Here is a 57,671-nt window from a genome sequence, read left to right as displayed (position 1 = left end):
CCTGCGGCAGCTGTGGGACTCGCCGGGCTGTGCGGCTGCCCTGGTGCTGTGCGGGGCGGGCAGCGAGCGGGCGCTGGCCCGAGCCGCGGCGATGCGTTCCCGGGTTCTGACCTGGCACCAGGTCAGCCGCCTCGACACGCAGGACGTACCGCGGACGCTGGGTCTGTTCCACCCGGTGTGGGAGGACGCTGACCCGGCCGACCTGGGGCGGGCGGATGAGCAGACCGCCCGCGGCAACTTCCGTACCTGGGCGAAGATCACCTCACATGTCTGTGCAGCCCGGGGCCGCGACCCCGGTGCGGGTGTGGATCGGGACGCGATCGACCAGGCCTGCGCCCGGCTCGGTCCGTACTCATGACCGCCACTCTCACGCGCCCGGGACGCATCGGTTCCGGCGGCAGAGAACCTCACCCCGTTCGGCAAGGAGGGAAACGGCATGATGACGGACAGCGGATCGAGGGACACCAACGGCGGCCACGGCGTTGACGCGGGAGGACAGCGGCCGCCACCGTCGGGGGATCCGGCCGGCGTGCTCGGAAAGCAGTCGCTGGTTGCGCTGCGGGCGCCTGCGGTGCGCCGCCTGCTGGCGCTGCGGGCCCGGGGCGGTCTATCGCGGCAGCACGTGCGGCTGGCGGGGGAGTGCCTGGGGGCATCGGAGCGCACGGTGTGGCGGTGGCTGGCTGAGGCGTCCCAGAGCCCGGAGGCGGCTGCGCACCCCGGAGCCCGCCACACGAGCAGGTTCGAGATCACCGCGGAAATCCGGGTGCTGCTGGCGTACTGGCACGGCAACGCCTCCGCAGTCCACCGCCAGCTCGTGGAGCGCGCCGCAGCCGAGGCCGGGGGCGTACCAGCACATACGTCCGGCGCTGCTGGGCCCGTCCCGCCCGGCCTGGTGGCTGTGCCGGGCGGGGCAGCCCTGTCGCAGGTGCCGCTGCTGGATCCGGTCCCGTCCCTGTCGACGTTCCTGCGCGCGCTGCGCCGCGATCTGACGGAGGGGGAGCGCGCCGGTCTCGCCAGCGGACCGGAGGCAGCACGCGCCCATGACGTGTTCGGCAAGCGGCCGGCGTCATGGCGCAACTACGCCTGGGAGACTGACCACGTTCAGGCCCCGCTGCTGGTCGACGCTGACGGCGACCTGGTGCGCCCGTGGATCACCTGGTTCATCGACACCGCCACTAAGGTCATCACCGGTACCGCTGTCACCCCGGGCCATCCCTCCCGCGCGTCGGTACTGGCTGCTTTGCGCGCCGCAGTGGTGCGGGACGATCCCTACGGCCCGGCCGGGGGAGTGCCGGAGCTGGTGAGGATGGACCGGGGCAAGGACTTCCTGTCGGCCGCCGTAACCACCGCGCTCGGTGCGATGGGTGTGACGGTCAAGGACTTGCCCGCCTACAGCCCGCATCTGAAAGGCACGGTGGAAAGCCTCAACCGGGCTGCGGACCGGATGCTGTTCGCCGCCCTGCCCGGCTACACCGCCGGGCCCACCAGGCCCCGCTCGGAGCGGCGCGGACGTCCCGCGGGGGCGCTGTCCGCCCTGTCGTTCCAGGACTTCACCGCAGAGGTCCTGGAGTGGACGAACTGGTGGAACACCGCGCACCGCCCGAAAGCCCTGTCGGGCCGTACGCCGCTGGAGGCGTGGCAGGCCGATCCGACCCCTGTCACCGACATCCCCGCCGCCGACCTGTGGGCCTTCACCCTCGAGGACGACGGCCGGCCCCGGAAGCTGACCAGCCACGGCGTGAGCTGGCGCGGCCGCACCTACACCGCCGCGTGGATGACCGGCCAGACCGGCCGCCAGGTCCGCGTGCGCTACATGCCCCACCACGACCACGAGATCGAGGTCTGCGACGCCCGCGGCCGCCACCTCGGCCCGGCGCACCTCGCGGACGCGGCCACTCCCGAGCAACTGCAGGCGCTGCGCGAGGCACGCGCGGAGCGCGCCCGGCGCCTGCGGGCCGACACGAAGGCCGCCGAACGCCTGCGCCGCCAGCGATTCGCCCCCACCACCAGCGCGGAGCCCGCCCAGCGGCTGGGAGCCGTCACGGCCGCCCAGGCCGATCGTGAACTCGCCGCCGCCGACTACACCGACGTCGCACGGCTGGCACTCCCCGACTTGATCCCGCCCGCGCCGCCTCCGGCGTACTGGCGCACCCCGCCCGCCCTCGCGGCCAGCACAGCGCCAGCCCCGCCCGCCTCCGCTCCAGCCGACCCGTCAGCGGACGTTGCGCCGGAGCCCGACTCCCGACCCGCAGGAGACGCCACGTGACCGCTGCCACCTACCAGTACGTCGACCTGCCCGATGCCTCCGTGGTCACCACCCGGGCCCTGCTCACCGCACGGGAGAACATCGCCGACACCGTTGCCGCGCGGGCCATGATGTGCATCCACGGCGGCGCCGGCTTCGGCAAGACGCTCGCGGTCAACACCTGCCTGCGCGAGCTCGAACCGAGCGAGGATGTACGACGGGTCACCTTCCGCGCCCGCCCCACCGCCCGAGCGGTGCGCTACGAGCTGTTCACCGCGCTCGACCTGGCCGGCGAGCCGCCCCGCCACCCCAGCGAATTCGACCGTCTGCTCAAGACCGCCCTGGCCGAGCGCCCCCGCACCTTTCTGGTCGACGAGGCCCAGTGGCTCAACGGGGAGGCGTTCGAGTACTTCCGCTACCTCTGGGACGAGCCCGCCACCCGCTTCGCGGTCGTCTTCGTCGGCGGCGAGGGCTGCCACACCGTGCTGCGCCGCGAACCGATGCTCTCCTCCCGCATCTTCATCTGGCAGCACTTCACCCGCCTCACCCCCAGCGAGGTCCTCGACGTCATCCCCCTGTTCCACCCGATCTGGGCCCACGCCGACCTCGACGACATCGCCTTCGCCGACCAGCATGCCGCGCACGGCAACTTCCGCGCCTGGGCCCAGCTGACCGCCCACGCCCGCACCGCCCTGGCACGCACCGGCCGCCCCCGCGTCGACCAAGAGCTGCTGCGCTGGGCCTTCAGCCGCCTCGCCTGACACCCCACCGCCCGTGCCTCTCGCCCCGCCGCTGCCGCCCGTCACCGTGGTTCTCGACCGCCACGACGACGCGCTGTACACGCATACGGCCCTGGCCGCCCACCACCTGCCGGCTGGCCGGATCACCCTGCACCCCGGCCCGGGCACCACCAGCGAGACCGGCCTCGCCCACGATCTTCTCGCCGCCCTGGGCAAACCGCCCCTGCTCCCGGGCCGCTTTCCCGGCGGCCGTCAGCCCGCCTGGGAAGCCGCCACGGCCTGGATGACCGCCCTGCCCGTGACCCGGCTGACCGTCCTGCGAGCCCACCGCCTCACCGCCCGCCGCGCGATGCGCCTCCTGCGGCTGCATGCCCTCACTGGTATCCACCTGACCCTGGTCTGCCACCGCCCTCACCTTCCCGCCGCCCTGCACCAGGCCCTGCGGACGGCCGACTACTCCGTCACCACCGACTTCGAGGCAGCCCGCCGCCACTACTACGGCACGCCTATCACCGAACCCCCGCCCGCAGACAAACCCGCCGGGCCGGCAGACCGGTGGCTCACCCTGCCCGCACTGGACCGCCTCGTCTCCTACGACAGCCCTCGCCCCTGCATCGATCCGTGCATGCCGCCGCCGATCGCCTTCCGGCACCGCCCACCACCCGTGGTTCTCACCGCGCACACCACCCAGAAAGTCGCCCACCGGCTGCACGCGGCGACCGCACACCCTCGCCTGGCTGCGGCCGTTGCCGCCGCGCTGTTCACCGGTGCCTCCCTCCAGCAACTCGCCACCGCCCGCCCCCGCGACTACGACACCGCCGCGGCCACGCTCGCCCTGCACGACCGCGCCCGCTACACCGACGGCTGCGCCGCCTACCCCGTACCACCCTGGGCGGGCGTCTTCCTGCGAGCGGCGGCCTGCTTCACCCGGCTCGTCTCCGGCGAGGACCAGGAACTGCTCGCCGCGCCAGGTGACCGTGCGCACCTGCTGCGCGTGGCGGAGACGGCCAAGCTGCGCCCGCCCCAGCCGCCCGCAGCCCGCCGCCAAGGCCCGGTCGGCCGTGTTGAGTGGGACTGGCGTGAGCGGCAGGAAGCCGAGAGGTACGAAGCGGTGCCGATCAGTCGCATCAGAGCCTCACGACACTGAACACCCTGACGCGTTCGCTCGAAGAGGCAGGCTCAGTCGATCGAGAAGTCGGCGAACTCGACGTCGCTGAAGACGATGTGCAGACCGTGAGCCCGGCGGCCCCATTCGCGGAAGTAGCTGTGTCCCAGCGCGCGGGCGAGGATCACCGTCTGCTGCTGCTCGCCCGCGCCGGCGTCCCGGGCGGCGAATAGCTTCCGGGCTACCTCTCCCGGCAGGTCCTGGGTGATCCACCGCACCCGCGGATCGTCCGAGGAACCTGCTGGCGCGGCGAAGCCAAATCGCGCCCGGGTATGGAAGACGAACCCCTCTGCCTCTGCCTGGGCACGCCGACGGGCTCGTATCCGGGGCTGCCACCGAGCCAGGACCGCTTCCTCGATAGCCCGGACCTGCAGCGGACCCGGCGTGCGCCGCGCCCCGGGCCTCTTCGTCACCCACCGCTGCACGGTTCGCTGTGAAACGCCCAGAAGACGTGTCACCTTCCTCGTGGAGCCTTTCTCGGATTTCATGAGGAAACGCAATGCCGAGGTGCCTGTAGGTACCGGGCGCGTCAGCAGTGCTCGTTCGATTCCATTGCTGATCTTTCCCATGACTCTCCCCGGCTCTTGACCCCTATGGCTATCGGAGCTGCCAGCTCTCTCACAGAGGTGGCCACTCGTGACCGAGATCCGCCGTATAGGGCGAACGACCGGCGAACCTGGGCTATAGGCGCAGAACGGGGGACGGAGATGGTGACGGACAGAGGTCAGAGTGCCCCGGTCAGCGGGGCCTGCTCAAGGATCACCGCCGAACGTGGTGAGAGTCTGTGTCCCGGCCGCCATACACGCGAGGTGGTCCGGGCTGGCTGTCTACGCTGGCGCCGCGAGCGGACCCGCGCCCATGCTAGGGGTGACGGCCCGTCTCCTGCGGCGTCTGGAGGTCGTGCACGAGGGAGCGCAGATTGACGTGAACCAAGGCGCGCGGGGTGTTGAGCCCGCGCGACGCCTGCTGGAGGAAGACGCCGGTCTTCTTCTCCGCGACGACGTGGTCGGCATAGCCTGCGGCGCAGGCAAGGTAGAACAGATCATTTAGGTCGTTGCGTACCCACTTGTCCGATGCGTTGCGCAAGCGGGCCTGGGTGATCTCCAGTACTCCGCCGTTGAAGGGCAAGCGAGCAAAGAAGTCGACCACCGTTTCTTCGTTCAGGAGAGCAGAGGCGTTCTCGCTGCTGATACCAGCGATCAGGAGTGCCTGGGCGATGTCTCTGCCCTGATCACCCAGCATGTGTGCGGCCGTCACCAGACGTATGCCGCGATCTCCTGGATGGTCCCGCATGTACTGGGCGAGCGTCGAGAGGGTAGCGGCCCATCGCTCGATGACCGCATTGCTGGCGGCCAGTTCCTCCGGAGAAAGCGTGTCCTCCAGCAGGGCGCTTGCCCAGGCCACCTGCCAGGAAAGGCCGGCCGGGCGATGGGCGGCGGTCGGCGCGGCAGCGCTGATCGAGGGCGTGTAGTTGAAGAAGGGGGAGTTCGCGGCGGTGGTGAAGACGTCCGTTGCCGTCAGCTTCGTCCCGCTGAACGCGCCCACCAACTCGTACCGTCGGACGACCAGCGGATTGAGCATGTGCCACCCGCCGTAGCCGTCCAACATGGCTCGTGCGAGCCGACGACGGCTGGACTTCAAGCCGCGGTGAGCGGTCTCTACGAGGTGGGCCATCGACAGCGGCAACCGGACCTGCCCGGTCGCGGCCAACTCCCACAATGCAGTGGCGGCTTCGCGCTCCTCAGCCTTTTGGATCTTCTCGGGCGCAAAGCGTGCCCGCGCCATCGTGATCCAATGATTTTGATCCAGGTAGATGACCTTAGACACTGCGCCTCACTCCGTGTGCCTGGGATGCCCGTGCCGGGTTGCACAAGACAGACCAGTAGGGCGGCAGCCGGGTTGTACGGTTTCTCCCCCCGCTCTGCATCGTGTCTCCGGCATGCTGACCGCCCACCGTGCAGCACGCAAACACCCCCGGCAAGCACGCACTGGGGCATGGCGCAGCACAAACGCCGCGAGTTCCAGCTGCCACGTCGCGTTGCGGAACTGACGGAACCCCTCGCTGAGCGGCGTAGCCGCAGGCAGTTGCGGCTGACCTCCGGCTCTACGCCCACCTCACGTCCAGCTTCCGTAGTGCGTCCAGTTGTTCTGCGGTGAGCTTGTCGCGGCGTTGCTTCTGGTTGGAGTACCAAATCCCCAGCGCCAGGTCGTGCTCCTGGCCGTCGATGACGACCTTCTCCCGGTGAGTCCGCTTCACCGAGGACTCTCCTTCGCGGGCGATGTACTGGGCGAGGGCTGCCAGGCCGCGCTGGAATGCCTGCTGTGCCTTGCTCGGACCCTTCGTCGCGGACGTCGTCGCCGGGGCGATGGCCACGGGGAGGGTCGCGCCCCGCACGCCCAGCGCCTCCAGGCGCTCGCGCTGCTCGGGCATCAGCTGCGCCCACGTGCCCGGCTCTTGCTGCCGCCACCGCCACGTGCCGATGTCGTCGCCCTCGAACGTGACGCCGGGCGCGATGTAGGGCAGGACGCCGTCGGCGTCGACCAGGTCGGCGAGCACCCGGAAGTGGCGCTGCCAGCTAAGCGGCCACGGGCAGTTCCAGTCCGGGTCGACCGCCGTCAGCTGCTCCGCGCGCTCCGCCGCCCGCTTCGGGTCCTTCCCGAGGCCGCCCTTGCGGCGCAGGTTGGCCATGTGCTGTCCGATGGGCACCATCGCCTCGCCCTCACCCCAGATCGCGTCCTGCCGCGGCGCGAGGTGCCCGGAGGCCCGCCGGTAGGAGCGCAAGGCGGCCAGCTTGGCCTCCCACGCCTCCTCGCCCGGTTCCCAGAGCATCCCGGCCTCCGGCGCGTCCAGCAGCGTCTTGCGCCGCTTCTCGAGTTCGCCGGCGCGCAGGGCCTTGCGCTGCTGGTGCACCCACCGCCCGAGCGGGAAGTCCTTCGTGACGCCGACTTCGACCTCGACGTCGTAGGGGACGGCGTGGACGCCGGTGATGCCGTTCTCCGCCCGCCAGCGGATGAGGGCCTGGTAGCCCGAGAGCCACACCAGCGACTCGGGCCGGTAGACCCGGGTGCGCAGGAAGGCCGCGATGGTCGCGGTGTCGCGCGGGCTGGAGAAGTGCAGCAGCGCGGACTCGGCAGCGGCGTTGGTGTCGTCGTCGTGCTCCTGGTCCTCGCCGTCGCTCTCGCCGCCGGTCCCGACGATCCGCCCGTCCTCATCGCGCTGGAGGTGGACCTTGCGCTTGCCGCTGGTGAGCGCGCGGGAGGCGAGTTGCTCGACCAGGCGCTCGTCGTGGCTGCGCAGGCCCTGGAGGACCGCTACGAGCGGCTTGAAGCTGGCGCTGGCGACCATGTCGGTGGGGTCCTCGTTCGGCTCCAGGAACACCGGCACGATGATCCTGGCGACCTTGGTGGAGCCGTCCTTGTTGAGCCTCAGCGCCCGGCCGATGTTCTGGACGATCTCCACCTGTGAGCCGCGGGTGTCGGCGAAGCAGATCGCCTCTACGCCCCGCTCGCCGGTGATGTCGACGCCTTCCCCGAGGACGCGGACGCTGGCGAGGAAGGCGCGGTGGACCCGGTGCCCGGCGGCGTTGATGCCGTTGGCGAACTGGTGGATCTTCTCGCGCCGTTCGGCAACGGTGTGGTCGCCGCACAGCCACGCCGACCACACCCGGTCCGGCGGGACGTGGCGGCCGGCCTCCAGCTCGTAGAACTCCGCGTCGATCGAGGACTTCGGGAGCTTGTCGGCGGCGGCCAGATCGGCGTCGGAGGCGTCGTTCAGGTACAGCTCGGCAGCCGTCTCGGGCAGCTTGTCCGCGAACGCTCGGGCCTCTTCGACCTTCTGGTGGAACGTCATGACCGTACGGAGGTTGTACGCGGCGGCGTGCTCCAGGAGCGCGGTCTGCAACAGGGCCAGGCGCCGGCCCCGCTGCGCCTCCTCCGACTCCCCGAGGACAGGCGAGGGATCGCGGATCTCCAGGACGTCGATCTCGAATCCGGCAAGGATTTCGCGCTCGATGGCCTCGCTCAGACCGAGCTCTGCGAGCCACGCGCCGTAGGTGCCCTCCGGGTCGTCCGACATCGTCGCGAGCTCCACATCCTGGCCGTCCGCGCCCTTCTGCGGGCGGGCCGCGGCGAGGATGCGCGGGGTCGCGGTGAGGTAGAGCCGGAAGTCCGCCGGGATCCGCTGGTTGTCGTGGATCGCCGCCCACGGCCGCCCGAGATCACCAGCGGTTCCGTGGGCCTCATCCACGATGGCGAGGTCGAACCGGTCCATGCGCTGTCCGTACAGGCGCTCTCCGCCCGCCAGGGCGGCCTCCAGCGGCCCGCGAACCTTCCGCTGGCCCTCGGGTATGTGGTCTCAGTGGATCTGAAATGCAGTGGGGTATCTGATGGCCTCTTACCTGCCCTGTTTCATGAACTGAGAGAGCAGGTGGGTGTACTGCAACAGGGTCTTGACCTGACTCTTTGGTGGACGGCACGTCAGATAGTGCTCTATGTAGGGCATTTGAACTGGGATGTTTCAGGAGCTGCAACTGTGCTCCAATGCCCATGAGAACGTCGTAAGGGGCTCTGGCTCTTGGGGCTGCCAGTCAGCCTACCGGCGAGGGGCGGGCGCCAGAGAGGTACCGGCCCGGCGGTCCCGTCCGGGTTTCTGTTGGCGCTGGTGCTGCCAAGGATTCGGGACCACAGGGGTCGGGGCCCTGGTGGTTGCATGTGCCCAGGGCTTGTTGCTCGACCAGGGCCGCCTTGCACTGGCGGGTGGGGCGCGGCTTCGGGGCCGCGCTGGCGACAGCGCAGGGAGGAAAGACACTCCCGGGCGCTCATGCGGAACGTATGGAGAAGGCCCCCCGGGGATGACTGTTTCCGCCCCCGGCAGCCTGCCCGTGTTCACGGGCAGGACAGACCCTCCGGGCCGGCGTGTGGGCGGCCAGCATGCGAGCGGGCTGCAATATCCGCTTCTACGACCCGCAGTGAATGCTGCCGCTGCTTCCTTCCGTTGAAGCTCTGGGGGTGAGTGGACTGTGCGCTGCGGACACGGTCCGCTGTCCGACGGCGCTTCGGCGACCGGACAGCGGGCGGGTGGGTGGGGCCAGGCGGGGAGCTACCCGGCCGGGTCGTTGCGGCCGGCGCGGATCGTGTCGAGGAGTTCCTTGGTGATGGCCTCGCACGTCGGGTCGTCCATGGCGGCCTGGGCCGCCTGGCAGATGAGGAAGGTGAGGGTCTCCATGTAGCCGCCGGTGCGCTTGTGGAGGTAGAGAGCCATCTCCTTGGTGGTGAGCGTGCCCGGTGTGTGCCGGTACAGGCGCAGGTCCCCCTCGATGCGCTGCAGGACGTTGATCCAGTCGCTTCCCTCGCTCTTGCCGAGGGAGACCGGGCCCACCCAGAGCACGGGGATGTCGCTGTCGAAGGAGGCACGTTGGTGCGGCATCCGGCTGCGGTACTTCTGGTAGGCCGAGCGGACGGTCTCCTGGGCGCCGACGCCGCAGAAGACGAAGGTGGCCGGAACGTGTTCTTGCAGGGTGAAGAAGTACTGGAAGGCGATGTGGCGCTCGGCTTCGGTGAGCCGGTGGATGCTGTCGATGAGGATCAGCTCGGTCTGGGCCGCTTCCATGACGCGGGTGATCGGCCCGGTCATGTCGAAGCTGCGGTCTTCGCGAGCACCGCCCTGAGTACTGGTGCGGGCGGGCTGGACCAGGTGGTTGAGACCGAGGAAGTCGGCGAATGGCAGTGACCAGTGCAGGTTGCTGTCGCGTTCGAGGGGGACGTCGATGTAGACGACCGGGATGCGCTCGGGGTCGACGCCGTGGGCTTCCTCGACTTGCCCTTGGTGGGCCCGGCCGATGAGGCGCAGCAGTGTGGTTTTGCCGGTGCCGCGGTCTCCGTCGATGGCGATGTTCACCCGGCGGCCTCTGCGTGAGCGGTTGGCCCGTAGGATCCGGCGGGCGTCGATCAGGCCCCGCCACAGGTCGTCGGTGTCAACGAGCAGCATCTCGCCGTGGTGGAGCATCCGCGGGTCGTTGTCGCGGACGGGTGTGCCCAGCGGTGCGCAGTCCTGCAGGTCGGGCGCGGCCAGGATGTGGTGGGCGAACTCGTTCCAGCCTTCCTTGGTGGTGAGCCGGGCGGGCCGGTAGGCGCCGGTGACCGCGATGCCGTGGGGGAGCGGAGTGGACCGGATCAGGTCCAGGCGGTTCATGCGGGCTCCTTCGACGGGTCATCAGGGACAGGGGTGCCAGTGGGCGGCCGGCTGTCGGCCCGGGGCGGAGCGGTGAGGTTTCGGAACAGGCCTGCGGCGCTGGCGGCCAGTCGAGGCCGGGAAGCTCTGGCCCGTTTGTCGGGGGAGCCGAGTCCAGGGGTTTCGTCGTCCGGGGTGTCCGCGGCTGCGGCGGGTGCGGGCGTCTGCCCGGAGGCGGGTGCGGCGGCTGTGGAGACCGTCGGTGGCGTCGCGGGCGACCACCGGCCGGGGAACAGGTTCTTCACCGACGCGTCCAGCACGCGTGCGGCTGCCACGGTCTCCGGGGTGGGGAGTGTGATGCCCTCGTAGGGGTCGACCTCGGGCACTCGCACCGGCAGGTCGGGACCGGTGAACGGGGCAGCTGACAGTCTGCGGGGAAGTGTCAGCTGGGCATCGTCATCTGAATGTCAGTGGTGCAGCCTCGGTGACCTGGTAGTTGGCACTGATGGATGATGCTCACCTGTTGCTGACATGGGTGACGAAAGGCTAGGTCATTCTCACGCCGGCTGCTATAGCGGGTGCGGGGTTTGTGCTGGTCAGAGGTATTGGCCTTTACGGTGTCCGCGTTGGCCGGTCCGGTCGCCTGGCTGCCAGTCCTCGTGGCCACGGCATGATGAAGGAGACCTTGAGGGTCTTCCCATGCGTTTCGCCGTCCAGGCCGGTCAGCAGCCGTAGGACGATGGGACAATCTGTTCGGCCGGGGTGATGCATCGCGCCGTCGTTGCAGACGCTGCACGACCTCTTACCTCAGCTTGCTGCTCCTTCGCTTGCGACAGCCCAGAGTTGACCTTTGGCGGGCGGTGGCGGTGCCCCGGCAGATCCCGCCCTTTTGCAGATGTCCCGGGTACGCGCCGCCAGGCGCGGGTAGTGTCTGTGTCAGCCGAGTCCGGGTCTTCGTTCGTAGCGAGGACACCAACTGGCACCCCCACTGCCACCCCAACTTGCCTCTTTCACCGTCCGGGGACGCGGCCGTACCGTGTCCACCAGCGGGTTCCTGTCTGTGCGCGTGCGCCGCTCGCCCGGTGCGCACCGCGCTCTTCCCTTTTGGAGTCCCGCGATGACGTCATCGCTGTCCGTGGCCCGGGCCATCGACTTCCTGTGCGAACACACCTCCAGCAAGAGCCGCGTGCTGGCCCTCCTGGCACACGATCACGGCCCTAGTTCCCTGGCTGCCGTTTTGACCTGCAAAGACCCCGAGCACGCCGTCGAGGCGACCGGAATCCTGCGCCGGGTCCTGGCGCTGCGCGACGCTGCGGCCGTCGACGACGAACTGGCCGCTCTCACGGCCCAGATGCCGGATGCGCCAGCCGGCTCCCTGCGCCAGGCCGTCGCGCGAGCCGCGAACGGGACCTGGCCTGCCGAATCCGGCGCTCTGTTCATGGCGTCGGATCCGGACCCGGAGCTGTGCGACGACGAGCCGGCCTCTGCGGCGTCCGCCGCTGTGGCGGGCAACCCCCGGCTCAAGGACCTGCCGGGGAAGGTCGTGCGGATCACCCACTTGCGCGAGTTCCACATCACCGACGAAGACGCGCTCCTTCATGCCGCTGTCCGTCGCGGCTGGGAGCCGCTGCCGGTGTCCGAACTCGGTGAGGACGACCCGCGCGACCTGGCCGGCGCGGTGATCACCCTCACCGAGGACAGCGACGTCACAGGGAGCCAGACGCTGGAAGACCAGAGTTTTGCGGAACTCCTGCGGGCCGAGGACGGCGACGAACTGGCCGACTGGAGCGCGGCGCCGCTCGTCACCCGGTTCGTGCACGGCTGGCGCCTGCGCCAGCAGCGCAAAAGGCCCGCAGTTGGTGAGCAGACACCGAACTTCGCCGTCCTCTTCGCTGTCCGGGACTGCCCCTGCAAGGGCGAGGACCCAGACTGCGAGGAGTGCGGCTGGCAGCTCACCCCCCGCACCGCCGACCTGCTCCACACGGCCCTGGTTCTCCTCGCGGACCAGGCCTACGACGACGCACACCGCCTGGGGGACCAGTTCCTGCCGGACGCCGGCTCCACCAGCTGGGAAGTCTTCGACCGGTTGCCCCCCCTTACCTGGACAGCCGACCACCGATGGCGGCGGCGCATGGCGCGCGCCTTCGACGACCTGGCCGCAGACCTGGCCCGGGGCAAGTGGCCCGAACCCACTTGCACCGCGGAGGAGATGGCCCTGCATCTGGCCATCGAGGACGCCCCGACCTACCTGGAAGACCGCCCTCAGACCGACGCCCACCACACCCTCCCCGAACACGGCGACGACTACAGCTGGGACGGCTGCTCCGATCTGCTGTTCCAGGACCATGACGTCCTGATGCTCTTCGACCCGAAACTCGGCGGCATCGAAGACCCGCAGGATCCTACGAACCAGTCCATGGGCATGGGCGACCTCAGGGCGGCCGCCTGGTTCGCGCCCTTCGGCAGCCACAGTGTCCGCGATCCCAGGCGAGGCTTCCGCCGGTAGGCCAGCGCCTCACGCCGGGCGACCATGATGCGTTCAAGCCGTGGCGGACAGCTGCGGCTTGGGCGCGGAACTCGTCAGTCGTCCGCCAAATTTGTGCTGTTCCGCAGTGCCGTGAGCTGGCGCGCCAGGTTGTGCGGTGGCATCTCACCCTGCAAGCGTTGATGGCTGGGACGCGGGGACGGCGTGCCGCGTGTCAGGCCGGCGGCCCGGAGGCCGGACGGTGTCCTGGTCGGTTGAGGGTGACGGTGAGCCAGGGATCCACGTGGACGAGGAAGTTGGTGTGCCCGTTGTCCACCGAGCCCGAAGGACAAGTTATGTGGTTTCCGGGCTCTTTGGGCTCGGTAGAGGTCATGCTGGTGCAGGGCTACAGAGATATAGGGGTGAAGGGCCACTTGCCGGATCAGCCTGACTTGTTCTCCGTTCAGCGGGAGGACAGCGCAGACGGTCTTGAACACATATCGCCGTTCGTGGCACCGGTTGCTGCTTCAGCGAACGCAGTGACGGATGATCCGGTGGCCCTGCGCATCGCCGAGACGATCCGGGACGTGTTCGGTGACTTCGGCTCCGAACATGGCCTGAGCCGCGCGGAGATCGCCCAGGCGTGCGCCGCGGTGACCTCCGCCGACGCATTCGATGCGAGGTTCCGGGTCTTCACCAAGCTTCGTCTGCTGGAGTCACTGCGCGGCAAGGCCCACGACCAGCGGTATGTGTTCAACCCGACCAGCGGCGCTGCGCTGTTGGTCTACGAGCGTCTGGGGGAGGCCGGCGGCGTCCAGGAAATCACCATGCTGCTGGACCGGGCCCGCGAAGGCCTGCTGAACGGATCCCTGACCGAGGAACAACTGGCCGCCAAGATCGCCCAGGCCCGGCGGAGCCTGGCGAACTACACCAACCACCTGCTGCGGCTCGTGCGGACCAGACCCATCGAAGAACTGCTGGGCCAGCGCCACCACCACGCCCACTCCACCTCGCTCGAGGAGGCGAAACACCTGGTCCACGCCGTCGCCGAGCAGTACCCCGCCCTGCGCCCCGCCGGAACCCGCCTGATCCAGGAAGCCCTGCGCTACACGGCCGCCGTCCATGAGTTTCACGACCGGCTCATGCAACAAGCCACCACCCGCCGCGACTTCAGCATGCTCCTTCCCGAGCAGTACGTGACCGCGGCCCGACGCTCCTCCGTCGACGCGCTGGCGCAGGTGTTCGCCGCGACCGTCTTCGATCCGCCGCACGTCCAGATCACCACGGGCCAGATCCTCACCGCCGCCGCCGACCACCAGCCCCCGCCACCCCGGCAGCGCCTGCCGCGCCCTCCCACCCAGCCGTCCGGCCCGGATCCGGTCGAGACCGCACGGGCCAAGGCCGCCCTCGCACGGCAGCGACGGGAGGCCACCGTGACCCTACTCATGGCCGGCAAGGACGTGGCCGACGTCACCGCCCGCCTGCGCGCCCTGCCCTGGCAGGCAGCGGTCAAGCACCTGGTCGACATGCTGCGCGCCGCAGCCGACCCCGCCATCCCGCTCATGCTCGACATCTCCCGCGAGGTCATCGTGGACGCCGCAGGCGCGGTCACCTACGCCTCGCCGGTAACCATGTCCCGCATCCCCGACAGCCCCCAGGACATGAACGGCGACGCCGAAGCCGCACCGCAGAGCCCCCATGAGTGACCCCTACCTGCTGGCACGCGCCCGAGCCCTGCGCACCGTTGCCGTCCCGGCGGACCGCACCGAACTCACCCGGCTGCGCCGCGCCGTCGACGATGTGGAGCGCCGTCTGGTGGATATCGTCGCCGCCTCCGACGGCATCCAGGAACTCATGGTCGGCTGGGCCGCCGACGTTGAACCGGCCAGCGGCGCCCTGGGCGACAGCGGCGTCCACCGCACCGCCTCGGCCGTCCGCCTGGTCACCCTGGCCTGCTGCATCCGCCACTGCTGGCCCGACCCCAGCCAGCCGCTGTACCCGGGACAGCCCGCCCCGCAGGAGGACGTCATCGCCGCCCTGACTCCTCTCCAGGATACCCTCGCCCCCCGGGACAGCGCGGCAGTGCTGGGCCAGACCGGGCACTTCCTGATGGCCCTGCGGTTCCTGCGCGCCTGCGGCCACCTCGCGGCAAACGTCGGCGACGGCATGATCCGCCTCGGGCCCATGGTCGCACTGTGGTCCGAGCGTGACGTGGCCGAACTGCGCAGCGGCTACAACGTCCTGCCCGCTTCGAGGAAGGGGTGAGCCGGTGGACGTATCGGCACTGCACGCCCTGTCCCACAACCGGCGAGCCGATGTCAGAGCGGCGGTCTGCGCCGTGGAGACCGCCATGCTGCCCGTGCCGTCCACCCACTACCGCGCCCTCGCGGAAACCCCGCTGCGCATGGTGGTGGAACAGGTCCTGGCCGCATCCGGACGCACCCTGCTTGCGGTCGGCGGCGGCTACCTCAGCGGCTACAGCGACGAGATCAGACACCGTCTCGCGCACGAAGGAATCGGGGTCCTGCCGCGCGAGGACCGCGCCGTCCTCACCCTGATCCTGCTGTTCAGCGTCGCCGTTCCCCGAGCGTCCGGCACCACCCTGCCCGAGCAGCTGTGGACCCAGGGCGAGCCCATGCCTCGGGAACAGCTCAAGGGCTGCCAGGTGTCCGACGTCGTCCTCACCGGCGCGCTGCAGCGCCTCACCGATGCCGACCTGGTCCGCCGCACCAGAACGGGCTACGCACTGGGCCACCAGTTCCTGCGGCTGACGCCGGCATTGGGCGCCGAACTGTTCGAGCAGCTGATCCTGCTCGCCGATCCCGACAGCGCTCTCGCCGAATCCATCCGCCGGCGCCGCGCCCGCCCCACCGTGCCGACGGCCCCTGCTCCCGACCACGAGGTGCACGACACACCATGACCAGCCCGCCCACCTCCGACCCGTCCCGGGGCATCGTCGGCGACCGCCAGCTCATCGCCGTCCAAGCCTTCGACATCGCACGGCTCACGGCACACGCCGTCCCGATCGTCCCGGAGACCTTCATCGCCGTCTCCGGCCTCGGCCCCAAAGACGACTCCAACGGCTCCGGCAAGACCAGCTTCCTCATCGCCGTCTCCTTGCTGCTCGCCGACCCGCAATGGCGCCTGGAGACCAACGGCGGCCGGCACGCCAGCGGCATCCTGTTCCGCCCCGACGCAGCCGGCGTCGACCAGGCCCACCAGGCATCCCCGGTCACCCACGGCTACATCGTCGGCGTCTTCGCCGACCCAGACGATCCCGTCACCAGCCCCGTGACCGTCTGGGTCCGCATCGCGACCACCACCCCATACCTGCAGGCCAATTGGACCGAAGGCCTCCACGTCGCCGACGCCCCCACCGACCACGAGCGCAGCATCCAGGCCGACGCCCTGTGGCGCGAGCTGGGCACACGCCAGCTCCTCTCCGCCCGCGCCATGGCCGAGAAGCTCTACGGCACCGCCCCCCGCTGCCTCACCTACCTCGACACCGCCCTGCGCCCACCCGTTCCCTCCCTGCTCAGCCAGCAACTGACCGAGATGGAGCCCCACGACATCGGCCGGTCCCTGATCGCCCTGTCGGGCATGACCCCCCTGCTGGAGGAAGAAGACGACCTGCGCGGCCAGGCCCTGCAGCACCAGATCAGCCTCGAGAAGGCCCAGGCCGACCACGCACAGGCGCTCCTCGCCGAGGAACAGGTGATGAGCGGCGTGCGCGCGCGCGAGGCCGCCCGCCTCTCCCTCCAGCGCGGCCACGAAGCCTGGTGCCGCTACCTCGCCGCCTCCTACCGCGACGCCCACCACAGCGACCAGCGGGTCGCCGCACGCATGGACGAAGAAAGGCAGGCTGCCGAGACAGCCGAAGCCCTGGTGCGGGCAGCCGAAGACCACGTGAACTCGCTCGGGTCCGCCGAAGAACTCGCCGCCCAGAAAGGCAAAGCCCACCAAGCCTGGTCCGACGCCCAACAGCTTGTCGGTGAACTGTCCAAGAAGGCCACGGAGTTGATCACGCGGCAGGCGATGCTGCGGGCTCGGCGGATCACCCTGCTGCCCCAGGCGCAGTGTTGGGACGGCAGCGACTGCACCACCGCGGCCGCTCGCCTGGAGCAACGCCAACGCGAGCACACCAAAGCAGAGCTGCAACGTGGCGAGGCCGAAGACACCGTCACCCGCGCCCGCGCCCACCTGCGCAACGTCGAACAGGGCCGCAGCGGTCAAGCCGGCCGCGCCATCGACCTGCTGAGCGAACACCGCATCCGCGCGCACGGCCTGCTCGACCAGCTCAACGTGGACGAAGCCGCCCGCCCGGTGTGGGAGCCGCGTCTGGCCCCCTGGCAGGACGCGATCGTCGTCGAACCCGAGCACGTAGACACAGCCCGCCGTCTGCTGCATGCCGCCCTGCCCGGCGCACAGATCATCGCGTCCGACGTGCGGCAGCAGCCCCTGCCGGAGGGCATTCACAGCACCCTGAACGTGGCACACTTCCTCGCCACCCTTCAACAGCGCCTGACTCCTTCGTCCGACGGCTTGGCCGTCCGTGACCAGGAGATGGCGTTGACCGTCGCGGGCGGCTTTCCCACCGCGCTGGCCGGACGCGAAGCCCGGCTCCAACAAGCGCGCGCCGACCTCACAGCCGCCGAGGAAGCCTTCACCAAGGCCACCGAAGCCGTGACCGTCGCCACCGCTGCCCTCACCCTGGCCCAGACCCAGCACGCAGCCGCCCAGGCGGCCGAAGAACTCGCCCGCCTGGACACCCAGGAGAACGACCTCCAGACCAAGATCGACGATCTCGCCGGCCGTGCCACCAAAGCCGCGCGCGACGAACAAGAACTCCAGCAGACCTGGCAGGAGGCCGTGGCCGGGCACGCCGCCCACGAACAACTCCTCACCAACGCAAAACTCACCCTGGAAGCGGCCAGCAAGGCGCTCAAGGAACGCCAGCGCAACCTGGCCGGCCTCGAACGCCAGCGCGAGCAGGTCGCCGCCGCCCAGTGGCAGCAGCAGTGGGGCGCAACCCTCGAAGACGCCACCCGCCTCCTGGACCAGACATCGGACCAGACCCGTTCCTCCCGGCCGGCAGCCCTGCGCCGACAATCGGAAGACCAACTGCGCCGGGCCTACGAGCACTACGGCGTTGACGGCACCTCAGGCGCGGACGTCAGCCAAGACCTCCGCACGGGCCAGGAAATGATGCAGTCCTTCGCCGACACCGATCCCGCCGGCCTCCCCTCCCTCACCTTCGCCGACGTAGCAGCCCCGCTGGACAACCGCCTCGCCGGCCATCGGGACCAAGACGAGGTCGCCGCAGCGCGCATCACCCACGACCAGCACGCCCGGCAGCAGGCCATCGCAGAACTCACCGACGGCGTCACCACCAGCGCCCGCAACCTGGAAACCCTCCAGGACATGATCGAAAAGCACCTCGACGGCCTCTTCGCTCAGATCAGCGCCGCATTCCACGACCTCGACCTGCGCAGCGACGGCCACGGAGCCAAACTCGAGCACATCAGCATCCGTCCCCAGGGCGCCGGGGACTGGCAGTGGCAGGTCATCCCACGATGGAAACGCTCCCGCAGCGGCGGATACGTCTCCTACCGAGAAAACGCCAACAGCGCCCAGGTCAAGGTGCACGCCATCCTGCTCGTCCTCGCGGCGCTCCTGGCCGACTCTCACACCCAGGGCAGAGTCCTGATCCTGGACGAACTCGGCAACAGCCTCGGGGAAGTCAACCGCAAGGACATGCTCGCTGCCCTGCGCGACGTCGCACGCGACCAGCACCTGACCATCCTCGGCACCTGCCAGGACAGCGTCCTCGCCGACGCCGCCGACGTCTGTGGGGAACTGCTGTGGTTCGTCCACGCATCAGCAGCCGACATCATCAACCAGCCCACCAGCGCATGGGCCTTCGACAGCAACGGCGCCCGCACCCAACTCACCGAAGACTGGATCACCGCAGGACGCTCCCATGCCTGACCTCACTCCCCGACCTCCTCTCCTCATCGGCGAGGCACACGGCCGCGAGACCGTTCCCCTGCGCAACCTGCCGCCAGGCATCACCGCCGTCACCCTGCCGCGGATCACCAAGGACAGCGACGACACCATCCACGTGCGCGTCCCCCGAGACCGCCGACGACGCGTCAGCCCCCGGCAGGTCGACCTTGTCGCCGACCACCCCGTCAGCCCCTACGACCCGCCACCCACCCTGACTACCCGACAACTGATCAAAGTCCTGCAGACCAAGACCGCCAAACGCTGGCCCACCATCCAGGCCGACCTCGGCGACAACGCCTGGCAGATCGTGGCCGACCTCATCCGCTGTGGCGCCGTCATCCTGCGCTGCGACGTCGTCAACGCCACCGGCTACAGTCCGCGCTCATGGACCCTGACCCGGTCATGGGCCGAACTCGCCGAGGACAAACTCGCCGAACTCCAGGGCCGCCAGCATCCTGAGGACCTGCACCGCGAGCTCCTCGACATCATGTCCGGCATCCCTGAGCTCGCCCATGAGCACGCTCTGCTGGCCACGACGCCGCCCGGCCGGGTCCTGAAGATCCCCGAAGGCACCGCCACCAGGGCCGAGGACTGGCGCGTATACGAGATCGCCATCCGGGCCGCCGGCGTCTGGTGGCCCGCTCAAGGCGCACCACGCAAGATCACCGCGAAGGAGCTCGCCGGACGCAGCCTGCGCGACACCAAGAGCGCCTGGACCCCCGCCCGGCAGCAGGCCTTCTCCAACCTGATCGGCATCCCCTTCGATCAGGCCGTCGACAAGGCCGACACCGAACTACGCATCCGCGGCCCCCTGCAGTGGCGCGTCGGTACCGTTATCGCCGACGCGGCAGCCTGCCGCCCCTGGCTCGCGCTTCCCGCCCGCGGTGTCCGCGCCCTCGGCATGATCTCCTGCGACGCCCGAGGCGTCTTCCTGGTCGAGAACGAGGACACCTTCGAACAGGTCTGCAAGATCCCGGAGATCGCCGACTCCTGGCTGTGCATCTGGGGCAAGGGCTATGCGACCGACGGCCTGGCCGAATTCCTCCGCGGCCTCGACGGCCTGCCCCTCGCGGCATGGGGCGACCTCGACGCCCACGGCATCCGCATCATCGGCAACCTCGCCGACCGCATCGGGCGGCCCGTCACACCCGTCGCGATGACCGTCGACCTCTACCGGGGCGGCACCAAGTACCGCCAGGAGCCCACGAAACTGAAGGAGAACCGCAAGCTCGCCGCCCAGCTGGCGTGCGACGGCATCGAGGCCCTGCGCGACCTGGCCGAAGAGATCGCCCGGACCGACGGGCACGGCTGCGAACAGGAGACGCTCTACGACGAAGTCCTCCCCGCACTCCCCGGTCTGCTAAAAGCCGTGCACGTGTCCGGCAGCTCCTGACCTCCCAGATGCGGGCAGCGGCCAGCAGGTCGGTTCGGGCCGGGCGTGCCCGGCTCCAGCCGGTGGCCTGCTGCGAACACGGCATCAACACCCTGCCGCGTCTTTGGCGCAGGGCGAGTGCCTCGCTGCGCACGGCTCAAGGGACGAGGATGCCAGCGAGCAGGGACAAGTCGAGCTGAGGCAGACGTCCGGCGTGCGCGCGCAGATGCCGGGCTTCGGCCAGCATGACAGGGGAGAACACGCTCTCCCTGGGCGAGCAGGCCATCAGACGGTGGTGGGCGCGGGCCCCGGCCAGCAGCGGGCGTGCCCAGGCAGGCACGGCATGCAAAGGGCAGTGCCGATGGCCGACCCCGTGGAGCTTGATGACGCAGACGTCGCCGGAGATGTCGAGGTCGCGGGTGAAGCGCAGGCTGCCCAGACCGGCCCGTGTGAAGGCCAGTACGCTTAGAGCTCCGGCGATGAGCGGGTGCGCGAGAGCGGCCAGAGCGGTGGTCTCCTCGGACGCGATCTCGAGGGCAGGGGCGGCCTGGTCCAGCTGCGCCGTGGCCAACGCACCGGCGCAAGGGTGAGCCCGCCGCCCCGGCCTCGTCGACGCGGCCCTGGTCCCGCGCGGCTGCGGGGTGGGTGACTGCCCCGTAGCCGTCGCCGCCGCTCCCATGATCGCCGGGGGAGCGGGAGGGAAGGAGGGGCGCGCGGGTATCGGTCCCGGCTCGGCGAGGAGCGCCTTGAACTGGGTCCGGCCGCTGATGCGGCGCTCCACGCGGGCCAGCGCCGGCGGCAGTCCGCGCGGGGCCTTCTGCCACAGCAGCGTCAGCTGAGCCCCCGTCGACTCGCGCCAGGCGAGCAGTTGGTCGATGCGCCGAATGGTCAGCAGATGGGCCCGGGGGACCACAACGTGCCGCACCCCCATTGCGACGCCCCAGGCAGCCGCGGCGAGCCAGGCCGCGTTCACCGAGTCCAGCCACACATCGGGGGAGTCGGGCCCGGGGGCCAGCCGCTTGCCCAGCGCATACAGCATGTCGTGCGCCAGCGCGGCCGGACTTGCGCTGGCCGGCGTCGGCTGCACGGTGATGCGGCCTTCCCCGGGACGGTGGGCCTGCAGCGCCGCCCGCGTGTAGAACAGGTCGTCCCGCTCGTCCACCACGATCGTCACGTCGCTGTACGCCACTGCCACAACCCTCTCCCGGCCGCGCGTTGCCACACCGCCCCGGACCGGCCAGGCGCCAGGCCGGTCCGTACGGCGCACGGTTGCCGGCGGCGGCCCGGGCTTGCCGGGCCGCCGCGCCTGCGTGGGCGTTGCTACATGCCGCCGAGCTTGCTGTACACCCAGTTGACGAGGTCCTGCTTGACCTCGGTCAGCCCCTTCTTTTTCATGCCGTTGAGCATGTGCTTGGTGATGGTGGCCCAGTTGCGGAAATTGCCGTGGGCCGCGGCCCGGTCGATGTTGCGGATCATCTGCGGGTCCACCCCGGTCCACAGGGGGTGGAACGCCGGCAGTGTGCCGACGACTTCGGCCTCGGGCATGCGCGTGAACTTCTGCCAGATGAAGATCCGTGACGCCAGCATCGGTTCACGCTTGAGGACCTTGTAGCAGCCATCGCCGCCGGCGAAGATCACCGCGATGTCGGTGTTGCGGTCGTCCCACAGGTGGCGCCAGTACTCGAACGAACTGCGGCCCATCCACTGGGCCTCGTCGCACACCAGCACCCGGAACGTCTGCGACAGCGTCTCCTTCAGGAGCGTGTCGAATTCGATCGGCCGGGTCGGCGGTTCCCCGGGCAGCCCCAGGGCGTGAAACAGTCCGTGGCGGATGTCGCGGGGGGTCGGCCCCGAGCGCAGCTCCAGGCGGTAGGTGTTGTCGGGGGCGATCTTGCGCAGCGCCGAGTTCACCGACATCGTCTTGCCGTATCCGGCCGCTCCGTAGGCGACCATCATGGCCTTGGCATCGATCGTCGCCTGGACGTCGTCCAGGGTCGTCATGAGCGCGTTGGTGGCCACCAGGTGCGCATCGAGGCGGTGGAAGTGGTCCTCGTCCTCTGCGGGCAGCCTGCCGTAGTCCATGTCACCGCTCACGCGTTCTCCTCAGGGGTGTCGTCCTCCGGCTCGTCCGCGGCCGGTGGGATCGGGCGGGCCCAGCCGTCCGGGACGGGCTGGTGCGGGATGTAGCCGGGATCGGCCCGCCGCAGGTCCGTGGCAGCCGAGTCGGCAAGTTCTGCCTCGGCCTCCGCCTCGGTCAGCGCACCCAGACGCTCGGGCGGGGCGGCGGTGGTGACGGCCTCGAAGCGCTCGCGGCGCAGCCGTGCCGCGGCCTTCATGTCCGCGCGAAGCCGCCGCGCCTTCGCGGTGCGGGCGCTGCGGACCTTACGGACCTGCTCCTCGCTGGCCGCCTCGGCCAGAACGGCGCTGCCCAGGTGTACGCCGTCCAGGCCGAAGACCTCGATGGTCAGGTCGTGGTGGGGCAGGTGGCGCACCGCGACACGGACACCGGCCTGGCCGACCATCCAGGGGGCGATGTAGTGGCGGTTGCGCCACCGCACGCCCTGCGTGGTGATGGTGCGGGTGCGGCCGTCGTCCTCGAGCCCGAAATGGGCCAGCTGTTCGGCGGGAACGTCGTGCAGGGGAGTGGGATCGCACGACCACGCCTGCATCGGGGTACGGCCGCCCAGCGCCCTGGGCTGGTGCTCGGTGTTCCACCAGTGCACCCACTTCAGCAGCAGTTCCACGAACGCCTCGAAGGAGAGCGCGGGCTCGTCCGGATCCGCGGTACGCCCGCCGGTGAGCGTCTGCCGGTGCACGTAGCGCGGCATGGAGACGAACAGCATGTCCTCGACCGCGCCGTTGAGCGCTTCGATGGTGCCCTTCAGGTGCGGGCTGTAGGCGGGAAGATCGACGACGGGCACGGCGAAGGCGCCCAGGGCCGAGGCTACGGTGGCACACAGGAACTCTTTGCCGCGGTCCACCCGGATCAGGCCTGGCAGGCCGCCGGCCGGGCCGAAGGGCTCGGTACGGTCCAGGGCCATCCGCAGGGCCGCCAGCACCGCATCCGCGCTGGGTGCATGGGGCGTCACAGCCACCCCCGTGATGACTTTGGTGTGGCAGTCGATGAACCAGGTCACCCAGGGCTGCACGAGCTGGTCCTCGAGCAGCACCCGCACGGGCACACACTTGTGGTCGCCCTCCCAGGCGGCGTTGCGGTGCGCGGGAGGACGCTGTGCGAACACGTCGAAGGCCCGCCGGGCGGCCTCCCCCTTGGCGAGCCCGGCCCGCTCCCCGGGCGTCAGGTCCCGGCGCAGCGCCCGGTGGATCGTCGACAGTGACGGGGCCGCAGGCATGCGGGGATCGTTCAGGGCCCGCTGCTTGAGCTCGCGGTGGACGGCGGAGGCGTTGCCTCCCCACAGCACCAGCAGCCGCCGGATCTCGGGGGTGACGCTGAACCGTGTCCGGGATGCCGCGTCGACGTGGCCGGTGGCGCGCGCGGTGGCGACCCACCGCCACACCGCCCGCTCCGAGCGGCCCACGGCCGTGGCGACCAGCTTCACGTGTGCGCTGGTCAGCTCGCCGCTCTGGTCCAGCGACAGCAACCGCGGCAGCGCGGCCAGCCGCCCCGAGCGGGCGGTGAACACCGCTTTGCCGGCACCCTGCGTGCCGGCAGAAGAGTCATTCATGCGGTCTGCTCCTTAAATGGATACGAAGCGCGGAAGGCCACAAGTGCCGCGCTTCCGCAGGGCGTTGGCGGTGTCCGGGCAGGACGGTGCGGGCGGCCCCTGGGCCGTCGCCAGGGCTGTGAGGCGGCGTCATGCCAGGGGAGGCGGGCACGGCCCAGCCGTCAGCCAGCGCCGGGTGCGAGCATCAGCACCTTCGCCAGGAAGGGGTGCGTGTTCCTCACAGCCCGGCTGCCCGAGGAGCACTCGTGCGCCGGGATACCGGGGAGGACCCGGCCCGGCCGCCCTGCTGCGGCGCCGTCGGGTGGACGGCTGCGGTCGGCGCTGAGCCAGTTCTTGTCAGCGCCGGCCGCAGGCATGCAGGGGCGCCCTGTGATGCGCCGGGAAGGAAGTACCGGGCCTGCCGGTCACCGCAACGCGGAGCCACCGGCGCCCGAAGAGGCTGTTCGGGGACTGGGAGATGGGCTCCTCGGCGACTGTGGTGGCCGGTTTGGTACTGCTCAGGTGTTTTCCAGCAGGCGCTGGATCCCGTCGTGGATGGCTGCGGTGCGTTGTTGCGGTGTGAGCCAGGCGGCCGTGGAGCCCTGGCCGGTTTTGTTGATGAGTAGGACGTGGTCGACGACCTCGGCCACCGGGAACAGGTGGCTGATGAGGATGACCCTCTTGTCCTGGGCCACGCTGTCGCTCAGGACGGCGAGGGTGTCGCCCAGGCGGATGTTGTCCAGAGAGCCGAAACCTTCGTCCAGGAACAGGCTTTCCAGCTTGTTGTGGCTGGTGTTGTGGAGTTCGACGAGCGCCAGCGCCAGCGCGAGGGAGCTCTGGAAGGTCTCTCCGCCGGAGAGGGTCTCCGGGTCGCGCGCGTGATTGGTGGCGCGTTCAAGGATCTGGAAGTCATCGGTGAATGCGTAGTCACCCATGGAGATCTGCCGGAGGATCCTGCTGCCGTGCCTGAGCAGCGCATGGGTGCGCTGATCGGTGAGATAGGTGAGGAACTTCCCGTCGGTGAGCTGGTCGCTCACGCTCTTCCACACCGCGGCCTGCCGGCTGGCGGCTTCGAGGGCGGTGCCCAGCGCGTCGGCGTAGGGGATTTGGGACTGTGCGGTGCGCAGATCGGCCTTGGCCGTCTCGTGCGCGCCTTCGGCTTGGATGGTCTTGCGGCTGAGCGGGTCGAGGACGGCGGGGGCGAGCAGGTCGCTCTTCTCGGGCACCGGGAAGCCGGGGTCCGGGTCCGTCTCGTCGGCGGTGGCGCCGGCTTGGCGGGTCAGCTCCTTCTCGAATGCGCGGACCTCGTCGTCGGCGTGCTGAGCGGCCTGCCCGAGAGTGCCGGTCAGACGCTGATGCAGCGAGGCGAGGGCCATGCAGTAGGTGTCGACGGCGGCCAGGTCGCCTGCGTCCGGAACGGGAGGCAGGTCGGGGGACGCCTCGGCCTCGAGAAGACCTGTGGCATCGGTGGCCGTGTCCGCCCAGCGCTCCAGCTGTTTGATGAGCTTGCGTGTGGGGGTCTCGACGGTGCGCCGGCGGCGTGCGTCCAGGGCCTGCAGGTTTTCGCTGTGCAGCGTGAGGGCCTTCTGGGCGTCGTCACGCTCCAGTGTCCTTTGCTCGAGCCGTTCAAGGCGCTGGCCGGCCGCCTCCTTAGCGGAGGCGATGTCCTGCAGGGAGGGCAGTTGTGATGGGGAGGGCTGGGCGGGGCGGATGGAGGGCGGCAGTTCGCTGACCTCCGTCAGCACACTCGCCAGCTCGGTCTCGTACTGCAGCCGGGTCTTGTCCAGCCGTTTGCGTTCACGCTGCAGGCGGCCGCGCTGACGCTTGAGCTCGGCCCGGGCCGCCTCGTTCTCGGCCTGCGCCGCCCCCAACTGCGCCTGGGCGCTTGTGTGGGCCGCGAGGGCCTCACCCTCTGCGTCGCGCAGCGGCTGGGTAAGTGCTTTGACCGCACGGGTGATCTGCGCCCGGCCTACTGGTTCGCCCTCGGCGAGGGCATGCGCCTGAGCCGTCGTCTGCCGGCCCAGCGCGTCCAGGGCGGTGGCCGTGGCGGGAGCACCGGCCGGGTGTACCGCATCCACCAGCTCCTGCACCTGGAGCAGCGCCGCGTCCATGCGCTCGCGGGCGGCCAGGTGTCCGCGGCGGTGCTTTTCGACCTTCCGCTCGGTTCCCTTCAGCTGGGCGGCCGCTTCAGCCTTGGCCTCCACCGCCGCTTCGACGGCGTTCGAGCGTGTGGTGACCTTGCGTTTGGCCTGAGTAAGTGCCTTGCCGTCCAACAGCGGCGGGGGAGCGAAGTCGCTGGGGACGGGCTGGGTGCACACCGTGCAGGCGTCCCCGGGCGCCAGACCGGCACCCGCCGCGTGGGCCGCCTCCCTGCGCTGCAGCGCTGCGAGGTCGTCCTGGGCCGCTTCCAGAGCGCCGCGCAGCTTCTTCAGCTCGCTCTCCAGGCCGGCGCTGTGGCCGCGCTGTTCCTCCACCGTCTCGAGCGTCGTGCGCTGTGTCTGCAGATGCCCGGCCGCGGCGTTGGCCTCCTGCAGCGCTGCCCGGACGGCCTCCTGGACCTGGTCGGTGTGCGTGCGCGCCTCGCTCACCATGCGCTCGGCCCGGCCGGCGGCCTCGACGAGGGCCGCGTTGCGCTGCTCGTGCTCTTCCAGTTCCTGTCGTGCCTGCGTGTGCTCCTGTTCGTGCTCGTCGTGCTGAAGCTGCTCCTGCTTCAGCCGCTGTTCGACGGCGTCCAGGCTGGCTGCACGCTCCGGCAGGCGGGACAGGACAGCGAACGCGCTGGACAGGGAGCGGAGCGTGTCACCGGCCTGTGCGGCCGTATCCAGCGCGCCCTGCGCCGCCTCCAGCTTCGCGGCCAAGTCGCGTCCGGTGGTCTCCTGCTCTGCTGCCTCGGCATCGAGTTCCCTCTTCTTCCGCGCCAGCGCGGCCATTGTGATGCTCGAATCCGCAACAGCGCGCTCACGCAGCAGCCGCGCCGCTTTGTCCAAGCCCGTCTTGCGGTGCTTGTGCTCGACGGCCCGGCTCTGGGCCGCGCGCAGCGCATCCAGTCGCTCGCGCCGGCGGGCCGCGATACCCCGGGTGCGTTCCAGATCCAGCAGCGCCTGGGAAGCGGCAGCATGAGGATCCGGCAGGAGAAGCGCGCGGGCCCTGGTTCCCTCGGTGATCTGCGTATTCAGGCGCTCCAGTCGCACGCCGGCCCGTTTGCGTACACGCTCGAGCTCGTTGATGCCGAAGATGTGCCGCAGGATGTCGGCACGCATGGCCCTGGGGGCCTTGAGGAGGGCGTCGAACTTCCCCTGGCGCAGCAGGACCGTGCTGACAAAGCCGTCCCAGTCCAGCCCGATGATCCGGGTCACCGCCTGCGTCACCGCGGACTTGCCGTCGACCCGCAAGTCGGCGCTGTCGTCGGCCAGGGGCTCGAGCACGGCCTGCGGCCCCTTCTTGCCTTCCGCATGCAGGGTGCGGCGCACACTCCACTCGCGGCCGTTCGCCGAGAACTCGAACGCCACGTCCATGCTGGGGCATCCCTTGCCGATCAGCTCGTAGGCGGCCTTGGGGTCCTTGGACCACGAACACGTCCCGTACAGGGCGAAGATGATCGCCTCGAGGATGGTGGACTTGCCCACGCCGGTGTTGCCCAGGATGGCGAGCAGGCGCTTGCCGGTGAAGTCGATGCTGCAGGTGCCGGCGTAGCTGCGCACGCCCGTGAGGGTGAGCCGCAAGGGCTTCACGACGCCTCCTTCCAGGGATTTTCCAGCGCGGCGCGCAGCTGTTCCTCGGCCGGGACCGGGGTCAGCGTCTCGTCGTCGAGTTCGTTGAGCAGGTGGAGGAAGGCGGTGACGGTCGACTCCGCGGCATCTGCGTCCACTCCCTCACGGGCCAGGTAGGCCCGGAACGCGTCGGGGAGTTCCGGCTCATCACCCAGGTCACCGTCCAGGACGGCGCCGGCGGCATCTTCCCGGGCCGGGGCCGGGTTGATGAGGATCGCGTTCGGGACGATCTCTTCGATCTTCTGGCTGAGGAGCCCGTCGGGCTCCTCGCCGGTGATCACCGGTTTGAGGAAGGTCCCGTCGTACTGGTCGGCCGCGGCCTTCAGTTCCTCGAGGGTTCCGGTGAAGTGGGTCAGCCGCCGGCCGCTGGAGAGCCGGCGCGGCAGCACCCGCACCGGCCGCCCCGGGTCGGCGTCGACGATCACGACGCTCTTGGTCTCGTCGGCTTCACCGAAGTCCATGGCCAGCGGGCTGCCCGCGTAGCGGGCGGCGAACTTCAGGCCCTCGATGGCCTGCGGGCGGTGGATGTGTCCGAGAGCGGCGTACGACACCACCGGAAGATCTTCGGGAGGGGTCTCGAAGGCCTCGTCCACGGCCCGTTCGCTCGGGGAGGTCCTGGCGCCTTTGACGAACACGTGGGCCGTGAACAGCAGAATGTCCCGGTCGGGGTCGTACCCCTCGTGCAAGGCCTCCGTCAGTTCCCCCTGCAGGCCGCGCATCGCCTCGGCGTAGTCGGCATACGACGTGCCGGAGGTGGAATCGCGCCGCCAGAACCGGTTCGGGTGCACGAAGGGCAGGACAGCCAGCCGGATGCGCTGCTCACCGCCGCAGGCCTCGAAGGTCATCACGCCCCCGTCGTGTGCCGGGCGGAGCCGGTCGATGAAGAACAGGCCCCGGCCGCAGGAGGGACCGGTCACGAAGTGGAGGAACTCCAGGTAGCGGGGGGAGTCGTGGTTGCCGGCCACGACCACGGTGGGGGCGATGGCGGCGAGTTCGCGCAGGGCGCGCATGGCGCGGAACATGTCCCGGACGGTGGGACGGGAGGAGTGGAACAGATCGCCGCTGTGGACGATCAGGTCCGGCTGGCTCTCCCGGGCGATGGCCACGACCTCGGCAAGGACGGCGTCGAAGTCCTCGTCGCGTGGATGCCCGTGCAGGATGTGGCCCAGATGCCAGTCGGAGGTGTGGAGCAGTCTGCTCATGCCTTCATGCGCCCTTCTGGAAGCGAGGCGTAGGAGGGCACCGGTGGTGCCTTATGAGCCCGGGACTGTACACCAAAATACCTGGAGTAAAACTGGGCGTCCCGAGTGACTGCTAGCATGCGGGCATGGACGAGCATCTGATCGCTCTCGAGGAGCGCATGCAGCAACTGCAGGAGGCGGTCCGGCAGGCGCTCACGCAACACGATACTTGCCAAGTACGCCTTTTGGGTGCGGAATTGACACGCGCTCAACATGCCTGGGATGTTCTGTGCGGGCTCAGTGGCGCCCCGGACGCGGTCCGGCCGGAGTCCGCGCCGACGGTCATCGAACCCCACCGGGACGCACCCCTGCGCGACCGGGCCCCTCACATGCTGCTCTTCGCAAATACCTGGAGTAAAACTGGAAGCCCCGAGTGACTGCTAGCATGCGGGCATGGACGAGCATCTGGTCGCACTCGAGAAGCGCATGCAACAGCTGCAAGAGGCGCTCCGGCAGGCGCTCACACAACAGGACAACGCCCAAGTGAACGTCCTGGGTGAGGAGCTGACACGCACCCGGCACGCCTGGGATGTTCTGTGCGGGCTCAGCGATGTCCCGGAGGTGGCCCAGCCGGAGGTCCAGCCAGAGACCCGGCCCGAGCCCGCGCTGGCAGTCGTCGAGCCGAACCAGGGCGTGCCCGTACGCGACCAGGTCCACCAGGCGCTGGCCCTCCTCACCGTCCCCGCCTCGCCCAAACTGCTCAGCCAGGTCCACCAGGCGTTCTTCTCCAGCCCGCTGAACACGGCACGCATGACCACCCTGCGCCGCGACGAGGAACGCTCCTTCCGCTCCGCCCCCTACGGCCGCGCCTACTACATCTGCCCCGCGCTGACCTCCGACCTGCTCTCACCGGCCCGCGCGCTGCTCGCCCTGAGTACCTGGCCACTGGAGCAGCGCCTGGTGGGACCGCTCACCCAGCGCGTCCACTTCCTCACATCGGCCCTGCGGCTCGCGGACGCCGCCGAACACCTCGCCGGCGAGGCCGGGATGCCGCAGCCCGTCCAACAGCTCCTGCTGCACTACAGCCGCAACATCCACGGCGACTCCCCCCGGGGCCCGCTCGACCTGGACGCGCTGCGCCGGGCCGCCGCAGCGGAACTGGCGATCCACGCCGACGACGACGCCGACACCCGCGCCGAAGCGGCCCAGCGGGCACGCCAGCAACTCGGCGACGCGGAGCAGATCTTCGGCAATATCCTGCGCAACACCGCCCGCCTGCGCCGTACTTCGTAAACCCACCCCTGCAACCAGCACGGCTGTGCCCCGTCCCGCCAAGGAAAACAGTGAGCTCGCTCGACGCACGACTGGGCGCATTGCGCGGAACCGCCCCGCCCATCCCGCACAACGCACGCACCCTGGCGGCGCTGACCGCCAACCCGACCTGCGACCGCCGCTCCCTGCTGGACGCGGCCGGCATCGACAAAGACGCCCTCGCCGCCCATCTGGACCTCCCGCGGCCGCTGAGAAAATCCCAGCTCGCGCTCGACTACGGCATCGCCTTCGAACGCAAGGTCACCGCCCAGGCCGGAGCCCCCCTGGTGCCGCTGCTCCGCAAAGCCCTGGGCCTGACCCTGCCCGAGGTGTCCTACGAGGACGTCAACAGCGTCGGCAGCGATGACGACAAGTCTTCCCCGCAACTACGCCACGCCCGCACCCGCTCCCTCATCCTCAGCGCAGCACACCGCAGGTCGAAGCCCCGCACCCTGCTCGACCACCCCGTACTGCGTCTGACCGTCGCCGGCCACCAGGTCTACCTCGAGCCCGACGTCATCGCCTTCCAGCTCGACGGAGTCCTCCACGTCGTCGAGATCAAATCCTTCCCCGTCATCCACGGACAGCCCGACCCCGTCAAGGCCACCGCAGCACTGACCCAGGCCGCCGCCTACGTCCTGGCTCTGCGGGAACTCCTCGCCGGCGACGGCCTCCCGCCAGACCGCGTCTCCGACACCGTGATCCTGGTCAACCCGCGCAACTTCACCCACCACCCCACCGCCACGCCCTTCAGCGCGCACAAGCAGATCAAGAACCTGAGCCGCCACCTCGGCAGGCTGAGGCGCCTGCCCGAACTGCTGGACAACCTTCCCCCGGGAACCACCTTCGACCTGGCGCCCGGCCCCGACCAGAGACCGACCCGGCCCCGCGGTGAACTCGTTGCCGCACTCGCCACCATGCGGCCGCACTACACCCCTGGCTGCCGCCACCACTGCGACCTGGCCTTTCACTGCCGCACCGAGGCCCTCAACCAGGGCAGGACCGCTGCCCTGGGCACCGCAGTCCGCGACGACCTCGCGGGAATCGACACCATCGCCACAGCTCTGGACCTCACTGACGGACGCATGCACCCCTCACGGGACCAGCAAGACATCACCCAGGCCCTGCGCCACGCACAGCGCATCCACGCAGACCTCCACACGGACACCGCATGATCCAGCTCACCTCCCTCCTGCGGATGCACGCCGCCCACACCGGCAACGCCCAACGCGCCAGCCAACTGCGCCACCTCCACCTCAGCGACCAGCCGCTGATGCTGCTGGCGCTGAAGCAAACCGGCCCCGCCGCACGACCGCTGGCCGTCATGCTGGGCACCGACCCGCACCGCCCCCAGCTCCTGGTCGCGCCGCCCTCGGGCAGCACCGCCCCCATGCTCGCCGCCCTGGCAGACACGGTCACCGCCTACATCAACGCCTGCCAGCGGCACCGCGAACACCTGCCCGCCACCAACAACAAGCCGGCACGCTGGCGCTACACCGACGCCCCCCAGATCCTCGTCCCCAACCCCCAGACCGTGCAGCACCTGAAAGACCTCGGAGACGACCTGAGGTTCCGCAGCGTCGACGACCAGGCTCCCGGCTCCCGGGCCGTCCAGTGCCTGGGACACTGGCTCACCTATCTCACCGACCGCGCCGACCTCCCCGGCTCAGCCGCCCTCATCCCCATGACCAGTTTCCTCGGCATGCACTGGATCAGCGGCCAAAGCCCCCTCGAGGACGAGGACCTGGCCACCCTGCTGGCCTGGATCGACCCGCCCCGCCACGCAGCCTCGGGACGCGACGCCGCACTGGAGGCAGAAGACCCGGCCACCCACCGCCCGGCGGGACCAGCCACCGACGCCCCCTTCGACAACGACCACCTGGCGCCCCTGTTCGACGCCTATGCCCGCGCCCGGCGCCGGGCCCTGGACCACGAGCAGACCCGCACCCTGCAAGAACTCGACCGTCTGCTGGCCACCTACCTGCAGCCCACCTGGGATTTGATGTGGCAGGCATACACGCTCCTGCAGGCCCTCCCCGAAGCCAAGAGCACTGCACGCCGCTGGGACCACGAACGCACCGTATTCACCGACGAATGCACCTACCTGACCCAGGACGGACGCCCCCGTCCGGCCCGCGACAATGCCATTGCCGCCGCCGTCCGCCTGGCCCGCATGGAACACGCAGCCGTCGCCTTCGCCGCCGAACGCACCGCCGACGACCCCTTCGTACGGGCAGAACTGCGCACCACCGGCAAAGCCTTCGGCGGCACCGTCACCACCATCGACGCGGAACACACCCTGCGCGGCCCCAGTGGACGTACCCAATGGCGGCCCCGGCTCACCGTGTCCACCCCGGACCCCGTGCCGATGGAACCCGGTCAGCTCCTGGCCTGCCGCACCTACCGCAGCGCCCGCTACAAGATCTGCGAGGTCACCCCGGCCGACGGCGACACTCTCGTCGAACTTGAGATCACCGCCGGCATGGGCACCATGGACCGCCCCAACCACGCCGTCCTTCCCGACGCCGGCGCCTTCCTCGTCTTCACCATCGCACCCGCCCCCTACCGGATGCCCGAATTCCCCGCACGAGAGCAGACACCCTGGACCCACGGCGGGCCTCCCGCCGACCAGCCGGACCACAGCAACGAGGGCGAGGGCGAGGGCGAGGAAGAACAGTGACACCGCCTCACCGGCCGTCGCCGCAGCAGCAGATGGACCAGGCCGCCCGCGCCGTCCTGGAGCAACTGCCCACGCTCACCCACCGCGGACTCGTCGTGGACTCCCCGCCCGGCGCCGGCAAATCCACCCTGGTCGCCCGAGCCGCCGACACCCTCGCGCAATCCAGCACCCCCTGCCCCGTCATCGCCCAGACCAACAGCCAGGTCGACCACCTCGTGCGGCGATTCGCCCGGCACCACCCGCACCTGAGAACCGCCCGGCTCACCGCAACGGATTACACAGTCCCGCACGACCTGCAGGCACATCCCCGCATCCGCATCGGCACCCGCATCGAAGCCCTCGAAAAGACGGCCGACGTCATCGTGGGAACCGCCATGAAATGGGCCACGGTCACCGACCGCCGATGGCCATGGGCGATCATCGACGAGGCCTACCAGATGCGCTCCGACACGCTTTTGTGGACCGCCGGCATCTTCGAACGGGCCCTCTTCGTCGGAGACCCCGGCCAACTCGACCCCTTTTCCGAGGTCACAACCGACCGCTTCCACGGCCTGTCCCACGACCCCATGAACAGCGCGGTCGCCGTCCTGCTCGTCAACAACCGCGACCTGCCCGTCCACTCCCTGCCCGTGTCCTGGCGCCTGCCGCCCTCAGCCGTCCCCCCGATCAGCAACGCCTTCTACCCCTCCACGACCTTCCACGCCGGAAGCAGTGAAGCTGACCGCACCCTCACGTTCTCCCCTCTCGACATCCGCACCCCCACCGACGAGGTCATCGAACATGCCGCCCGAACCGGATGGGCACTGTTCGAACTACCGGCCCGCATCACCGGCCAGCACGACGCCGAAGCCTTCCACACCACCCTCGGCATCGCCGACCGACTGCTGACCCGACGCGCCATCACCACCTGCGAGGCAAACCCCGAAGGCCACGCCCTGCAGCCCGGTGACATCGCCATCGGCACCGCCCACCGCAGCCAGGCCCACGACATCCGCGCGCTCCTGGCCCGCCACTACCCCCAACTGCACGGCGTCACCGTCGACACCGCCAACCGGCTCCAAGGCTGCGAATTCCGCGTCACCATCGTCCTGCACCCCCTCTCCGGCCGCGGCGACGCCTCCGCCTTCCACCTGGAAGCCGGCCGCCTGTGCGTCCTCACCTCACGACACCGCCACGCCTGCATCGTCGTGGCCCGCGCCGGCATCGCCGAACTCCTCGACGCCCACCCCTCCAACGACCCCGCACACCCCGGAGCCGCCTCCAAGGTCGCCGACGGCTGGGAGGCTAATCACGCAGTCCTCGCCCACCTGACCCAGCACACCATCTACGCTCAGGCACAGCCCCGTCGCCGGCGCGGATGAGTAGGTCGCCGCGCACGCCTGCCACATGAAGGCGGGTTGATGGGAGCGTCGTCGCTGGGGCGCCCTCAGTCCTCGTCGTCGAGGGTGTCGTCGGCTGACTCGTGGTGGACGTTGACGCCGGCTCGGCAGCGCGCGGCGCCGATCGTGTCGTGCAGCCGGGCGAACAGGTCGGGCCGGATGAGTAGATCAGCTCCCGCGACCGCGGGCAGGAGTGGTTCGTAGTTTCCGTCGTGGACGAGGTGGCCGTGCCACTGGCGGCAGATCAGTGCCTCACCGGTGGCGTCGCTGAGGCTGAACCCGCAGATTCCCTCTGTGGGTTCAAGGCCGAGTGCGGCCACGACGCTGGCTGCGGGTGCGAGTACGTAGACGGGCAGGCCGAGGCCGCTCAGGGTGCGAGGGCGAGGCGTATCGATCAGGCCAGCGGTTCCAGCGTCAGTGAGGGCCGTCAAGGCCTGGTCTGCGGCACTGATGTGCTCGGCTGCTGACTCGGTTGTAAGGCCGAGTCCCAGGCGCCGCCACGGGCTGGTCCACAGCTGCCAGGGGGCCCGGCAGGCGGGTAGTGTGCCGGGCGGCGGGTCGTCGTCGAGGGCCTCCAGGCCGACGGCGATCTGCAGTTGGCGGGCGGGCTGATCCGGGTATCGGCGTGCAGGAGTGCGCTGCCGCTCGAGCAAGCCGATCTGCACCCAGCCCTCGTGCGGACCTTCATCCACGCGAGCAAAGGCCATGGCGTTTCCCGGCAGGGACCGCAGGCCCGCGACCGAAGCGAAGCCGGAAGGCGGCCAGGGCTTGTCCGCTTGATGGCTCTCACTGAACCACGGTGCTGGATCAAGCGACCACGCCAGGGCCTCGGGACGAGTCAGAGGGCGGGGAATGCGGGCGAATTCGGCACGCAGGGCCGCGCGGGGGTCATCGCGCAGTCGCGCGGCCGCGCCGCGTTCGAAATTCTGGGCGTTGCCGAGATGTCCCGCTTGGGCAAGCGCGGCACGCAGGCCGGCGGCAGCGCGTTGCAGGGCGTCTTCGGCGGCGGCCTGGTCGGCGAGATAGGCGTCGGGAAGCTGGCTGCGGCGTCCATTGGTCAGAAGGTCCAGCTGCATGCGCATGAGCGTCTCGACGTCCGGAAGAGCATCGATCACGAGATCGATGACGGTCTCGCGGAGCCCGGCCGGACTGCCGGCGGCGTTTAGGCGGTCGCCCAGGAAGTGGTCGACGAGGTGGGTCGCGAACTCCCGAGGGTTGTTCATGCGCTGCCCTCGGAGGGGGAGAGGGCGGCGGCGATGGCGCGTGCGAGTGTTGGATGTGCTGCCGTTGCCGCGGGTGCGGGCGCCTGATGACCGGCGCGAGCCAGGATGGCGGAGGCATCCGCACGGACGGACAGCTTGTCACTGCCGCACAGCGTGACGAGCTGTTCGAGAAGGGCGGCATCCAGAGGTCCGTCGGGCAGGTGTCCTTGTAGGACGGTCAGGAGCCAGGTCAGGGGGCCAGCTCCGAGGTCGAAGGAGAGGATGCGCGCGAGGGCTGCCTGCGCCTGGCCGGAACGGCTGGCCAGCAGAATCGTCGCTGCGATCAGGGCGCGGCGCTTGTCGCCGCGTTCGGGCAGGGCAATCGTGGCCAACGCAAGTTCGCACAGTGCGGTGTCGATGTCGTGCTGGTTCGCCTGCTCCGGCACCGGGTGGTAGGCCCCCTGACCGAGACGGGCACGGCCCGGCAGACGGTGGGCGATTACGCCATACGCCGCATCCCAGCAGGCGAATGCGCTGACAGCCGGGGGTGAAGCGAGCGGGGGCTGAACAGCGAACGCCGAGACCAGGGCCAGGCTGACACCGATAGTGCGGCTGTAGGACGCCTCGGCGACGGCGTGGGCCGCCTGGTCTGCGAGGTTGCGGGCTGCGGTGGCCGGGTCCGCGGAGTGCGCCTGCTGCCACAGATCCAGCCGGTCATTGCCGCCGAAGGATCGCCATCCGCCGCCGCCTCGCATCTTGGTGTAGGCGAGCATGCCCGCCGTGGCGGCGAGAGGGCCGAAGACACCAGGATCGCTGTCCTGGCGCAAGCGGAGCCCCGAGGCGAGGTCGGACAGCAGCTCAAGAGGGTTGGAGGCGTTCATCTCGTCGGCGATCCGGTGCAGGAACTGGGCGGCTGCGTCTGCTCCCTGACCGTCGATGACCTCCAAGAGCCGCCACCCGACCGCATTGGCCAGGGCATCCCTCGACCACCGTGGGCCCGAGGGGGCATCGTATGCCTTGCTGGTGCGGTCACGGACCGCAGCAAGCGCGCCAGCAGCACCTTCTGGCAGCGTCGGGCGCTGCTGGGCGTGCAGATACGCGTCTGTGGTGGGGTGCTTCTCGGGGCCGAACCAGTCACGTGAGGTGTTGTTGGGCACGGGGCGGGGCGCCCAGGGCGAGCCGCCCTCACCGCCACAACGCTGTGCTGCTGTGCGCAGCGCAGAAGTGGGCTTGTCCCCGGCAGCCTGCGATGCGGCGATCAGTGTCTGGTCGTCGTAGGTGGAGGTGATCGCATTGGCCAGCACCGGCAGGAGACGCGATGCGCGGGCCGCGTCGTCGCCGGGCAGGTCAGCAAGTCTTGTGAGTAGAGCAACGTCCTGCCGGATACTGCGGCCATCGGGTCCAGCGGCGATGCGGAGCGCGGCCAGGACGACGGGGTCGGCCGTGTCAGCCTGCGTGGCCAGCAGCTGCCGGTGGGCCGCGCTCACCCGGCCATCGGGCAGCCCGGACTCGGCCAGCAGCACCTGGGCGCCCAACTGCGCGGCACCCCGCGGATCCAGGCGCGCAAGGAAACGCCACCACTCCTGCGGCGTTCCCGCCGTGCCCCGCCCGTCGGTGCAGTCCGCGACGAGATAGACAAGAGGCTGCGCACGCGCCAGACGCACCTGCGCCTGAACGGGATCAGCCTGCATGAGCTGAGGCAGCGGATCAAGCAGCTCCTCGATGGTGATGTCCTTGTGACCGCCATAGGCCCCCATGTAGCAGGCGGCACGCTCCCAGCACCGCTGCGCCTCGTGCGGGTCGTCGCAGGCGAGACTCACGCGGGCCATCTCAAGCTCGAAGTCGGCGTCCTCCGCATACAGAGCACGGCGCTCGGTTTGCGCTCCGCGCAACGTGCGCATGAGCTCGTGCACGACGTCGGCCCCTGCCTGACCGACGCTCCCGGCGAGCAGGGACACCAGCTCCGTGGTGATCAGCGGGCCGGTCCCGGCCATGCCCATGAGAGAGGTGGTGGTGCCCTCGCTGACGGCTTGCAGGAAGGCGATGCCCACAGCGACATCATCGCCGCGCAGCAGGGCGACGGCGTCGTGCAACACCTGCCGCACCTGCCGGTGGATGTCCGCAAGATCGCAAGCCCGGGGGCTGCCCGTGAACGCGTGTGCATGCTTGGCAAGTTGTTCGAGCGCGACACGCACGGTCGCGGACGCGGTTTCGGCTGTGAGGACGCCCGCCTCGACATCGCGGTGCAGGCCGACGGTGGCAAGGGCGAAGCGCAGCCAGGCACGGTAGAAGCCAACGCCGTCCAGGAGGGGGAGCAGCCGGGCGGGCGCCTGCGGATCAGCTGCATGGGCCACGGCCAGCAGTGTCAGCCACCTGTTCACCGGGCCGGACAGGCCACTGGCACGATCGGTCAGTACATCCTGTGTTGCTTCCGCGAGAACCGCGGCGATGTCCCCGGAAAAGAGCTCCTCGGCAAGGTCCGACACTGCCACACCATGGCGGAGCAGGCGCCGCGGGTCGCACGGCCCGCTGGCCCAGGCCGCGGTGGCCAGCGCGCGGGCAGACGGCAGCGCGCCACCCGCCGTGCCATGGGCGTCCGCAAGGTGCAGCAAAACGGCCGCGCGCCGGTCGGGCTGCTCGATGAGCTCCGCGCTCTCGAGCAACGGCTCTGGACCCAGACAGTCCGACAGCACACCCAGCACATCCTCAGGCGACGTCAGAGCCTCCTGGTCGAGGAACCGGGCCACCCGCTGCGCGAGCGTACGCGGGACCTGCTCGAGCTCGACATCGTCAGCAGCCCGGGCTGGCAACCGGATCCGTCCGCGCAACTCCGCCAGGAACACCGACTCATCGCTCTCGGATCCGTAGTGGACACGCTCATCCTTGCGTGCCTTGTCCCAGGCCGTCAGGTATGCCTCCCACGGGGCGGCACAGCCGGCCCGGTCGACCGCCGCACACAGCTGCAGGCCCCACCGCGCCGCCATCGTGGTCACACCCTCGTACATCAGGCTTGCCGCCACGCGGTCGGCTCCCACCAGCGCCACCAGCACATCCGCACACGGCACCAGGGAACCCGGCAGGCCTTCGTCCTCATACGTCGCCCGCGCCCGGCTCAGTTCGACGCAGCGCACCAGTGTGGGCCAGTCGTTGCGGACCGCCGCACGCCGCGCGGCAACAGTCAGAGTGTGGACGATGGCCTGAGGAGGCTGCAGCCCGGCAATCGCGCGGGAGAGGAAATCGGGTTCGATTAGCAGAGCGAGTTCGTCATCGCGCCCCAGAGCGGCCAGCAGTTCGGGCATGTGCCGGAACGCGCGGGGATCGGTGAAGAAGCCCCGCTGGGACAACCAATCGGCCGCCCGGGACCGGACCTGATCGACCCACCTGTCGTCGCCGTCGACCCGGCGGATGAAACGGCTGAAGCTCTCATGATGGATCTTCAGTCCGCCGATGCCCGGCTGCTGCGCGACGATCGGTGCCACACTGGTCAGCGCGGCACCAAGCTGCAGTCCGGGCAGCGGGAAAATCTCCTCGAGCTCCGACGCACTCACAGCGAAGTCGCAGACCGCGAGCATGCTGACAGCAGAACGCTGCCCGGGGGTCAGACCGGCCAGCAGATAAGCGTAGTAGTCGTCGAGGTCATGCGCCGACGACGGCACCGCCCGCAACCTCTCCAGAGGATCGCCGGCACCATCCGGCGCCAGCGCCGCTCCCAGGCCCGGGGCAGGACCAACGGCCTGCCGGCACAAATACGTGGCGTACAGGGCGTTGCCTCGAGAGCGCTCCTCGATCAGTGCGACCGCGGCCTCCGCCCGCGCAGCGGGATCGAGCCCCTCACCGGCAGAGGAGGACGCCAAGGCCGTCAACACGCCCAGGCGGTCCGCCAGAGCATGCAGTTCGGCGCGGTTGAGCGGGGCAACGGTGAGACGGGAGGCACCGTGGTCGACGGCCTCGAGGTGAGGGCCGGGCTGACTGGCCAGGACGAGCACGACACCGGGCGGCAGTTCCAGGGCGCAGAGGTCCGCGACCAGAGAGGCCGCCGGGTCCACCCGCGGACGAAAGGCGCTGCCGGTGGTGGATCCAAGAACCCGGCTGACATGGTCGATACCGTCCACGATCAGCGCGATCGGCCGGTCCGGTGCCAGGCCGCGCGCGGCAGTAACCGCGGCCGTGAGCGTCTCCGGCGTGGCCGCGTAGCGTGGCCTGACCTGCGCCAGCGCCTCCGGAACGGCCGTCCCCAGCTGCTTCAGCAGGCTGCCGATCACGACCTCGGTCAGCACACGCTGCTCACGGTCGATGTCCGCAGCGCCGAGCCAGCAGTGATGCCGCACCGCCAGCCAGGTCTCCCGCAGCGCATCCCCGAGCTGCTCACACAACCACGACTTGCCGATGCCGGGAGCACCGGTGACCACCACGACACCCCCCTGCTGCGCAGCATCCTTCACAGCCGCGACCACGCCCGTGAGCACCGTAGGACGTCTCACCTCGGTGGCACGGTCCACGGGGTGCCCCTCACGGACCGCTCCGAAGTCGACTTCCAGACTCAGACGAGGAAGCAGGTCCTCGACCATCACGGTCCCCGCCCGGCTGCGCGCCGCTTTGGCCGCCTCGATCAGGGCCAGCGCCACCTCCTCGGGCGTGCGGTGCCGGTTCGGCGGCCGTCCGGCACCGAGTTCTTCGGTGATGCGGTGCAGCAAGGCCGCCTCGGCTGGCCCGGGCTCGCGGATGTTGAGCGAACACGCCGGAAGATCCGTGTCGACGACCAGGGAGGCGCAAGCGCGGTTGAGCAGGTCATCACTGGCCTGGGCGAGCATCTCCTTCCACGGAGCGTGTGCACGCAACGCAGCGGCGTCGAAACGGAACCGTTTGCTGCTCAAGCCGTGCAGTGCAGGCCCGGGATCGGTGCTCGCGTGGACCGGGCGCAGCACCCGGGTCAGCTCGGGATCCTCCGGCTCCATGTCGCGCACCACGAGGCGATGCGAGGCACCCGGATCCGAGGTGAAGTCGTGGTCCATGGAGGAGAAGAGCAGATCCAGGCGTAGGCCTCGCTTGTCCTTCGTGAAACTCTCCAGCGACAACGCGCGGTCATGATCCGTGTGCTTGATCTGCAGCCGCTCGCGGCTGCCAGTGCCCCACTCGCACGTGATGTCATCAAATCGGTCCCCGGTGAACATCTTCGTGTCGACCAGCAGGGAATTCGCACGTCCCACCGCCAGGTCCACCAGCCGCAGCGCGGTGAGCAGGTCCTGGTAAGCGTAGCCAAGGTGTGTCGGGCGCAGCCCCATGCTCACCTCCAGCGTGCCTTGCTCACTTAGCACCCCCCATGGTGCGCGTCGCAGTCACCCTAACCTCCCTGACGTACCGGGACGGAACGGAAACCCAAGGGGAGAACGTGTGCGCAAGATCCAGCCGGCCCGGGAACACTTGGAAGGGTGGGCACCTTACCTGGTCGCCGACGGCTTCGCGTTACCAGACAGGGGGCGTCAGGCTTCGACGTCGATGCCGTAGTCGGTGGCCAGGCCCGCCAGCCCGGTGTCGTAGCCCTGCCCGACGGCACGGGCCTTCCATCCGGTCGTGTGGCGATAGAGCTCCACCGCGATGGTGACGGTCTCACCCGAGGAGAAGGGGTCAGGTGTGAAGGCCAGTTGGGTGCGGGAGGGCTGGGTAATGTCTGCTTGCCACTGGGTGTGCTGGTCGAAGACTGCGGCGGGTTGGGCCTCGAGGTCGATGCTGACGATGACGGCGATGGTTGCGATGTCGTCAGGGATGAGGCCCAGGTCGGCGGTGACGGTGTCCCCGCCGACGCTGACCCCGTCGTGACTGGGGTGGTTGTAGAAGACGAGGTCGTGGTCGCTGCGTACCTTGCCGTTGCGGGTGAGGAGTACAGCGGACACGTCAACGGGTGCGCCGGTGCAGGTGATGCGGACCGTCGTCGGCTCGGTGCGGATGGCTGCGTTGGCTCCCCTCGTCCGCAGTTGCAGGGTGCCGCTCTCCTCGCCGGGTAGCGGGCTGGTGGGGGAGCGGGTAGTGGCCGGGGCCAGGCTGGCACGGGTCAGCGTGGCAAGGACGCGCTCGAGGATGGGCCAGCCTTCGGTTTCCTCGCCTGGCCAGGGCCAGGTCAGACGCTGGGCGCCGAACTCCTTGGCGGTCGGCGGCCGCCCGAGTGCTTCCTGCAGCTGGAGGTGGCGCAGGCTCTCGGTGGCCAGGCGGCTGAGCTGCCACTGCCGTTGGGTTTCTTCCGGGTTGTTCACCCAGGTGTCGTGGTCGACCGGCTTGCCGCCCAGCTCCTGGTACACCCGGCGGGCGAAGTCGTAGCCGTCCTCAGTCAGTAGGCGGGTAGGCCGCTCCTGTTGGGATGGCGTCGGCTCGCCGATGGCCGTGTACAGCGCCACCAGGTCGCCGCCCGTCCAGTGGTTGGCTGCCGTGGTCGCGAACCGCGCGAACTGAGGCAGCGTGGGGGGACGCCCCTTGGCGGCGACGAAGCGGTGATGCTGGTAGGCGACCTCCTCCAACTCGGAGCGCCAGCGGCCCTCCACGAAGGCACCGAGATACTGCTCGGCCCAGGCCCGCCGGTGCCGTGTGATGAGGTCCCGTACCCGCTCGAAGCCGTCCCGGCGGGCGCCGTGACTCATGCTGGAGGTGAACGTCACCTGCCCGTACGGGGTCTCGACCGTACTGTCCTCGCTGTCCGTGATCTCCTCCTCCGGCCCCAGGAGTTGTTCGGCGGCTTGCAGTTCGCGAAAGAAGGCGGTGCCGACCGGGCATCCGGCCGCGCGCAGGGCGGCCAGCGGCTTGCTGTAATAGCGGTCGACACGGTCCAAGGTGGTGCGAGAGTAGGGGCCTTCGCACACGAACCAGGCGGTCAGGCCCACGCCGTGCCAGAACTCGGCCGCGGGGCCGAGGGCTTCGGCCATGGTCTGGTGCGGGCGCGGGTTGCTGACGATGCTGCCGGGATATCGCGCAAGCGTCACCGTCTCCCACAGCCGCCCCACCCGTTCCAGGACATCGGCGGGCAGACGCTGCCGGTACAACTGAGGGGTGTACCCCTGCTCGGTCCGGTTCAGACTCATCAGATCCTGATCGACCAGCCCCCACAACGACGGCATTCCCCGTGACTGGCCGGCATGCGCCTGGTCGAAGCCCGCCCACCAGCCGCGCAGGGCCGCAACCCGCTCCTCCACCGGAGACAGAGAACTGCCGCCGCCGAGGAAGGCCGCGAGCATCGCATGGACCTCGTCCTCCGCGATGCCCGCCTCGGCAGCCATGCCGGCCGTCTGCGTGGCCATGCCGACGTACAGACGAGGCTCGGGCAGAGCGGTGATGATCTCCTCATCCGGGTGAGGGGGAGCCTGAAGGTAATCCAGCACAGCCAGCCAGTCACCCCCGAAGTACGCGGAGACGACCGGCTGCAGCTCTTTGGTGAGCACCCGGCGCGCCAGGGCTGTTCCCGTCCTGGCCTTCTTGGCGAAACCAGCCATCAGCCCTTGCAACCGCTGGATCCGGTGACGTGCGGCAAGCTGCACGAGGTCGGCGGCGGCAAGGGTGTCCAGCAAACGAAGGCGGGCCTGCTGCTGCCCCGCACGGTCCAGCTGGTGCCAGCCGCCGCCGAAGCGGAAGGCTTCCAGCGCGCTCTCGTCGATGCCCAGCAGCCGGTAACGCTCCTCGATGGCTGTCCAGAACCGCTGCTGTTCCGTGCGCGGGAAGATCTCTCCTGCCGCCCGCAGCCGGATGGGTTGAAGCAGTGTCTCGAACAGCGGCACCAGCAGCGCCCACAGCAACACCGCGTCCCAGTCCTCCACCGCGGTGAGACGGGCGGTGTCATCGGCGGCCAGCGTCAGAGCGTGGCCAGGGCGTTCCCGCAGCAGATACGGCAGATTGACTGCTCCTGCCTTGACCGAGAGTTTCTGGGGCAGGTACCACGCCCCGAGCCGCTGCTGCTCTTGGACCCCGAAGGCGTTGGCGCAGAGCACTTCGTCTTCCCGGGTGAGGGCCGTCACCTTGGCGGCGTCCGGCGTGTGGCGTCCTCGGCCGGGGACGACGGTGGCCACCGGCCGTCCGGCGAGCCCTGCGGCCAGCAGTCTGGCCGCCAGGGCGTCGATGTCGGCGAACCGTTGCTGCTGCCCGGCCGCCCGCTCCAGGGCGAGCGCCTGCTCGGGACTGCATTCCAGAGCAGGCTGCCACCAGCGTGTCGGGTCACTGGCCACCGGTCAGCCTCCGCATGGTTTCGACGAACTGCTCAAACGGCACCGGGGCAGCGGTGTTCTGCGCATAGACGGCGTAGCGCTGGGCCATCAGATGCATCTCCCGCTCCCTTCTTCGGGCCTCCACACGGTCCAGCTCGTGCACCACGCGCTGCTCGACGCGTCCCCGCTCGTACAGCACGAACGCGTCCACCCCGCCGAGACCCCCGCCGGCCCCCTCCGCGGCGCCGCCGGGGCCGGGGAGATCCCCTTCCATGGTGGTGGCGTCGATCAGCGGGACATCCAGGAGCACAGCGGGATCCATGTCGTTGTCCGCGCACATGGCCTCCAGATGCTCCTCCAGGCCGAGTTCGGCATGGCAGACCACGTCCAGGTACTGCTGGTCGGCAGCCACCGCGGTCTGGCGCAGGACGCGGACACCGCGGCCGACGAACTGGTAGAACTCGCCGAAGCTGCCATAGGGGCGCAGCGGCACGACCACGGTGATGGGCGGGAAGTCGTAGCCCTGGCCGAGCATCCGCAGCTGCACGATGCCCTGCAGATCCCCGGCGTCGGACTCGAAGCGCCGCCGGATGGAGGCGATCGCGGAGGCGGGCATGCTGTGGTGCAGCGTGGCACTGGGGATCCCGTATTCCTCGGCGATCCGCGCGATCTGTTCAGCATGCGCCTGGCCCATCGCCGCGAACAGCACCCTCGGCTTGACGGGCGCCAGCAGCTTGGCCTGCGCATCCAGACACGCCCGCGTCACGGCCATCACCTGGCGGATCGGTGCTTCGGACTGTGCGGTGATGCGTGCCATCTTCCGCTCGTCGCCCAGCGTGGCCAGCAAAGCATCACGGCCCACGATCTGCTCGCGCCGCCCGTCCGGCCACACCGCCTCATACACCGTCGACGCCACCTCGGGAGCGAACCGGTGCACCCGCAGGTTCTTCGCCGACCCGTCCGCGACGGAGTCGACCAGCCGGTAGCGGTAGACGACATCGGCGTCGATCGGCTTGCCGTCCAAACGCTGGAAGCACGCCGACATCAGCAGTGTGCGCGCACCCTGGAAGTGGGCGAACAGCCGCTGGTAGGAGGCGCTGGCTGCGATGTGCGCCTCGTCGACGACGATGAAGTCGATGTCCTCCGTCTCCAGCTTGGCCAGCAGGTCCCCGTCACTGTCGCCCGTGCCCAGCGCATGGAAGTTGGTGACCAGGATGTCCGCGTCCAGAAGCCGCTCACGGCTGACCTGGCTGATCTGCCCGTCGTCCGCGTCCAGGACGAGCGTGGCCGGCGGACGGGCACCGGGCAGCATCGGCCCGCCCGCCAGCCCATACAGGACGTTGCCCGGTATCCCCGGATCGAGGGCCTTGGCGAAGGTGCCGCGGATGACCGAGCCCGGGGTCACCACCAGCGCCCGCCGTCGACTGAACGACAACGCGGCCGCCACTCCCAGGGCCGTCTTGCCCGACCCCACCGCCATCACCGCAGCCGCATGCCGGCCACCGGAGGCGTAGTAGTTCGCCAACGCGGCCAACGCCTCGTCCTGGCACTCCCGGAGCGGCGCCCGGTCCACCCTGGCCCGCACACCGGCGAAGTACGCCCCGCCTGAAGGTAGTTCGGCACCGCCAGGCGGATCGGCCGCCCGCATCGGATCGCCGGCCATGTCCGGGATCCCGATGCGAGGCACGGCAGTCACCAGCGGCGCCAGGAGCGGATCCTGCCTCAGCATCGCCTGCAACTGGGCCACACAGCGCGCCGTGTCCGTACGCACCGCATCATAGGAGAACCGCAGAACGGTCAGGCCGGTCGCGGCCAGATCGTTCTGTCGCAGCCGGTCGTAGGTGAACGCGGCCCGGTCACTGTGGAAGGCGAACCCGTCGAGCTCGACGGCCAACTGCAGCGCCTCACCCGCGATCAGGTAGTCCAGCCGGTAAGCGCGCTCGTTGACGGTGACCGGGTGCTGACTGCGGACCCGCGCAACGATCGACGCGTCCACGGCCGGCGTGAGCACCCACCGCAAGAACGCCTCCTCCAAGTAGGAGGCAGCCGGGATCAGTCGCTCCAGACCCGCACTCATGACGATCCGCCCTGTGCCGCAGCCTCGGCAACCAGCGCCTGGGCTTTCTCCGACAGCCGGGCCGCCACATCCTCGCCCTGCCCGAAACGGGCCAACCGCCTCGCCAGCTCAAGTGCTTCCGCGAAGGCGCCCTCGCGCTCCAGCAGGCCGATCAACCGTGGCACCGAGGACACCCGCACAAACGCCGCCGGAGCATCAGTGGTGTCGAAGGACACCGCGTGCGGGGTTGCTTCCATCAACTCCAAATCCAGCAGGGCGAACACCTCAAGCGCGGCGAGGGCCCCAGGCTCCGCACGACGTGTACTCCACAGTCGATCGACCGCGCTCTGCAGAACAAAGTGGTAGTCCCTGGCCGAGCCCGGAAGCTCCAGCGCCTCCCAGACACGGGCGATCAGCTCAGCGCCGCGCGCGTCGAACGGCACATGCCGGCTGGCCGGTGTCGCAGACGTACTCCCCTCGGCGGTCGGCCACATCGGCGAGCCGTACGACTCGTCCGGACGAACCCCTGCGCCCGGCAGCGCCTCCCGCATGACACCCGGGCTCCCGGCAAAGGCAAGGCCAGGGACAGCCGCCATGCGCTCAAACCACGCCCCCACGTTCCCCCTTCACACAAAAAAGAGGCCTGCACCCTCACCTACAGCGAAGTCGCCCCATCCGCCCCCTGTGGTACTTCATTGTCGCAGCCACACTCTCTCTGCACCCCGAAAGCGGATATGTACTCCGCTCCCCGTCACCCACCCCGGCCGACTGCCGCCGGCCGAAGAACGAGAACCAGACGCCCTTGTCGCCCACTCGACCTCGTGTCCGGAGTCGGGAATTTCGCTTCACACACCTCTCGGCCAGCTGTACCAGGGACGGTGCAAGCCCTGGACGGTTTCGGGTCAACCCGATTTTCCAGGAGGCCTGACCAGGGACGAACGACGTACCTGCGTTTAACGACGGTGAACACGTCAGCCTGAACGGGCGCCGATCAGGCTGGCCTTGAGAGCGTCGGCGAGGGAACCTTGAGGCATCGACGGCGGGATACGCCTCGCACCAATCCCTTCCCGAATCGCCCGGGTTGGGGACCTCACCCCTACCTTCCTGGAGCTGCTCATGTCCGCCCTTCCCCTGCCCGTCGCCAGCCCCGAGCCGCCGGCGTTCTGCGCCAGCCACCTCCCTGCCCGCACCCAGCCGAGTCGGCTGGGCATCCCCGAGGTCGTGGTCATCGTCGTGGTCGTCCTGGCATCGGCCGGATTGGCCGTCGGCAACCGGCCCGTCCCGGCCGCGCTGGTCGTGGTGGCCGCCGCAGTGGCCGACCTGATCACCGGCCGCCGCTCCAGCGATGTCGCCAAGCCCTCCCGCCGCCGCAGCCGGTGACATGGGCCGCCCCACCAAACCTGTCGCCGCCGGCATCAGCCCCCGGCTGCGGGCCCTGGCCGTCTACCTGCGCCAGCTCAAGGACGACACCCGTACCACCTACGCCACCTTGTCCGAGCGCACCGGCCCACCGGGCGCGCCCGGGTACCGCGGAGCCTCCACCCTCAGCCAGGCCGCCCGCGGCACCCACCTGCCCCCGCTCGAGACCGTCCTCGCCTACGCCCGCGCTGCCGGCGACCCCGGCAGCCACTCCACGCAGAGGCGAGAAGCGACAGCCCTGAGCCTGTGGAAGGCAGCTGCAATCGAGAAGGCCCGCCCCCACCTGGCCGGTCGCGGCCGACGGACCCGGCAGGTCCGCACCCCCGCCTCCCTGGGCCAGGAACTGACGCGGCTGCGCCTGAGGGCCGGCCGGCCCTCTTACCGCGCCATCGAGAAGGCAACCAAGGCCGACGGGCACCGTGTACCGCGTTCGACAGCCCACCTGATCCTCATCGGGAAGGTCCTGCCCGGCCGCGAGCAGTTGGCCGCGCTCCTGAAAGCCTTCGACGTGAGCGTGGCGGACGCCGCACAGTGGCACGCGGTCCTCGACCGCATCGAGGACCGCCGGCGACCGCCCGAGCCGCCCCGGCGAGGCAGAGGGTACGCGTGCGCCGACGCCGACCCGGCCGTGCAGGAGTACCTCGAACGCCGTGAGCGCGACGAGGAGATCAAGCGCCGTACCGGGCAGATCCATCCGGACGAGACGTACGAGGACTACGAGGAACGGATGCGCGAGAGGGCGTTCCTCGTAGTCCTCGGACATCTGGCTGTATGAGGACTACGGCGAACCCGAGGGCGACGACGAGCCGGAGGACGAGGCCCAGAGGCAAGTATGGGCCGGTGAGCAGGCCGCCTTCCGTGCCCAGCTGAAGGCATTGGTAGAGCCCGCCACCCCCACGGGGCACGGTGCCGATCACGCCTGACGCCTCCCGAACCACCTGCCTGCCATCCTCCCGGGCAGGTCCGGCCTGATCACCCACGACACCAACCCCAGCGTTACATAATTCCGGGACGAATATTATGTAACGTCGGCTAGGCTGGGGGGCAACGTTACATTCTTAGCGGCGCGGTCGTTTCGCAGAGGCGGCCGCTGCCGAGCCGACTGCCCGACCTTCCCCTTGCGATCCGCTTGCCACTTGCTCTTGGAGTCCCCGGGTGTCCTCCTCACGTTCATCCCGCACCGCCGGTGAGGCGTCTTCCGGCGCTGCCGTGCCGGGCAACCCCGCCCACACCGCTCCGCCTGCAGCCTCAGAGGAGCCGTCCGACCAGGCTCCGCGCTGGGCGGGCAACTGGCCATTGAGTTTTCCCACGCCTCCCACACCATCCTCAGCGGCCAAGACAGCCTCCGAAGACGCCAGCCGCCGACACGGCGATGACAGTCAACCCGAGTCAGCTGAGGGCCCGTTGTACGAGCGGGGAACAACCTCCGCCGCCCCTGACGCGGAAACACCACACGCCCTGACGCGCACCGGCCCGGCGACGCTGCACGAGGCCCGCAGCACACTCAAGCAACTGATCAACGCTGCCATCCAAGGGCACCCCACACCCCTGACGCGTGGCCCGCACCATGCACTGCTCACCACGCCCGCCCACGCAACCGAACTGGGCTGGGACCTCACCCAAGCCCCCACCCACAGTTTCGTGGACGCCCGCAAAAAGCTGGGAGATTTGATCCAATACGGTGCCGAGGGCCACCCTCAGGTGCTGTGCCGCCACAAGACCCCCGTCGCCGTCCTGCTTGCCGCAGCCGCGGACGGCACCCCCACCCCGCCCGCACTTCAAGCCGAGCCAGCACCCGACACAGCGGCTCCGGCTGCAGCAGTAGCCCCGGACTCCGCCACAACACCCCCGCAAGCAGTCCAGACCCCCCTCCCGACCACAACAGCCGAAGCCGAAGTCGAGGCCGCGAAAGACCTCGCGCCCGCACTGACCACTCCTCCTGCCGAAGCGGCCGCTGCACCCACCACGCCCTCGGAACCACAGCCGGAACCGACGCCAGCAGCCCAGGACACGCCTGCACCTGCCAGTACCCCCGCCTCACGCGGCACCACCCCAGCCACACCGGCCCCGTCGGCCCCCCCCACCGGCTCCCCGGCCGCTCCAACCCCCCCGACACTCCAGCACCCGCTCACACCACCGGCCGCCCTCCCCGCACCCCCCTCGGCCCCGCCCGAGCCGGGCCCGCCGGCCCCCACTCCCGCGACGCCCGGGACCAGCCACGAGACCGTCATCCCGGCCAGTGGCCCACCAACTATCACTGCGCCACGCACCCCGCGACGCCTGGCCGCACTCGCGCAAGCCCTCGACACCGTCCTTCCCACCACCGCCCCCACCGGTGAAACCACCACACTCACACCCGTGATGGGCCTGCCGACCGGCATCCGCACCCTGGACGACGCCCTCGGCGGCCTCCAGCCCGGCCGCTTCTATCTCGTCGCCGCCGCCCCAGGAGCCGGATCCAGCCTGATCGCCACCGCCGCCGCACGCACGAGCGCCCTCGACCAGCACCAACCCGTCCTGTACGCCGCCTCCGGACTCACCCGCGCCGACATCGCCGCACGCATCGTCGCTGCACACCTGCCCGTCGACTACCGCCGCCTGCGAGCCGGCCGCCTCACCCCCACCGAGCAGGACGACACCGCGGCCCTCCACCACCACCTGGCCCAAGCCCCGCTGTACATCGACGACGGCACCGACCTGACCACCGACGCGATCGCCGAGAGCGTTCCGGACCTGCCCGGCCTAGCCCTCGTCGTGGTCGACCGCCTGCAGACCACCGAAGACCCCCGGCTGCCGCTGTCCGGCCTGACTCAGATCACCGACGCCGCCCAGGCCCTCGCCCACTTGGCCCGCACCCACGAGCTCCCCGTCCTCGCCGCCGTCGATACCGACGACCCCCGCCTGATCGCCGCGCTCAGCCTCGACATCACCATCACCCTGACCCGCGACGCCGACCAGATCCACGCCACCGTCGCCGAACGCGACCTCGGCCCGCAGGCCACCCTCACCCTCCACGCCGACCTCGCCCACGCCCGCATCACCGACCCGGCCACCCCCTACGCCAGCCCCACCACCCCAGCGCCGCCACCGACCGCGAGCCTGCACACCCCCGCACAGCCCCCGCAGGCGCCTCTCCAAGCCCCCACCAGCCCGCCCCAGGAGCCCACGCCCACCGAGCCCGTCCCGACAGGCCACACCGCCGCCCCACCTCCGCCAGAGGGCGGCTACGCAAACCGGGGCTACAGCTACTTCACCGGCATGATCACCCGCGCCGTCGACGAAGCCCTCCACGACCACGACGGTGACATCGCCGCCGCAACCGAAGCCCTGGTGAAAAAGGCCGTACCGAACGCAATGGCTCTGTTCGAGGCAACCCGCGTCGGCGGAAATTACGAGCACACCGTCTATCCGGAAACCCTCGAATTCCTCCGAAAGAAAACCAAGGACGGCGCCGACGAAATCTGGGAGGGCCGCCACAACTGGACCAACACCCACCTCATGGACGCCCTCCAAAACGGCACCCACCCCCCGATCACCGTCAACGCCCTCGACACCAACGCCAGCTTCCTGTCCGCCTTCAAGACCCACCTGCCCATCGGCGCCCTGATCCACGACCCCCACGGCGGCTTCGACCCCAAACGCTCCGGCATCTACCGCCTCCCTACCCGCCCCACCTGGCACCACCCCCACCTGCCCGACCCGATCGGCAACCGCCGCGAAGACGGCCCCGTCCTCCTCGACGACGCCACCATCCGCCTCCTCATTCGCTGCGCCCGCCTCGGCCTGTGCGAGGCCCCCCACATCACCGAGCGCTGGACCTCCGGCGCCAGCGAAGGCCTCCTGGAAAAATTCCGCCGCGTCCTGACCGAAGCCCGCAAAAAAGCCATCGAAGCCGACGACACGATGACCGTCGAATACATCAAAGCCATGTACTCGAAATTCACCTCCACCATCGGAGAATCAAGCGTCAACCGCGACATCCGCCGACCCGACTGGATGCACATCATCCGCTCCCAGGCATTCGCTAACCTCTGGTATAAATCCCACCGAGCCCACAGCAACGGCCTGACCGTCGTCCGCGTCCGTGGCACCGACGAACTCCACGTCGCCGGCGACTGGCGCACCGTATTCACCGAAGGACGCCTCACCACCCAGATGAAACAAAAAGACCAGTACCCCCTGCCGAGGAAGAGCGCTCGTTAGATGTCGACCGACGGATGGAAGAACTTCGGCAACTACGGGGCAGACCGCGACCCGGGAAACGTCCACGGAAAAATCGCCCTCGCCCGCGCCCTCGAAGACGCCCTCGAGCGCATGATCATCGACGGCGGAATCAAATCCCCGGTCGGCACCCGCCGCGGCCTGAAGGCCCGCATGCGTTACCTCACCACCACCAAAGGCGGCCCCCAAGCCTTGGCCGACGCCGGCATCCACGCCACCCCCGCCACGATCCGCGCCTGGACCCGCGGCACCCAGCGCCCGCGCCCGGCCAACCTCGAAGCGATCGACACTGCCTACTGGAACCTGCGAGCCCACAACGTGCTCGCCAACCCCGGCGCCCTCAAGCAGCACCTCAACCGAGGCGGCCGCGGCACCCGCATCGAGATCCACCCCGTCAACCAGACCACTGTCGACGAGCCCCGCCGCCGCGACAACCTGAGGATTCAACACCGGCAGGTCCGCTATATCTGGGACGACGCCGTCGACGCCCTCGTCGCCAGCGACCTGGACACCATGGAAGACCTCTGGGACGACATCATCGCCGAACTCGACTCCGACTGGGGCGCCTACACCTACGTCTCCTACATCGGCATCGGCGCCTGACACGACCGCCTGCGGCTGGCCTGACCGGCCCTGATGGTCTGCGGGGGAGTGTCGGTTGGACCTCGTCCTCTGAGTGTCAGTGGCGCAGGCGCGGTGGCCTGGTCGTTGACGCTGACGGGTGGTGCTCACTCGTTGCTTGCATGAGTAACGAAGGGCCATGTCATTCTCATGCCGACCACCACCGACAGCCCGCGCGCGAACGACAGAACCGCTCCGCACCGCCGCAAACCCCTGGGCCCCGGCACCGGCTGCGCCGACCCCCGCAGCCCGCGCTCCCGTCCAGGTCCCAGTTTGTGCGCAGAGCATCCTGTTCGGTCCCGAGGCGGGGCACAGGAACGCTACCGTTCGGGCATGTCAGGAAGACCCGTGCCACGCCCTCCGCAGCGCCCGCGTAAGCCGCAGCCGAACGACAACAGCGTCGACTACAACATTCTGCGGTGGCGCGACGACGGCCAACTCGGCCAACTCGGCGGGAAGAAGTTCGTGCGCAGGGCCACCGAGGTGAGCAGCGGGCGTGAGGGCGTCCTCAAGCACATGTCCGACCCGCCCGTGCCGGGCGAGGGCTATGTGGACAAGGGACGGCGGGCCCGTCGCCGGCGCTTCTACGACGAGGCGCTCTTCATGCAGCAGGTGAACGGAAGTCCGGGCATCCTGCCGATCTGGGACATCGACGACGCCCATGGCACCGCACCCCGCTGGTACGCCATGCCCCAGGCCCGGCCGCTGGCCGACATCCTCGACGACACCTCGACCGTCCTCGACGTGGTCACGCACACCACCGTCCTGGCCCGCACCCTCGCGGCGCTCGCCGATCAGGGGATCTACCACCGGGACATCAAGCCGGACAACCTGTTCTGGTACGACGGGATGCCGGTCCTGGCCGACTTCGGGATCGCGGCCTTCGCCCACCTGCCCGCCGGCGTGACCCGTGTCGGGGAGAAGGTCGGGCCCGCCAACTTTATGGCCCCCGAGATGCGCAGCACCGACGGCAAGGACCGCGGTGAGCGGGCCGATGTCTACTCTCTCGCCAAGACCCTTTTCGTCCTGGCCCATCCCCGTCGCGGCCCGTATCCGCCCGAGGGAACACACCGGGTGGGCGCGGAGGAGTTCAACCTGGCCACCCACGGCGGCGGGAACGCCATGACCGCCCTGGAACACGTCCTGGAGGCCGCGACCCAGCACCGCGTGCAGGACCGGCTGACCATGACCGACTTCCATGCCGAACTGGCGGCCTGGCTAGGCCGCCACGCCCAGACAACCCGCTTCCGACCCTTCGGCCGCCCCTTCATGGGTGGCTGGGGACCGCACGGAGACCGCAGCCGCCGCGATGTTGAGGCGACACGGGCGATGATGCTGCCCTGCATCCGACGCATCGCCGAAGCCCTGACCGGTGATCCGGACGCCTGGAGCGAGGGCATCAACCACGACAACGGCGATCGCACCCTCGGCGAGTACGGCTGGATCGACAACTGTGAGGAAGGCTTCGTACCCGACGGCGGCTTCATCTGGATGGCCACCGACCTCCACGACGGACGGCGCATCGTCCTGGACGCACTCCTCGACGACGGTGTGTGTTTTATCGCCGAAGCGCAGCGAAGCGGACCGCCGTGGGTCCTGGAACAGCAGTGGGGACACACTCCGTGGCACCGTGCGCGGATGCCGCGGACAGCCGATCAGGTCCAGCAGCTGACAGACGCGGTCGTGGCCTGGATTTCCCACTCCTCACCGGACGCTCCCGTCGCTGAGGATCCCGAACGGACCGCCGCCACGGCCTGACCCCGCAGCCAGCCGATTCTGTACGAGTTCTGGAAGCCAGACGAGGACGAACTCGGCTGTCCCCATGGGGCTGGACGCCGATGCCGGCCGCACTCGATGCGACGGCCGCTGACGACCCGCGCTGGCGCAGGGCGTGGCACGATCCGTGCTCGGCAGCCACGCGGCCAGCAGGGCGTGCTCGGCGCGTTCGGCACAAGGTCGTCACGGCTCGGGGACCGCAGTGACGGCCGAGCCGGGGCCGCCGCCCTCGCCGACGCTGTCGAGGCCGCGGTCGCGGAGTTCGTGGAGACGGTCGATCCAGGTCTGCATGAATGCCCCGGCCCCGCCCTCCTCGGCCCCGGGCAGCGACAGCAGCCCCTGTCCGGCGCCGGCCTGTTCGTCGATCAGCTCCTCCAACAAGGCGGCGACCACGGCGATCTCGGGCGACAGGCACATCGCCAGCGCGTGGGGGACACCGGACGGGCTGGCCATCTGAGGGACGAGCTGGGAGACAACCAGGGCGAACCCGGACTCGTCGATCCTCGCCCGCAGGCGGGCGAGGAAGGGGTTGTCGGGCATCAGCAGCCCGTGCATCACGTACAGAAAGCCGACCAGGTTGAGGATTCGCGCCACACTGCGCGCCGCAGTCATCTCCTCCTCGCCGGCGGCCCGGAGGCGGGCGAGCGGGTCAACGAGTGTCCCCGCCTCAAGCCAGCTCTCCAGAGAGCCCTCGCGCTCGGCCTGCTGCGCGGACTCGGCGACCGGCGCCCAGTCCACGCCGGGCATCAGTGCGGCGAGCGCCTCCACGAGGACCTCACCGCCCACCTCCGCGGCCCCCATCCCAGCGGCCGCGGCCAGATGCATCACCGCGCGCCGCTGCCCGCGCTCCGGGCCCCGGTCCCACGCGCCCCCAGGGTCGTCGACCACCAGCCGCCGCACCTCGTCCGGGTGCGGCAGCCCGGCCGGACCTCGCCCCGCCACCCGCCCGGCCTCGGCGTAGAAGGCGTCCTGCGCCTCCTCGCCCCCGCCGCCCGCCGTACGGGCCCGCACCACCAGGTGCTGGGCGCGCGAGCGGGAGACCGCCCACAACAGCGACTCCCGCACGGCCGGCCACGGCGGCTCGGGCACCGCCAACCCCCCTGGCCCGGCGAGAAGTCCGGCCTCGGCGTACCAGGCGATCACCGTCCACCGCAGATCCCGCCCCGGCCGCGCATGCCGCCCCAGCGCTGCCGCGACGGCCACCGTCTCCTCGGCAAGCACCGACATCGAACCGCGCCCGCGCCCCAGCCACCGCCGTGCGTGCCCGGGCAGCAGTCCCGCCGCCCGCCACCGCTCCAGCTGCGCTGCCGACACCCGCAGGCCGAGCGCCGCGAGGCGCTCGATCAGATCCTGGTCCGCCGAACTCGGCTCTCCTCTGGGCACCGTCGCAGTTTAGAACCCCGCGAGGTACTTAAAAACAGTCTGCCACGCACGCGCTGAACTGGGCAGACAACCGAGCCCCGCAGAGGCCCCGGGTATCGCCGTACGCCGCGAAGGAGCCGTTCCCTCATGCTCGCCCGTCCCCACCCCACCCGCCAGCGTCCCGCTCGACGCCGCCGACCTGCCCGTAAGGCCACCGCAGCGAGCACGGTGCTCCTCCTCGCCCCGGCCGGCCGCACCGTCCTCGCCTACACAGGCGCCGCGCTCCTGCTGCTCCTGGCCCTCACTGCCGTCCTCGCCCTCGGCGCCGCCTACGCTCCCCGCTCCGCCCACCGCACCGCCGCCTGCCGCACCCTCCACCTCCTCCTGCGCCTCGCCCCCTGGTACCCCGACGCCAGCAGAGAGCCGGGGAGGAGCGGGGGTGAAGCCGGGGGAAGCCGTCACTGAGGTACGCGGCTTCTCACCTTGCGAGGGCGAGACGGCCGATGCGGCTGTCGCCCGGACTGCACGCACGCGGGCGCCCGCAACGTCGTCGTCACCGATGTATCAGCCAGGAGGGCCAACGGCGGTCCCACTCGGCCAGCCATGCGCGTGACCAGCACTCGCTGGCTGGCCCCATGGCACGGAATTCGGCGAGCGTCACAGACCGTCGGGCGGGAGCACTCGCACAGCGATCAGCACTCTTCATGCGGCAGGTGAACGGGAGTCCGGGCATCCTGCTCAACGAGGTCCCACTCCGGGGGACCGGGGTGGGAGAGCAGGCTGCTGCTGCCTGTCGCGTAGGGGCCTCTGGCCGGAAGCTGGGGGTTTGGCGGACGCACGGTCCGCCACGTCACGTATCAGGCGGTCGGCCCCAGCGCCGATCTCGGCGGCACGGTGGGCGTAGGGGTGAGCGGCCGGGGACTGCCGGGCGGCGGTGTCGCGCAGGAATCCGGTCTCGTCGTAGCGGGCCCGGTACGCGGCGGTGGCGTGCTGGCGGTCGACGGGGGCGATCGCAGCGTGGACGGGGGGTGTGAACTGTACTGTGCGGATGGTCGCAGGCACATCGACGGAGCGCCAGGAGACCCCGGTCACTTCGAGGGGGAGGTCGGCGCAGCCGGTGAAGTCCAGTCAGGTGGTCTGCCCGTTGTACGGGGGCAGTTGGCCGGCGGGCAGTGGGCGCACGGTGAAGACCACGTGCGTGGCGGCCGGTTGGTCCGCTGGGTAACCCCCTTCGTCGTGGAGGACATCCTCGTCCTGGGTGTCGTCTTCGTCCTGGAAGAGCTGCTCGTGGTAGGCGTCTTCGAAGGCGGCATGCCGGGTGGTGTTTCACTCGCGGGGCAGGTTGCCGTGCCCGAGGTGCTCCAGCAGTGCCTGGGCCCGCCGCTCGGAGTCTTCTGCGGGGGTGTGGACGTAGGCGTGGAGGCTGGGGTCCAGACGGAGCCGCACTGCCTCGTGCAGCGGCTGCGCGGAAGGATCGGCAAGGGCGGCCCGGACCGGACGGTAGGCGCCGGCGTACTTCAGGGCCTCGTCCTCGGTGCGCTCGCCGTAGCGGTAGACCGCATCCCGGTGCCCGTGCAGCCCCAGGGTGCTGTCGAGGTGCGCGTTCTGCGCCTTGTCGGCTGCCACGTCCACGGCGTTGAAGTATGCCGCCCATGCGGCGGGAGGCCGGTTGTGGATGTTCCGCCCGGGTGCGGGATCCTGGTAGGTGTTCCACCACTTGGCACCTTCGGCGGTGCGATGAACACCCCCTCGGGCACCAGCATCTCCTGCACCCTTCCCACCGCCCTGTTCCTCGACCCCGCTTGTCCGTGTGCCTTATTCATCGCGTGAACCCCCCAGGACGGGTACCAGCACATCCAAGATCTTTTGCCCGGGTAGCGCAGCCGCTCTTCCGACCCAGGTCAGCCCACGACCTCGGCGAGGAGAGTTACAAAGAGCGTGTCCCGCCTCAGGGCCAGGACGGCTTGGGCCAGCGCGTCGCGTGAGGGCTCTGCGGCACTGGCAACGAGTCCGGAACGAGAGCGGGTCAGACGCGGGTGTGATGACGGGGATGAGAGTTCCGTCCCATGCCATCAGCTCCCACACACACCTCCCGAGAACAAACCTAAGCAGAAGAAAAACGAGCCCGGAATGCGGCTCTAAATTTCTACTTTTGCGGTGCACAACGATTCACGTCTTCAGGGAACGCCATCCGGAGAGAATCGTCACAGAACCCCCACACCCATGTAGCGCGAGTGAATGCGTAAAATGTACGCCACTCAAGATGAATCCCTTCGGAGACCTCTATCACTCTTTTTAGGTACCGAGTATTCCACAAGAGGTCCAGACCAATACTTGAATACGAAGAGTAGCCGTTACATAATCGTGGACCAAGCCAAGGAGCGTTACATAATGGGTACGCATCGACAGGGACGGTGTCCGGCGCTCAGCGACAAGTCAGTCCGATCTGGCTCTCACCAGGCAGACCGTTGAGAGCAAGAGAGATATAGCCGCAGGTCAAAGGGTTATAGGGACTGGGCTGCGATGCACTTACTTCTACAATTATGTAACGGCCAACAGGGGCCGGCTCCTCCAGGCAGCCAGCTTTTGTAACGCCGCGGAGCGGCGTTACTGCGTCGTCGCGGAGCGACGACGCAACGTTCCGTCACGTAGTGACGGCGCGTCATGTCTCCGGAGGAGACGGCGCG

Annotated in this window: 37 protein-coding genes (1 of these 37 running past the window's edge); 21 read left to right on the top strand and 16 right to left on the bottom strand. The window is 69.8% G+C overall.

Features of this window, described 5'->3' with window-relative positions; all coding sequences use genetic code 11:
• The 4 genes from ACIQGZ_RS25390 to ACIQGZ_RS25375 form a co-directional block, all read left to right on the top strand.
• Positions 1 to 358 carry the final stretch of an AAA family ATPase gene (locus ACIQGZ_RS25390; RefSeq protein WP_402605850.1) on the top strand. The gene continues 863 nt to the left of window position 1, outside the view, so the window shows 358 of its 1,221 coding nt (coding positions 864–1,221); its start codon lies off the left edge, out of view; the stop codon is at positions 356 to 358.
• A gap of 213 nt (positions 359 to 571) precedes the next feature.
• Complete coding sequence (locus ACIQGZ_RS25385) at positions 572 to 2,266, top strand: Mu transposase C-terminal domain-containing protein (protein ID WP_402606033.1); 1,695 nt, start codon at positions 572 to 574, stop codon at positions 2,264 to 2,266.
• The gene (locus ACIQGZ_RS25380) at positions 2,263 to 3,006 is read left to right on the top strand and encodes an ATP-binding protein (RefSeq protein WP_111489403.1); all 744 of its coding nucleotides are present in this window, start codon (positions 2,263 to 2,265) and stop codon (positions 3,004 to 3,006) included. Before ACIQGZ_RS25385 ends, ACIQGZ_RS25380 begins: the two co-directional genes overlap by 4 nt.
• 13 nt (positions 3,007 to 3,019) lie before the next feature.
• Positions 3,020 to 4,132 (top strand): hypothetical protein, encoded by a 1,113-nt coding sequence (locus ACIQGZ_RS25375; RefSeq protein ID WP_229758425.1) that lies wholly within the window; start codon positions 3,020 to 3,022, stop codon positions 4,130 to 4,132.
• A gap of 32 nt (positions 4,133 to 4,164) precedes the next feature.
• Here the strand turns inward: ACIQGZ_RS25375 and tpg are convergent, their stop codons facing one another.
• From tpg to ACIQGZ_RS25355, 4 genes are all read right to left on the bottom strand, one after another.
• Positions 4,165 to 4,719 carry a telomere-protecting terminal protein Tpg gene (tpg, locus tag ACIQGZ_RS25370; RefSeq protein ID WP_402605847.1) on the bottom strand — a complete coding sequence of 185 codons (555 nt, stop codon included), beginning with the start codon at positions 4,717 to 4,719 and terminating at the stop codon, positions 4,165 to 4,167.
• A 292-nt stretch (positions 4,720 to 5,011) separates the two neighbouring features.
• Positions 5,012 to 5,977 carry a hypothetical protein gene (locus ACIQGZ_RS25365; RefSeq protein ID WP_111489405.1) on the bottom strand — a complete coding sequence of 322 codons (966 nt, stop codon included), beginning with the start codon at positions 5,975 to 5,977 and terminating at the stop codon, positions 5,012 to 5,014.
• 277 nt (positions 5,978 to 6,254) lie between these two features.
• Positions 6,255 to 8,420 carry a Helicase associated domain protein gene (locus tag ACIQGZ_RS25360; protein ID WP_402605845.1) on the bottom strand — a complete coding sequence of 722 codons (2,166 nt, stop codon included), beginning with the start codon at positions 8,418 to 8,420 and terminating at the stop codon, positions 6,255 to 6,257.
• Between the two features lie 828 nt (positions 8,421 to 9,248).
• Positions 9,249 to 10,340: an AAA family ATPase gene (locus tag ACIQGZ_RS25355; protein ID WP_402605843.1), complete on the bottom strand. Its 1,092-nt coding sequence runs from the start codon at positions 10,338 to 10,340 to the stop codon at positions 9,249 to 9,251.
• Between the two features lie 1,096 nt (positions 10,341 to 11,436).
• On the opposite strand from ACIQGZ_RS25355, the gene ACIQGZ_RS25350 reads away from it, so the two are divergent.
• From ACIQGZ_RS25350 to ACIQGZ_RS25325, 6 genes are all read left to right on the top strand, one after another.
• The gene (locus tag ACIQGZ_RS25350; protein WP_402605840.1) at positions 11,437 to 12,825 is read left to right on the top strand and encodes a hypothetical protein; all 1,389 of its coding nucleotides are present in this window, start codon (positions 11,437 to 11,439) and stop codon (positions 12,823 to 12,825) included.
• Positions 12,826 to 13,175: 350 nt separating this feature from the next.
• Positions 13,176 to 14,489 carry a hypothetical protein gene (locus tag ACIQGZ_RS25345; RefSeq protein ID WP_402605838.1) on the top strand — a complete coding sequence of 438 codons (1,314 nt, stop codon included), beginning with the start codon at positions 13,176 to 13,178 and terminating at the stop codon, positions 14,487 to 14,489.
• Entirely contained in the window at positions 14,482 to 15,048 is a 567-nt protein-coding gene (locus tag ACIQGZ_RS25340) for a hypothetical protein (protein WP_402605836.1), read from the top strand. Before ACIQGZ_RS25345 ends, ACIQGZ_RS25340 begins: the two co-directional genes overlap by 8 nt.
• A 4-nt stretch (positions 15,049 to 15,052) precedes the next feature.
• Positions 15,053 to 15,703 (top strand): hypothetical protein, encoded by a 651-nt coding sequence (locus ACIQGZ_RS25335; protein WP_402605834.1) that lies wholly within the window; start codon positions 15,053 to 15,055, stop codon positions 15,701 to 15,703.
• Positions 15,700 to 18,771 (top strand): hypothetical protein, encoded by a 3,072-nt coding sequence (locus tag ACIQGZ_RS25330; protein WP_402605831.1) that lies wholly within the window; start codon positions 15,700 to 15,702, stop codon positions 18,769 to 18,771. Before ACIQGZ_RS25335 ends, ACIQGZ_RS25330 begins: the two co-directional genes overlap by 4 nt.
• Positions 18,764 to 20,182 carry a Wadjet anti-phage system protein JetD domain-containing protein gene (locus ACIQGZ_RS25325; RefSeq protein ID WP_402605829.1) on the top strand — a complete coding sequence of 473 codons (1,419 nt, stop codon included), beginning with the start codon at positions 18,764 to 18,766 and terminating at the stop codon, positions 20,180 to 20,182. Before ACIQGZ_RS25330 ends, ACIQGZ_RS25325 begins: the two co-directional genes overlap by 8 nt.
• Positions 20,183 to 20,318: 136 nt before the next feature.
• On the opposite strand, the gene ACIQGZ_RS25320 is transcribed toward ACIQGZ_RS25325, so the two are convergent.
• The 5 genes from ACIQGZ_RS25320 to ACIQGZ_RS25300 all read right to left on the bottom strand — a co-directional run bounded on the left by ACIQGZ_RS25320 (position 20,319) and on the right by ACIQGZ_RS25300 (position 28,798).
• Positions 20,319 to 21,350, bottom strand: coding sequence for a hypothetical protein (locus ACIQGZ_RS25320; protein ID WP_402605827.1), 1,032 nt, complete (start codon positions 21,348 to 21,350; stop codon positions 20,319 to 20,321).
• A gap of 131 nt (positions 21,351 to 21,481) precedes the next feature.
• Positions 21,482 to 22,255, bottom strand: a complete 774-nt coding sequence (locus ACIQGZ_RS25315) for an AAA family ATPase (RefSeq protein WP_402605825.1) — start codon at positions 22,253 to 22,255, stop codon at positions 21,482 to 21,484.
• Positions 22,252 to 23,847, bottom strand: a complete 1,596-nt coding sequence (locus ACIQGZ_RS25310) for a Mu transposase C-terminal domain-containing protein (RefSeq protein WP_402605823.1) — start codon at positions 23,845 to 23,847, stop codon at positions 22,252 to 22,254. Before ACIQGZ_RS25310 ends, ACIQGZ_RS25315 begins: the two co-directional genes overlap by 4 nt.
• A gap of 497 nt (positions 23,848 to 24,344) precedes the next feature.
• Positions 24,345 to 27,557 carry an AAA family ATPase gene (locus ACIQGZ_RS25305; RefSeq protein ID WP_402605821.1) on the bottom strand — a complete coding sequence of 1,071 codons (3,213 nt, stop codon included), beginning with the start codon at positions 27,555 to 27,557 and terminating at the stop codon, positions 24,345 to 24,347.
• On the bottom strand, positions 27,554 to 28,798 hold the full coding sequence (locus ACIQGZ_RS25300) for an exonuclease SbcCD subunit D (RefSeq protein ID WP_402605818.1): 1,245 nt from the start codon (positions 28,796 to 28,798) through the stop codon (positions 27,554 to 27,556). The genes ACIQGZ_RS25305 and ACIQGZ_RS25300 overlap by 4 nt, the downstream gene beginning before the upstream one ends.
• 125 nt (positions 28,799 to 28,923) lie before the next feature.
• Here ACIQGZ_RS25300 and ACIQGZ_RS25295 point away from each other — a divergent pair, with 125 nt between their 5' ends.
• From ACIQGZ_RS25295 to ACIQGZ_RS25275, 5 genes are read left to right on the top strand one after another with little or no spacing between them, the layout of a single operon-like run.
• Positions 28,924 to 29,214 (top strand): hypothetical protein, encoded by a 291-nt coding sequence (locus tag ACIQGZ_RS25295; RefSeq protein WP_402605816.1) that lies wholly within the window; start codon positions 28,924 to 28,926, stop codon positions 29,212 to 29,214.
• Positions 29,215 to 29,230: 16 nt separating this feature from the next.
• Positions 29,231 to 30,070 carry a hypothetical protein gene (locus ACIQGZ_RS25290; protein ID WP_402605814.1) on the top strand — a complete coding sequence of 280 codons (840 nt, stop codon included), beginning with the start codon at positions 29,231 to 29,233 and terminating at the stop codon, positions 30,068 to 30,070.
• A 50-nt stretch (positions 30,071 to 30,120) separates the two neighbouring features.
• On the top strand, positions 30,121 to 31,263 hold the full coding sequence (locus ACIQGZ_RS25285) for a hypothetical protein (RefSeq protein WP_402605812.1): 1,143 nt from the start codon (positions 30,121 to 30,123) through the stop codon (positions 31,261 to 31,263).
• On the top strand, positions 31,260 to 32,768 hold the full coding sequence (locus tag ACIQGZ_RS25280; RefSeq protein WP_402605810.1) for a hypothetical protein: 1,509 nt from the start codon (positions 31,260 to 31,262) through the stop codon (positions 32,766 to 32,768). The genes ACIQGZ_RS25285 and ACIQGZ_RS25280 overlap by 4 nt, the downstream gene beginning before the upstream one ends.
• A gap of 32 nt (positions 32,769 to 32,800) precedes the next feature.
• The gene (locus tag ACIQGZ_RS25275) at positions 32,801 to 34,129 is read left to right on the top strand and encodes an AAA domain-containing protein (RefSeq protein ID WP_402605808.1); all 1,329 of its coding nucleotides are present in this window, start codon (positions 32,801 to 32,803) and stop codon (positions 34,127 to 34,129) included.
• Positions 34,130 to 34,194: 65 nt separating this feature from the next.
• Here ACIQGZ_RS25275 and ACIQGZ_RS25270 read toward each other — a convergent pair whose 3' ends face one another.
• The 5 genes from ACIQGZ_RS25270 to ACIQGZ_RS25250 form a co-directional block, all read right to left on the bottom strand.
• Positions 34,195 to 35,370 carry a hypothetical protein gene (locus ACIQGZ_RS25270; protein ID WP_402605806.1) on the bottom strand — a complete coding sequence of 392 codons (1,176 nt, stop codon included), beginning with the start codon at positions 35,368 to 35,370 and terminating at the stop codon, positions 34,195 to 34,197.
• Positions 35,367 to 40,631, bottom strand: a complete 5,265-nt coding sequence (locus ACIQGZ_RS25265; RefSeq protein WP_402606030.1) for an AAA family ATPase — start codon at positions 40,629 to 40,631, stop codon at positions 35,367 to 35,369. The genes ACIQGZ_RS25270 and ACIQGZ_RS25265 overlap by 4 nt, the downstream gene beginning before the upstream one ends.
• Positions 40,632 to 40,829: 198 nt before the next feature.
• The gene (locus ACIQGZ_RS25260) at positions 40,830 to 43,550 is read right to left on the bottom strand and encodes a TerD family protein (protein WP_402605803.1); all 2,721 of its coding nucleotides are present in this window, start codon (positions 43,548 to 43,550) and stop codon (positions 40,830 to 40,832) included.
• The gene (locus ACIQGZ_RS25255) at positions 43,540 to 45,540 is read right to left on the bottom strand and encodes a DEAD/DEAH box helicase family protein (RefSeq protein ID WP_402606028.1); all 2,001 of its coding nucleotides are present in this window, start codon (positions 45,538 to 45,540) and stop codon (positions 43,540 to 43,542) included. Before ACIQGZ_RS25255 ends, ACIQGZ_RS25260 begins: the two co-directional genes overlap by 11 nt.
• Before the next feature lie 62 nt (positions 45,541 to 45,602).
• Positions 45,603 to 46,136 (bottom strand): hypothetical protein, encoded by a 534-nt coding sequence (locus tag ACIQGZ_RS25250; protein WP_007387412.1) that lies wholly within the window; start codon positions 46,134 to 46,136, stop codon positions 45,603 to 45,605.
• Between the two features lie 565 nt (positions 46,137 to 46,701).
• On the opposite strand from ACIQGZ_RS25250, the gene ACIQGZ_RS25245 reads away from it, so the two are divergent.
• From ACIQGZ_RS25245 to ACIQGZ_RS25225, 5 genes are all read left to right on the top strand, one after another.
• Positions 46,702 to 46,965 (top strand): hypothetical protein, encoded by a 264-nt coding sequence (locus ACIQGZ_RS25245; protein ID WP_402605800.1) that lies wholly within the window; start codon positions 46,702 to 46,704, stop codon positions 46,963 to 46,965.
• A 1-nt stretch (position 46,966) separates the two neighbouring features.
• Complete coding sequence (locus ACIQGZ_RS25240; protein WP_402605798.1) at positions 46,967 to 47,779, top strand: hypothetical protein; 813 nt, start codon at positions 46,967 to 46,969, stop codon at positions 47,777 to 47,779.
• A gap of 1,586 nt (positions 47,780 to 49,365) precedes the next feature.
• A complete protein-coding gene (locus tag ACIQGZ_RS25235; RefSeq protein WP_402606025.1) occupies positions 49,366 to 51,207 on the top strand; it encodes a DnaB-like helicase C-terminal domain-containing protein in 1,842 nt (613 codons plus the stop codon).
• Positions 51,208 to 51,828, top strand: coding sequence for a hypothetical protein (locus ACIQGZ_RS25230; protein ID WP_402605796.1), 621 nt, complete (start codon positions 51,208 to 51,210; stop codon positions 51,826 to 51,828).
• A gap of 366 nt (positions 51,829 to 52,194) precedes the next feature.
• Complete coding sequence (locus tag ACIQGZ_RS25225; protein ID WP_402605793.1) at positions 52,195 to 53,604, top strand: serine/threonine protein kinase; 1,410 nt, start codon at positions 52,195 to 52,197, stop codon at positions 53,602 to 53,604.
• A gap of 201 nt (positions 53,605 to 53,805) precedes the next feature.
• Here ACIQGZ_RS25225 and ACIQGZ_RS25220 read toward each other — a convergent pair whose 3' ends face one another.
• The gene (locus tag ACIQGZ_RS25220) at positions 53,806 to 55,005 is read right to left on the bottom strand and encodes a hypothetical protein (protein ID WP_402605790.1); all 1,200 of its coding nucleotides are present in this window, start codon (positions 55,003 to 55,005) and stop codon (positions 53,806 to 53,808) included.
• A gap of 126 nt (positions 55,006 to 55,131) precedes the next feature.
• Between ACIQGZ_RS25220 and ACIQGZ_RS25215 the strand changes: the two genes are divergently transcribed.
• Positions 55,132 to 55,449, top strand: coding sequence for a hypothetical protein (locus tag ACIQGZ_RS25215; protein ID WP_402605787.1), 318 nt, complete (start codon positions 55,132 to 55,134; stop codon positions 55,447 to 55,449).
• 861 nt (positions 55,450 to 56,310) lie between these two features.
• Here the strand turns inward: ACIQGZ_RS25215 and ACIQGZ_RS25210 are convergent.
• Complete coding sequence (locus ACIQGZ_RS25210; protein WP_402605784.1) at positions 56,311 to 56,616, bottom strand: hypothetical protein; 306 nt, start codon at positions 56,614 to 56,616, stop codon at positions 56,311 to 56,313.
• Positions 56,617 to 57,671 lie beyond the last annotated feature (1,055 nt).

Origin of the sequence: Streptomyces sp. NPDC092296, from assembly GCF_044755465.1 — a bacterium.
In the GTDB taxonomy this organism is placed as follows: domain Bacteria; phylum Actinomycetota; class Actinomycetes; order Streptomycetales; family Streptomycetaceae; genus Peterkaempfera.
This window is presented reverse-complemented; position numbering and strand designations above follow the sequence as displayed.

What these genes read in the sequence shown, in the direction of transcription:
- tpg (WP_402605847.1), bottom strand. Translation starts at nt 4,719, where the DNA reads ATGGGAAAGATCAGCAATGGAATCGAACGAGCACTGCTGACGCGCCCG.
- ACIQGZ_RS25360 (WP_402605845.1), bottom strand. Translation starts at nt 8,420, where the DNA reads ATGGACCGGTTCGACCTCGCCATCGTGGATGAGGCCCACGGAACCGCT.
- ACIQGZ_RS25355 (WP_402605843.1), bottom strand. Translation starts at nt 10,340, where the DNA reads ATGAACCGCCTGGACCTGATCCGGTCCACTCCGCTCCCCCACGGCATC.
- ACIQGZ_RS25350 (WP_402605840.1), top strand. Translation starts at nt 11,437, where the DNA reads ATGACGTCATCGCTGTCCGTGGCCCGGGCCATCGACTTCCTGTGCGAA.
- ACIQGZ_RS25345 (WP_402605838.1), top strand. Translation starts at nt 13,176, where the DNA reads ATGCTGGTGCAGGGCTACAGAGATATAGGGGTGAAGGGCCACTTGCCG.
- ACIQGZ_RS25340 (WP_402605836.1), top strand. Translation starts at nt 14,482, where the DNA reads ATGAGTGACCCCTACCTGCTGGCACGCGCCCGAGCCCTGCGCACCGTT.
- ACIQGZ_RS25330 (WP_402605831.1), top strand. Translation starts at nt 15,700, where the DNA reads ATGACCAGCCCGCCCACCTCCGACCCGTCCCGGGGCATCGTCGGCGAC.
- ACIQGZ_RS25325 (WP_402605829.1), top strand. Translation starts at nt 18,764, where the DNA reads ATGCCTGACCTCACTCCCCGACCTCCTCTCCTCATCGGCGAGGCACAC.
- ACIQGZ_RS25310 (WP_402605823.1), bottom strand. Translation starts at nt 23,847, where the DNA reads ATGAATGACTCTTCTGCCGGCACGCAGGGTGCCGGCAAAGCGGTGTTC.
- ACIQGZ_RS25300 (WP_402605818.1), bottom strand. Translation starts at nt 28,798, where the DNA reads ATGAGCAGACTGCTCCACACCTCCGACTGGCATCTGGGCCACATCCTG.
- ACIQGZ_RS25295 (WP_402605816.1), top strand. Translation starts at nt 28,924, where the DNA reads ATGGACGAGCATCTGATCGCTCTCGAGGAGCGCATGCAGCAACTGCAG.
- ACIQGZ_RS25290 (WP_402605814.1), top strand. Translation starts at nt 29,231, where the DNA reads ATGGACGAGCATCTGGTCGCACTCGAGAAGCGCATGCAACAGCTGCAA.
- ACIQGZ_RS25280 (WP_402605810.1), top strand. Translation starts at nt 31,260, where the DNA reads ATGATCCAGCTCACCTCCCTCCTGCGGATGCACGCCGCCCACACCGGC.
- ACIQGZ_RS25275 (WP_402605808.1), top strand. Translation starts at nt 32,801, where the DNA reads ATGGACCAGGCCGCCCGCGCCGTCCTGGAGCAACTGCCCACGCTCACC.
- ACIQGZ_RS25270 (WP_402605806.1), bottom strand. Translation starts at nt 35,370, where the DNA reads ATGAACAACCCTCGGGAGTTCGCGACCCACCTCGTCGACCACTTCCTG.
- ACIQGZ_RS25265 (WP_402606030.1), bottom strand. Translation starts at nt 40,631, where the DNA reads ATGGGGCTGCGCCCGACACACCTTGGCTACGCTTACCAGGACCTGCTC.
- ACIQGZ_RS25250 (WP_007387412.1), bottom strand. Translation starts at nt 46,136, where the DNA reads ATGCGGGAGGCGCTGCCGGGCGCAGGGGTTCGTCCGGACGAGTCGTAC.
- ACIQGZ_RS25245 (WP_402605800.1), top strand. Translation starts at nt 46,702, where the DNA reads ATGTCCGCCCTTCCCCTGCCCGTCGCCAGCCCCGAGCCGCCGGCGTTC.
- ACIQGZ_RS25240 (WP_402605798.1), top strand. Translation starts at nt 46,967, where the DNA reads ATGGGCCGCCCCACCAAACCTGTCGCCGCCGGCATCAGCCCCCGGCTG.
- ACIQGZ_RS25235 (WP_402606025.1), top strand. Translation starts at nt 49,366, where the DNA reads ATGGGCCTGCCGACCGGCATCCGCACCCTGGACGACGCCCTCGGCGGC.
- ACIQGZ_RS25230 (WP_402605796.1), top strand. Translation starts at nt 51,208, where the DNA reads ATGTCGACCGACGGATGGAAGAACTTCGGCAACTACGGGGCAGACCGC.
- ACIQGZ_RS25215 (WP_402605787.1), top strand. Translation starts at nt 55,132, where the DNA reads ATGCTCGCCCGTCCCCACCCCACCCGCCAGCGTCCCGCTCGACGCCGC.